The sequence below is a fragment of the Methanosarcina sp. genome, from assembly GCF_049706645.1.
Lineage (GTDB): Archaea > Halobacteriota > Methanosarcinia > Methanosarcinales > Methanosarcinaceae > Methanosarcina.
Genome location: NZ_JBNAKP010000037.1, coordinates 1 through 57671 on the forward strand (window position 1 = coordinate 1; position 57671 = coordinate 57671).

The following is a 57671-nucleotide window of genomic DNA, read 5'->3' on the forward strand; positions in this document are numbered from 1 at the left end:
TCATCTGTATCAACTTTCGTTATTTGCTAACGTTTTTCTACTTTTCAACCTATACTCTATTGTCAAGTTTTGTTCTGGAAGCTGCGAATGCTACAGAAGTCGCTTGACTTTGCTATTGAACTCTAAGTATAGGGTTTTGTAGAGAAGTTCTACAGGTAAAACTTGGAACGGTACAGGCGAGACACGGATAAATAGTTGCTCCAGGGCAGTATAGCATTGGTTGAAATACCATAGATGCCTACGAATTTATTCGTGGGAGCTGTCACAGATTATACATTCCGCCCGTTTTTACAGCTCGCTCTCTTTTATTATGACTATCAATATTCAGCTTTTTTGCTTATGCTCAGTACTGAAACATTAAATTGACAATTAAGATATTATTTATATGCTCGCATAAATTCTCTTATACAAGCTCAACAGCTTTCAGTAATACGAAGTCCGGATAAAAAGAGATGTAATGGGCTTAAAATTTTTTACGTCAAACTCTTTTTTGCTTAAAGACAATTTTTGATATAATTAATTTAAAATAATTTATGTCATTAGTATATTCCGGAGTTGGGGAACAGGAAATAAGGGGTATCATCTATCAATAAAAGAATTGCCTGGAGGTCTCTGATCCTTCTTCGGATCAATATGCTTGGGGGAGCATAATTCGAAGAGACTGTATTGGGGGATACAGTAAACGGATGCAGCGTCTCCGGGCTTCTCTATTACTTTTTATGATCAGTGGGGCTATTGCCTGGGCATAAAGAAAAATACTGTAATTCGCTAACTGGCTGATTTTCTCCTTTGATCAAGAAAATGTACTTCTTTCAATATCTTTTTTCAAAAAGTATATTTTAGTATTGCATTGCAAATATATAATCTTGGGAGATATTGGGTTTTAGGAATTAACGCGGGTTAAAGAAAATCAATGCAGGTTTAAGAGAATCAATGCAGGTTTAGGCCAGAATTCATTTCGATGCGCGATTAAGTAAATGTTTTTAAGCAAATGATCTCCGATATCTAAATGGTCAGGTCCTGGTGTTATGGCTGAGAAAGATAAAGATCGTGAACTCATGCAGTCCGAGAAAAACCCCTGGTATGAAGAGGAATTTCCCGGATCATGGATAAGTGAGGAAAGACAAACTGATCTGGAGGTTATTGAGATCATCGGGTCTTTGATGCAGGATGAGGAATTCTCATTAGAAGATGAGAGCAGCTTTACCATTAATAAAATATTGTCTTTTCTTAACAAAGAAATCGATGAAAATCGAAACTTTACCGAAGCGCTGCTTATCAAAGGCACAGTCCTCTATAAAACCGGCAAATATAACGGTGCAATAGAAGCTTTTGACCGTGCTCTGGAAACTATACCGGAAGAAACTGATGGAAATTTGTCCTTGTGGACAAAACATGATAGTATAAATTATAAATATGCGTTGAAGTTTAAGGCGCTTGCCCTGTTCAAGCTCGGAAGATATAAAGAGGGACTGGATTCACTTAACGAGATCCTGGCAGTCTATCCGGATGACCTGGAGATTCAGGAATATAAAAATATGATTTCTGTACTTGAAGATGAGAGGTTAATCAAAGAGTTGAATAATCTTCCACATATTTATCCAAATGTGTCAGACAATCGGGAGCGTAAAAGTAGACCGGTTTATGATCCTGATAGGTATGCGAGAGCGCTGGAAGAACTTGATAAAGGTCTTGAAATTAATCCGCAAGATGCGGAGATCTGGAGATACCGGGGCTCTGCCCTTTATATGCTTGGTAGGTATGAAGAAGCACTGGAAGCTTTTGATAAGTCCCTGGAAATTAACCCTAAAAATGAAAATGTCTGGAGCTTTAAAGGTTCTACTCTTTATATGCTCGATAGGCCTGAAAAAGCATTAAAAGCATTTGATAAGGTGTTGCAAAAGAATCCGAATAAATTTGAAGCCTGGTTCAACAAGGGGTCTATTCTCTTTGAACTCGGAAGATATAAGCAAGCACTCTCTGCAGTAGAAAATGCCTTAAGAATTAACGCTAAAGACACAGATGCTTCAAATCTCAGAGATTCTATTCTTCGTAAACTTGACAAAGGTGAAGAATCAATTACCTGACCAGGACGAGGAACCAGTTACCTGACCAGCACAAGGAATTAATATTTCTTAAATAAAGTCCAAATCGACTCTGACAATATTTGAGTTCTAAATTCAGGGATCCTATTCTTTTTCTAATTTTACGTGCTGTTTGTTGTACTGTTTGTTTATATACTGTTTAAGGGAAAATTCGAGGGAAAATTTACCCCTCAAAAATCAGGATATGAGCTGATCCAAGCCGAAATCGCAGTTTTTTTCTTTTTGTTTCTGATCTTTTTATTTTTGATCTTTTCGCTTCTTGTCTTTTTTCTTTTGATACTGTTTTACTCTAAAACGGAATTACCTGCTCTGGAGCCTGGCACTGCATTCGCTGATTACCTCAGCGGGACTGGAGTATTCTTTGTCCGGACAAGCCTCAAGAGCCCTTATTATTACGTCGCGGATGTGAAGATTCCTGGCTTCGTTGACAAGCTCTTGCTTCGATGCAGGATATTTCCTGGTATGGAAAGCCTCTACAGCGCTTTGAAAGCTTTCGAATTCCTCGACAACATCGTCAGAACTGGAGTATTCGCGGTTTGGAATGTTCTCAAGAGTTTGCATTGTGTCGCCACTAATATTCCGCCTTCTGGCTTCGTCGATGACTTGCTTCTTGGTTGCAGGATATTTCACATTTCCTAAAATACTCTGAACCTCAGTAACACTTGCTTGCATAACTTTTCTCCCCCATGTTTGATCTTGTTTTCTCATGAGTCCCTCGCTGGTATCAGGTGCTATTTTACTCCTTAGTTGGTAAGTTCATTTTCCGGACTTTGATGCTAAATTTAATACTCATCGCCTTAACCAATTTAATTGCCCACCCTTGATACGTTATTACTCTAATATAATAAAAAGAATTCAAAGCAAATCTTTGCTAAAAGAGGACTCTTCAGGCTAGAACTCTGAATTTTATCAATGTTTAAAAACTTCTTGGCTGAGGGTTGACGTACATATGTTGTGTCTTGAAGGAAGTTCAATATTTAAAAAAAGTTATCCTGAAATGGATGAATGCATTTTAGGATGTATATCTTTTACCTTTGCCAGTGGGTCTCTTCCATGTCAATAGCCGCGAAAATCTGTACGAGGGGGTGCCTTTTTATAGCTCTCATCAAATCTTCCGGGGTATACTCCATACCATATTCATAGCATGAAAAAAGCCCCATATGATACAGGATTATATCCCTCTCTATGCGTGTAAGTTTTATGTATTTCTTAATCCTTTCAATGGAAAGAATTGAATGCCTATTATTTTGCAGGATGTCCTTCTAACGTCCGGTAACCCCCATAGTCCCCAATATACAGCCCCTCCTTACAGACATCATGACATAAAGCAATTATTATTAGAGAATCTTCCGGAAGCTGTTCTTTCTCCTTCAGGCGAGAGTTAGATAATTTCAGGGGCTCTAATAAATTAAGGCAATGTTCCGCAAGTCCGCCAGGATAATCTCTGTGATATCGCGTGCTTGCTGGTGCATTAAAGAAATCAGAATTTTCAAGATACTTAATATAATCTCTAACTCCCTGTCTTTTTATTTCCTTAAAAAGATTTATGATATAAGTTTCGTTGGCAAAAATTTCACCCTCAGTCAACATTCTAATCCCTTCAATCGCCAAAATTTTTCGAGATTTACAGATAGTTTGATTTCATCCTATAATACCGGTCTTCCCCCATTACACACATAATATTTTAAATTCTTGAATCTAAATCTAACACGATAATCTCAGCGTCAACTCTTTAGATTTAATCGCTATGTTATTTTCTATACTTTTTTATTCTTAAATTAAATATAAATTTTGTCCGACCTTGAGTATATATTTAAACACCTGCACGTAAATAAATATAATAGAATAAATTTTCCTTAAATTTAATAATTATAGACGATTAAGGAAAGCATACAGGAGAACAAAAGCTTGTTTTAAAACCTCTGGATAAATTTCCGAATTTTTGTTAATTATTTTAACTCAATATTCCTGAACTTAAATCCCGACTCACTATTTTAACTATCTATGTGCTACTCTAACTATATTCATGGGTTGTCTTATGATATTTTTAGGTTTTCCGTTTTTGTTCTGCGCATATGTATATCAGTGTTTTTCACAGGGCAGGCTTCCATATATTTGTCTATTACTTCCCACCTGACTTTTGCTTTTCTGCAGTCAATTGAATCAGATGCTCAGGCAAGTCAAATCTTCAGACAGGTCAGATCTTGGGCAACTCGGACAATCACACATTACAGGGAGAAATTTGTAATGGGATAATCGATTAAAACGCCAGGCTTAAGAATATAGTTAGCAACTGCAGTAACAGAAAAGACATCCTGTATGACCATATAAACTTCCGGCTGGCATCCGAATGTTCGTAGTTTCTCTCAAATACGATTATTTAGAAAACTTTAAGCTTCGGAAATACATATTTTTAATTGCTGTTTGAGATACTGTCCCTGGAGAATCAGAATTGAAGGGTATTCTGGGCTGAATTCGGGAAGATATATCTGCATTTTTTACAAGTGTCCTAATTGCGATCGTGAAAAATCTAAAGCCCAGTGTGACGAGGTAAATTGCCCCATTTATCGTAAAAAGGAGTTAGAATCATGCGTGACGCGAAACTGATGAGAGTACTTGCAGAATATCTCGCAAAATGCACCGAAATCCATGCAAGGAACGAATCGATACCGCCAGAAAGCCTGGAAAAGTTTATGATTGATATCGTAAGCTGCCTGGAGGTCGGTGGCGTCGGCGATGTCGGAAAAGAGCTGGTTCCACTCAAGAAAGCACGCGCAACTATCAGGCTTGCAAGGCGCGAATTTGAGTGGCAGTGCGACAATATAGACCACCCTGAAGACTGGGAAACCTGCCTGCGGAATGCAGTCTCAGGAAACGTATAATTTTTTCGTCTAATTTTTTAAGCCTGCCTGCAAACCTGCAGAGTTGCGGTTAATATTAAGGCTTTACCCCCTGCAAAAAGAAGTTTGAAAGAGCCTCCGCACCTTTTCGGGAGCTGAACAGGTTAAACTTCGCAGGCATATCTCACAGGCACTTGTACTTTCGCTGTACCCGCACTAAAAACAGTTCTTACAAACAGGAATGAAAAAAGACTACTTGGATAAGCTAATTACGAGAAGCCGGGATAAGCTAATAACGAAAAGCCGGGATAGCCATTATCTCAAAATAGAGGAGGCTAACAAGTAAAATCTAAGGAAAAGTTGTATCTGATAGTTCTACTTCCAGAAACTCCTGTTTTATTTTTAATTCTTATCTACATCATCTCCGGCATCGGCTTCTGGCATGCACAGCACTTTCCCACCCTTACCGAAACCCTGAAAAGCTTTTCGGTTAATTTTTCTAAATAGGGTCATACCGGATTGTTCCAGCTGCACGGTAAGCCGCCGATACTACAGATCAGGCACCCTGCCAGGTAGATATGGCTACTCTGGTTCAGGATTTTATCTTAAAACTTCCGGCAATAAGAAAGGTCAGGAGAGATCGCTTTTTCCACCAAGCTCGTTTGCTCTCTTTTCTGCTTCTTCTTTTGTCCGGAAGATTTCACTGGTGCAGTTACATTTTCGCATTTTATGGTCGCAGTGATAAATAACATACAGAGTTTCTGTCAGATCGTCGGTGGGCACATAACTTAACTCGGTTATTTCCTTGCCTATACGGGTATAATCTTGCCCGTCAATCTCGATTTCTCCTGCATCCTTCATCGAGTCATATCCATAACATATAATGCTGTCCATTGCTACCTGCCATTCTTCTACAAAATATTCCGGCTGGCCCTCGATGTAATCTTTCTCACAATCCGTAATGCCAGAACTTTTTACGTACTCAAACATGCTTTCATATACATCTACCTGTTTTACCCTTCCGTAATACAAGATATTTATATTTCTCATTTTTGTTTCATCTCCTGTCGAATTTGTGTTACTTTTATTGTGTTACTTTTATTGTGTTACTCTTATTGTGTTATTTTATATACACGTTAAAGTATTAAAAAGGAAAAACTGATTTTTCTTTCAGTTAAATAGGGACGTATGTAAATAATTATACCGAAACTTTACTTACCTTCTCGATCTCAGTATTTTGTCTTTTTACTATTCTTTATGGTCTATTACTGCAAATATCCAGGTAGCAAAAAAGTGAAAATAGAGTATACTCCCAGCCATTTACTTTTTGGATTCCTTTCAAGCCGGTTGTGCAGTTCAAACCATAAAAATTCGACCTTGCACAGCGTAGAGTATGTTTTTATTTACCACTCTAAATGGAACAAACTTTAGGTAGTACCCATGCAAATAAGGACTTTCTTACTGCAAATTCTGTATACCTCTGTAAATATTTCAGTGACATGTTGAATTTTCTGAATTCGTTTTACTGAATCAATCTCTTCAGGTTTTTTGTGTGTTTTTCGTTTCTTGCCTGTATTCCCTGACAAATTCCACATATTCTGCAGCATTTTCTATTATGGCTTCAATTTCGGATTTCTCGATTTCCCTCTTAACCTTCCCTGGAATCCCTATAATCAGGCTGTTTTCTGGAAATTTCTTCCCCTCGGGAATCAGCGCATTTGCACCTACTATGGAATTTTTTCCTATTTCAGCCCCGTTCAATACTGTAGAATTCATTCCTATAAGCACATTGCTTTCGATTCTGCACCCGTGAAGTACGGCTCCGTGTCCCACACTTACCTCATTCCCTATCTGGACTCCATTCTCAGGGTCTGCATGAATTACCACATTATCCTGGATACTTGTCCGGTTCCCGATTTTTATTTTGTTCCTGTCTCCCCGAAGTACGGCATTAAACCATACACTTGAAAAATCCCCGATTTCAACATCCCCTATAACATCCGCAGAATCCGCAACAAAAGCCGTTTCTGAGATTTTCGGGCTTTTGCCTTTAAAATCCATTATCATTAATCCATCTCCACTTTTTCAAATGTTATTTTTTATTATCCAGGCATTGATTACGTCGTTTTCGGTTTTAACTCCTGCTATACATGAAACTTTCCTTTTTATAAGCTTCAAAAGCTTCATTCAAGTTTTTTCAGAATGAAAACTGCCCTTGATAATAATCATATGCTTGCCTTATATTTTTGAAAAAATATGAAAATAGAGCGATTGGATATAAAGCACCTCATTTCAGAACAAGAGTTTGATTTTTTTTCTCAGAAAAAAGTTTTTTAAGGCCTCTTGCTTTTGGAATTTTTTCAAGAGTGAATCTGTCTCAATTCTTACTTAGATCGCATAACGATAAATAAGGTATGTAATGACCAACATTGTCAAAATAACATGAAAATTTGTCCGGATTCCGGGTATATACTGTTTCTCCTTTCAGGCTTTTTTGGCTGAAGCAAATGGGTCTATTATTGAGGAGATTGAATTATCTGTCAACTGCTCCTTTTTTTTGTATCTGACCATGAGTGTAAAATGTATTGCCGTTAAAACAAAGGCCCAGACAAAAGTTTCAAAACCCCCTATTGAGATGTATCCTTCATAATCCAGAGTCCCAACGATCAAAAAAGAAATGAAGTATACTGCAACTGAACGCCATAGTTCTTCTTCTGTAATGGGATCCTGTTTCATGCCTGATCTCCTTACTCGAGAATCAGTATTTATTTCTGTACGATGTTCCTATTTCAGCTGCTTCTATAAATTAATTGTGTCTCTTATTAAAAATATAATAATCGCCAAAAAAGGAAAAAATGAAAGTAAAAATTAAAAAATAGTCCGCTTGAATGAGCTAAAAGCAACCTTACTTATCCGTAAATTAGTCCTATCGAGGCATCGAGAAGGACCAGCAGGCTACCGAATCGCAACTCGGTCAGCACACCCTGGGAATCGGGTCTCCGGCAGGCACATCCACATAACGCATGCCGCCGAAACGGTTTCTCAGGATTACTTCTCCTTTGTTGTCCGGAGTAACTTCTCCTATAACAGTTGCGTCCCTGCCGTAAGGATGCTGCCTTAAGATTGAAAGCACCTCTTCTTCAAAACCGGGTTTGACTCCGATGATTGCTTTTCCTTCGTTTGCAACCTCAAGGGGATCAAGGCCCAGCATCTCGCAGGCTGTGAAAACGGCTGGCTTGAAAGGAATCCAGTCTTCTACAACAAGAATGCCTGCTCCGGATTTTGCTGCCATTTCGTTCAGGGCGTTTGCAAGCCCTCCGCGTGTCGGGTCTTTCATTGCCGTGATGACGGGTTCTCCGTCGAGGGTTCTGAGTTTCAGGAGGGGTTCTATTAGTTTCCAGAGAGGGGCTGAATCCGAGACAAGGTCGGTATCAAAGTCAAAACCTTCCCTGTGGGCCATAAGAGAGATTCCGTGATCTCCAATAGTGCCTGTTACCAGGATTTTATCTCCCGGCTGAAGCCCTGAATCCCTGACAGGGCTATCTGTAATCCCCAGGCCTGCAGTGTTCAATATAATCGAGTCAAGAGCGGCTTTCTCAACGGTTTTCGTATCGCCTGTTATTATGGGCACGCCGACCTCTGCAGCCGTTTCATCCATTGTTTTGATTATTTCCTCAAACTCACTGAGTGAAAAACCCTCGGGAACTATGACTGCACAGGTAAGGGCAAGCGGTTTTGCACCCATAACCGTAAGGTCATTGATAGTGCCTGCAACCGCAAGCCTTCCTATATTGGTATTCGGGAAAAAGGCAGGTGTTATCACATGGCTGTCAGTGGTCAGTACGAGTTCGCATCCTGCATCAAAGCCTTCAAGCTTCACCGTGGATCCGTCATCAAGACATTCGAGCCCGATCGATCCTGCGCTTTTGTTGCGAAAATTTTTAAGAATTATTTCTCCTATAAGCGACTGCATGACTTCTCCGCCAGCACCGTGCTCAAGAGAAATGGTATTGGGTTTCATATAAGTCTCCTTTTTTCCGCCTTCCAAACCCTCTGGATCTTCTTAATCTGCTTTAACTCTTTTTTAACCTGAATTCTGTCTTAATCCTCTTTACCTTTCTTGTTTCTTCTGAGCCTCTTTAACCCCAAGTTCGATAAAGCTAATCCAGGTTTCCAGGCTTTCCCAGTCATGCTTCGAGGTCAGGATAACCGGCACATTCGGGTTTAAGGAAAGGATGTCGTCTCGCATTTTCTCGGCATCGACATCAACTGCATGTGCAATGTCAACTTTATTTATGACTGCAAGTTCTGAAGTCTTGAAAATCATAGGGTGCTTAAGGATAATGTCGTCTCCCTCGGTAACGCTCACGATTACAACTCTCAGGTGTTCCCCCAGTTTGAAGTCCACTGGACAGATCAGGTTGCCTACATTTTCAATTAGCAGGAGATCCGTGTTATTAAGATCGATTTCATCCAGGGCCTTTTCCACCAGCTTTGCATCCAGGTGGCACTCTTTTCCGGTATTTACCGGGATAGTAGGGACATCGAGTTTCCTGAAACGGGAAGAATCCATTTCTGCGATTACATCCCCTGCAATCACAGCTATTTTATACTTTTCTTTGAGGTGCCTGATTGCCTCTTCAATAAGAGTGGTCTTTCCTGAGCCAATTGCTCCCATGACATTTACTGAAAAAACCTGATGCTTGTCAAGCTTCTTTCTATTTTTTTCAGCGATCTTGTCGTTTGCTTTGTAAACGTCGTGTCCCATATGGATTACATGCATCAACATAAACATCACTTGAGGAATTATTTGTTATTACTATCTGCGGTTCGATCTTCTTCGGTTTCGATCTCGATGCTTTTGATTATCAGTTCTCTGCCGCCTGTAATGCTGGCCTGTTTTCCACAGATAGGGCAATCCACAGCTGCCACATAAGCAAGCAGTTCACTTCTAAGTGAGCTGCTATCTAGTATCTGTTCTTTTTCTATAGGTCCCTCATATCCGCACTCGCACTCAAGGGAAGGGGCTACCATTTCTACAATAAAATCCGCATTTTCGACTATACTTCCCTCTGCAATAGTCCTGAAACAAAAGCTCAGTTGTTCAGGATTTGTATGACTCAACCTTCCCATTTGAAGAGTTATTTTCTTAACTTCAATGGCTCCATTGGCTTTAGCAGTAGCTACTACCTGATCGAAAATCTCATAGGCTATCGAAAGTTCATGCAAGTTTACCGCCTCCGTCTCTGGAATATTTGAACCAGTTGTAGCACATGCCTTCCTGGCTGACCATACATGGGCCTGCAGGGCTTTTCGGAGTACAATCCTTCCCGAAGTTCGGACATTGAGAAGGCTTTGCTTTTCCTGTAAGGATAGCTGCACAGATACAGCGCTTTTTATCTTTTCTTTCTACTTTCTTTCGGACATCCTCAAGGGCAGAAGCATACAGGTCTTCGTGCTTTTTTGCTGCGTCTTTTTCCTCAAATTCTTTCCTGAGCGCAAGCCCCGAATTCTCAATTCTACCTATGCCTCGCCACTCAGAATCCGAAGTTTCGAACACTGTCTCCATTATTTTTAGCGCAATCGGGTTTCCTTCAGGTTTTACAGCTCTCGGGTAGCCGTTGTCTACTCTTGAGCTACCTTCCTCTACCTGCATCTGCAAGAGGTTTATCCCGAGGAGAATGTCCCCTGCCTCAAATCCGCTAACAACTACAGGAAAGCCTTTTTCTGCGAGTGGTTCGAAAGGTTTTGTGCCTATTATGGTTGCCACATGCCCTGGAGCTATGAAGGCATCAACGTTTGCATCCCTCGCAAGGAGTTCGATTGCAGGGGGAGTTTGCTTCTGGGAGGCAAGCAGACTGAAGTTTTCGGGTGTCTTTCTTAAAAGGGCAGCCGCATTTGCAGGAACCGTGGTCTCAAAGCCTATTCCGAAAAAGACTACTTCGAGCTCTGGTTTTTTCTCTGCAAGGGCAATAGCATCGTCAATGCTGTAGACCATCCTCACATTTGCCCCTTCGGACTTTGCGTCCAGCAAACTTTCGGCCGAACCGGGAACCCGCATCATATCTCCAAAGGTGACAACAGTCGCTCCACTTTTTGCAAGGGCGATTGCAATATTTATATCCTCTTCAGGAGTAACACAGACAGGGCATCCGGGACCGCTTATTACCTCAATACTTTTTGGAAGGACACTCCTTAACCCATATTTTGCTATAGTTCGCTCATGCGTTCCGCAAACATGCATTATGCGAAGTGATATCTTCGAGCCTCTAATCCTTTCTAGGAGCTTTTTTTCAAACTCAGGAATCGATGGCTTTGAAGGAGAATTCCCGTTTTCCATTTTTTCATCATCCGCTTTCAGGGGGATTCGCTTTCGAAGGTGTCGATATCTTCAAGCCCTGCGATCTGTTTGAGGAGGTGCATTGTTTCTTCACTTTCTTCTTCGGATATTTCCGATATTGCATATCCCACATGGACAAGGACATGTTTTCCGAGCATAGACTCACTGGCACCTCCCAGGAGAGCCATGTTCACGTCTCTGCAAATTCCGCCCATATCGACAGTCGCAGTGTTTTCATTTACGACAGATACTATTTTTCCAGGAATAGCTATACACATGTTACCTCGAACTGTTTTCTTTCACAACTATTAATTTATGAGAATTATCTGCTACATGAAATAAATTTCTGTATAAGGCATTTACATGAATTATTTTACAAGAGATATATATTTCTAAGGTATATATATTTGCAGGTCTCAACCGGGCAAAAAATCTCTCCAGTTTTACTTCCTTAACTGGTTAAACAACCTTCATCCCCTTACCTGTCTTAATTTCTCTACTGCTGCTTTTAATTGCTCGTTTTTCCTTTCTCCACTTGCCGCAAATAGAAAAATGGAGGTATCCATAAACAGGAACCGAATTCTACGTTTTGAACAAATATATTGTCGAAAATTGTTTTTTAAAACTCTATGGTTCTATTTTATATTCTTTTTGTTTTCTCATTTCGCTTTCATAATTTAAAAGTGTTTTTTGCCCGAATTTGGTCTTGCTTTAAAGGTATTTAAAAAATGGTTCTAAGATTGCTTTATCTGAGTCTGAATTCTCTTAATTCTAAAATGTATGAATAATTGGGGTTTAAGTAGTATTTCTTCTACAGCTTCACGCAAAAAATGAGCTCTTTTAGCACTTCTTTTTTGTTTTAAGTTTTCCTTAAATGTCCTCCAAGAGCACTGCTGATCACAGTTTATAGGGAATATGCGGGATTAAAAACTCACAACCTTTTAGCAGGGACAGAATAACCCGGACTCTTCGGGATTTCAAACAGAATCAATAGGAACACCATGGCTTCCTATGACGAAATATCATTCCCTGTTGGGAAGGTTCATTCTATAAAATCTCCCTACAAACAAGTGATTTTTCTTTTTCTTTCAAAATCTTTCTGAATTTTATCTTATTTTTATGCGTTTTGTCATAATACAAGCAGATTTCTAAATATGAATTACTACTTCACCAGCAACCTTTAACTCTTAAAATTAAATTGATTTTTCTAATTCTCTTTTCTACTTCTAAATGCACAGATTCCACTTATATGTACTACGCAGCTCAATATTATACATCGAGTTATATTGTTTATTTAGAAAGCTCATTATATTTCTCGTTGAATTATAAACTTTCGACGCAGCCAATTAATATATTTATCGCATCGTGTAAAAAACCTTAAATACTATTCCCTCATTGAAAACATTAGTGGTAAATTTATGTATATATTTATATAATTACGGTGGATAATTATTCAAGATTTTCTTTCGGATGTATAATTTGGGTAAAATCAAGATGTGGTAGAGATGAGTACTGGAATAAAAAATCTTGTCCGTACACTGGACAGTGTGGACTTTTTAAAAATGGATCGACGCACTTTCATGAAAGCTGTAAGTGCAATGGGTGCAGCTGCATTCATGGGAACCTATAAGGCAGACATTGTACAGGCGCTTGAATTTGCAGAAACCAAGCTTGTCTGGCTGCATGGTTCAGAATGCACCGGCTGTTCCGAATCGGTCTTAAATGCAGGCAATCCTGACATTGTACAGGCACTACAAAAGCTCAATGTCAATCTTGCTTTCCATGAGACTCTTTGTGCACAGCAGGGAATCTGGAACGATGGTGAGCTTGTAAACACCGCCGAGCTTAACTCTGAGATTCTCCTTGAAGAACTTTACAAGGAAGGTAAGTATATCCTGGTCGTTGAAGGCTCAATTCCGAACGGTCCGGACGGCTCAGGACGCTACCTGGTTATTGGAAACAAAACTTTCAAGGAAACCCTTGGAGAGGCCGCAAAGAACGCAGTAGCTATCGTTGCAGTCGGTGCCTGTGCTGCATACGGAGGAATTACCTCTGCTGACAGCGAGGTCGCTAAGGACACGGACTACAGAGGAGTAGCTTTTGCAAAGGAAGATGCTAACGGAGGCATGCTTCAGATACTTGGCATCGATAAGCCTGTAATCAACATTCCTGGCTGCCCTGCTCACCCTGATTGGGTCCTTCTGACCGTCGGTGCGGTAATTCTTGGAAAGATCAAAGTACCTGACGATCTTCCGGCCGTTCTGGACAAGTACGGCAGACCCATGGTTTTCTTCCCCCCAGACCACACAGTGCACGAAAACTGCCCACGCCGCGGGTATTATGACCGTGGAGAATTTGACGAACAGGTTGGTGGAGAAAAATGCCTGTGGAAATTAGGATGTAAGGCTCCTTATGCACATGCAGACTGTGGAATTCGTAAATGGAACAGTGGAATAAGCATGTGTACCCAGGCCGGCGGCCCCTGTATTGCCTGTGTCGAGCCAGGCTTCCCAGACACCTCAAGGCCCCTGTATGTTGAACGTGAAGATCTAGGGCTTGCCGGAGCAAACATTGACACAGTGGCCAAGGTCGCTGTCGGTGCTGCTGCAGTTGCTGCAGGCGTGCATGCTGTAAGGAGAATGAAAGGAGAGTGAGTGAAAAATGGTAAACGTTACAGTTGATCCCTTAACCAGAATTGAAGGCCACCAACGCATATCCACTGAAGTAGATGCTAACGGTATAATCACCGATGCCCAGTCATCTTCCCTTATATTCAGAGGTTTTGAACGCATTCTGCAAAAACAGGACCCTCGAGACGCAGCTTTTCTTACCCAGAGAATTTGTGGCGTCTGTCCTCTTGCTCATGGGTTGGCAGCTACAAATGCTCTTGATGATCTTTATGGAGTGGCTGATCAAGTTCCAAAAGATGCCCTTGTAATGAGGAACATTTTCCAGGGCTTGAACATGATTGCAAGCCATGCAACTCATATATATATCCTCTTTGGCCCTGACCTTGCAAACCCGGCGTACAAAAAGGTCCTTACAACACTGGGAGACACTGGAAACGCAGTCTGGAATGAGATGGTTGGAAGGTTTGCCCCAATCAGTTACAAGATGGATGGCGCGCCTGTACCTGTGGGAAGTTCCTATCTTGCAGCAATTCCTGAAAAGAAACGCCTTCAGGAGGCTATTGCACTTATTGCCGGGAGAATGCCTGGGCCTTCATCCCTTTATCCAGGTGGATATACCTACCCGGCTAATGTCGCAGATATAACCAAAATTTCCACTTACTATCTGCAGGTCATGGACTTCGTATCCAAACACACTCTGAAAGTTGATTTTGATACCTGGATCGAAAATACCTACAAGGCAAGCTCCCCTCAAAAAGCAGTAAGCTTTGTTGCCGAACATCTCAAGGGACTTATTGACAAGTCAGTGGCTTCAAATGACTTCTCCAAAGACGCAGGTTGGGGAGATGTTGAATTCTATGCAGCTTTTGGTTCAGAACTGGTAGGAGAAAACCTTCTTGGCCTTCCAGCAAGCCTTAAACATGATACAATCGGTGGGTACAAGGATCCTTCAAAGATCTGCTTCGTTTCATATGGTGGATACTACAAGCCCAAAGACGGATACGACCCGAGGAGTCCAGCAGGAGACCGTATTTTCACCTCAGGTGTGGTATCAGGAAAACTCGAATATCTGAAATTTGATCCGGACAAAGTTACGGAGAGTACTGCTCACTCCTTCTACCAGAACAGTGACAACGACCTTGCGCCAGTGAAAGGTGAAACCGTTCCGTTTACGGATCCAGATAAAATCGTCTTCGCGGGAGGTTCGGATAGCCAGTACAGCTGGGACAAGGCTCCGAGATACGATGGAATTCCAGGTGAAGTCGGGCCTCTTGCACGCATGCTAAATATAAAAGAGCCGCTCGTAACCGGTTTGGCTCTGGCCTTTGCTGAAAACGGCTACTCTGCAGCTAATGTTTACACCCGAATGCTGGCTCGTATGCAGGAAACAGCAATTCTCGCATATGAACTTCTCAACTGGGTAACAGTTGACTACGATCCCAGCGGCAAGATTTCCGTGCCTATAGACCTTAATGCGGCTAAAAATAATCATGGAATGGGCCTATGGGAAGCACCTCGTGGAGCTCTTGGTCACTGGATTTCTGCTGGCAGCGATGGAAAGGTTACCAACTATCAGTGTATAGTTCCGGGTACCTGGTTAATGTCCCCAAGAGACAGCAATGGCATCCCTGGTCCGCTCGAACAGTCCCTCATTGGTTCAAAAATCAACACAATCGGAGATGTCGATTATACCAATCCAGTTAGCATCTACCATATGGGTAGGTCCTATGATCCTTGCATCTCATGTGCAGTCCACACCATTGACCTGACTGGGAAACGCGCTCCAAATACTCTAAGAATACTCTAAGATAGTACAAGGAGATGACCCACAATGAAATCTCACGACAACCGGTCAATGGTTGTTGAGCGCTATACCGTAACTGATAGGATAGCTCATACCGTCCATGCTGTTGCGATGATAGTGCTCATCATCACCGGGTTAAAGATCTATGCTGGGTGGGACTTTATGAGTTTCCATACAGCCCGCGCTCTTCACATGATCGCGGTTCCGTTCCTGCTTGCAGTGAACTGGATCCTTATCCCGTACAATATTTTTTCCGAAGGCCACGGGTTTATGGGAAAAATCTCTCACTTCACGGACCATTACATTTTTGGTCCTAAAGATGCAGTGCGTATGAAAGATATAATTGGTAACTTCTTCAGGAAAGGCAGATACCCGGCATTCAGCATCTATGATGAGACTACCGGCCACTACAAGACTAAACTCCATCCCCTGATGAAGATCCTGATCGTGCTTGAAGGGACAGCTATCTTCTTAATTGCGATTTCAGGCATTGTTCTATACAAGCTTGACTGGTCACTTTTCGGCCTGCCAATAGGGTCATGGATTCTTTCGATTGGAGACCTGATTGCGCCTATATTCGATTTGACTTCCATTCAGTTCTTCAGGCTTCTTCACTTGCTGATGACTTACTGGTTTGTCTTTGAACTGGTAGTGCACGTTGGTATTCTGGAGTTTGACCCTCATGTCTGGAAGTACTACAAAGCTATCTTCTGGTCTGGAAAAGAGGATCTCTCAGATACTCATTATTCAGAACTCATCACAGCTAAAACAAAGTATATTCCCACAAAGCACAGGCGCTGAAAAATCTTAAAGAAAAATATTAAATTAAAGGTAGTACAGGCATCTTTAAAAGCCTGTATACCTTTTTAACTCCTTTTTCGTTTGAGTGAAAAATATGTCTATACTAAATGCTCCTGTACGCATCCTTGGCTGCGGAAGCCCATTAATGGGAGACGACGGCGTTGGACTCAAGGTAATAGAGGCTCTTCACAAAACCGAATTTAAAAACCTCAAAGACCTTGATATCGAAGATGCAGGAGTCTGCGGGCTTGACCTTCTCAATCTTCTCGACGGCGCAAAAAAGGTCATTATAGTGGATGCGATTCTGGCAGACAGCCCTCCAGGTACCGTACACCGGATAGAAGGAAAGGACTTGCTGGGCGGTACTGAGTTTCACCCCCTGGTTTCGGCACATGATCTGACAATAACAGATGTATTGAAAATCGGGGAGCAGGTTCAAACGCTTCCGGAAATCGTGGTCATAGGAATTGAAATAGGATCTATTGTTACAGAAGCTACGCAGGAAATAAGTCCGGAAGTCCTTAAGGGTGTTAATGAGGCTATAAGGCTTATAAGGGAAGAAGTTTCTTCTTCCCTTTAATCTTATTCTTCCCTTTAATCTTATTTTTGTTAACTTACTTTAATTTTAGTTCCGTTCTTTTTAATCGTTTTTTCTCTGCTTTTTCCCTATTTTTTGTCTCCATCCTATTCCTGTTTTTGCAAATTTAATTAATTTCGATCTTTCCCTGGTAATCTATATCTTGAAAAAGGTCCATTTCAGTAAAATATATTCAAAATAATTTATAAATCAGGGGTGGGAAAATTTCAAAATTTTTTAAACAAATAATACTTAGAACACTTTCCTTTGTAGCCTTTTTTTATGCAGTGTCACTTGTTGCTGCAAATACCTCAATTACTCAGAAGAATCTCCAAACCGAAGTTGTTATCAACGCGTCGGCAGCCAGGGTATGGCATGTGCTGACTGATTTTGGAGCATACCCACAGTGGAATCCGTTTATCCGTGAGGTGTCCGGGGTTGCCATTCCGGGTGAGCGATTAAAGGTTCAAATGCATTCAGGAAACCGTACCATGAAATTTCGGCCGACTATTCTTGCCAGCCGGCCCGAAAGAGAATTGCGCTGGCTTGGCCACCTGTTAATTCCCGGAATATTCGATGGTGAGCACAGTTTTGTAATAGAGCCGGCTGGCGAGAACAGGGTGCGTCTGATTCAACGAGAGACTTTCGACGGGCTTCTTGTACCGTTTTCGGGTTCTCTGCTTCACAATACCAAACAGAGTTTCGATAAGATGAATCTGGCACTCAAAGAGCGTGCTGAGCAGGCAAATTAAGTAACTCTGAAATGATTAACTCGAAAATCCTGCCGGGCAAATAAGTTAAATTTTGGACCTTGCCGGACAAATAAACTAAATTTAAAAGCCTGTTAAGTAAGAGACTTATTTTAAGAGCCTGCCTGACGAGACTCCGGAAAACAAGGACTAAATGAGATTCCTAAAATAGAAGACCTGATAAAGATTCCGGAAAGAGAAGAAGTTTTTTCTGTCTCTCAAGGCAGAGCTCCAGATGGTCCTGAAGCTCAGGAAAATTTTTGCAATCGGGGGTCAGGGACCCAAAAAACCGATTACTTAAATGACTTATCTGAATTCAAATATTTACTCGGATTTCTCAGGCACCCAGTTGCTATAGAGTTTCCACTCGATTAAAGAGTCCTCACTGTCGGTCTCAATGTAAAACCTCCATATTAAGGGCTCTGGACCTGCCGACGAGAATTCGAAATCCACAAGAGTGTTAGATTGAAGTACGGATTCTTTTACTTCCCCGGTGTTTGTTTTTATCCGGATACTTGACTCATTGACATTCAGGTTATTTACTTCAAGACGTATTGATTTGCCAGCTTCAGCTTCAAAAGAAGAATTACTCCCACTCCACGTTCCTGCTGTATAGAATTTGCGTCCCTGACTATCAACCGTATGGGGTAGTCGGGTTACAGGTGGAGTTATGGGCCTCGTCACACGAGCCGGGGTTTGTTCGAGCGGAACGGCCTGTGTGGTCAGGATCGGAGGTTCCGCGGCCGGTGCTTCAGGAGGTCGAGGTATCTTAACTGCAGGTGCCGCTACCTTTGGAGCCCGAGGTACCTCTAATGGCGGGACCTCAGGAGCCCTTACCGGCTCAACGGGAGATGCCCTTGGTGATCGAACCGGAGATTCTGGCACTAACGGAGTCGGAACTTCCGATACCTGTGGTTCAGTTGTTGGTAAAGCCGAAGACTTCGGTACGCCCGTTAAAAATTCTGCATCCAGACTGCCTATAGTATCTGGCCCTATTATACCGTCAACCTTCAGTCCTCGTGCTTCCTGGTAGCTTCTGACCGCCAGTTCGGTTTCTCCACCAAAAATGCCGTTGGCTCCCACCTCAGGCACAGGAATGTCCAGAATTATCAGAGCCTCCTGAACTTTCCTTACAGCAGAGCCGCTATCCCCTCTCTGGAGAACTCTTTCGTTATCATAACAAGCCTCCAGAACCTCATCGCCTGCAAATCTAGGCGATCTTAAGTCGTGACCATCCCCAATAGTCATATTCTATCCCCCATATTTTACTGCACGTTTTCTTCCCTTAAATATGCAGCATTATTACTAAATGTTACTAACCTTAAAATTTCAATAAATAAAGTAGTGATATTAAAATATATAAGTTTTTAGAAGAACTATATTTATTTTAAGTGTACTCAGGTTATTTTAATAAATTAAATGTATTAAAAACCATCTCCAGAGCACATCTGCAACTTTTCCAGACATATCTGAACTTCTCAGATTTTCTCTTTAAAGAGATGGATCTGAACAGTATCCTGCTGCTGCGATACAAAAAGATTACCTGCGAAACGGGTTCTTGAAGATGTGATAGTCTTTAATATATTGGACTCCTTTTTTATATGTCTATATATAAAATTATTTGCGACATGGGGGAAGTGGAACGAATAATGAAGACTTACTTGAAAAGTTTAAAAATCTCGATTTCATGAAAATGGACCGACGGACTTTCATAAAGTCTGTGGGGGTACTGGGAGCTTCGCTATTTTTGCAAACGTATAAAAGCGATATAGTAAAAGCCGTTAACGGGCTACCCGAAACCAAAGTACTCTGGCTTCATGGGGTAATGGATTCGGGATGCAGCATCTCAATGCTGGACGGAGAAAACCCTGATATACTGGAATTTCTCCAGCTTTTTAACCTCAACCTGCTTTATCATGAAGTGCTGATGATGCAGCAGGGAATCTTCGTAGATGGACAACCTGCAAATACGAGCGATCTGAATTCTGAGATCCTGCTGGAAGAAATTCTGGAAAACGAAAGAGGCTATGTTCTTATTGCCGAAGGCGCAATCGCAAACGGGCCTCATGGTTCCGGAAAATATATGGTCCTCGGAGGAAAAATCTATAAAGATGTTTTTGAGAGGGCTGCGAGAAACGCCTCAGTAATTGTTGCAATCGGGCAGTGTGCAGCCCATAGCGGAGTAAATGCCGCTGAAAGTGAGATCGATGAACTTATGGATCACCGTGGGGTTGCCTTTACCCTGGAAGATTCGTCAAAGGGAATTGTAGACCTGCTCGGGATAGATACGCCCGTTATCAATATTAACGGCTGCCCTGCCCATCCGGACTGGGTATTTTTAACCGTAGGAGCGGTCGCCCTGGGAAAAATCAGGGTGCCTGACGATTTACCTGAAGTGCTGGATAGGTGGCACCGTCCGAAGGTTTTCTTCCCTCCTGACCATACAGTGCACGAAAACTGCCCACGCCGCGGGTATTACGACCGCGGAGAGTTTGAAACGACAGTAGGAGGACCCAAATGTCTCTGGAAATTGGGATGCAAGGGGCCTTATTCCCATGCCGACTGTGCCACACGCCGCTGGAACGGTCATGTCAATTTCTGTCCGCAGGCAGGCTCTCCTTGTATAGGCTGCGTACAACCAGGTTTTCCGGACAGCACCAGGCCTTTCTATGTGGAGATTGAAGATGCCGGGCTTGCAGATACCAATCTTGACACCGTAGCAGGAGTAGCAATAGCAGGAGGGCTCATTGCTGCAGGTGCCCACGCTTTAAGAAGGACGGTTTTGAAAAAGCCAGAGGAAAAGGAAGGCACCACTGAAGAAAGCACCTCGGAGAGGACCGGAGGTGAAAAATAATGGTAGAGGTAACCGTAGATCCGATTTCAAGAATTGAAGGGCATTACAGAGTCAATACTGAGGTCAGTGCGGACGGCGTAATCACTGATGCCCAGAGCAGCGGTCTGGTCTTTAGAGGCTTTGAAAGGCTTCTTCAAAAGCATGATCCCAGGGATGCAGCCCTTATGACTATGAGAATCTGTGGAGTTTGCCCGGTATGCCACAGTATAGCTGCAGCAAATGCTCTGGATGACCTTTTTGGGGTTGCAGACCAGGTTCCCAAAGATGCCCTTGTTATGCGAAATATCCATCAGGCAATGAATTTCATAGCAAGCCATGCAGCGCATATCTATATACTCTGGGGTCCGGACCTGGCAAACCCTGCTTACCGTGATGTCCTCACCCAGTATGGAGATGTGGGAGATGCAGTGTGGGGAGAGTTGTCCGGACGCTTTATGCCTCTTGTAAACCAGGAGAGGGGTACTCGTTATCCTGCTGGCTCTTCTTATGTTGCTGCTCTGAGGGAGTTCCGTCGACTTCATGAAGGCATTGCTCTTATTGCAGGCAAAATGCCTCATTCCGTGCTGCAGCATGTCGGAGGAGTAGTTTACTCTCCAACAGTTGCAGATATTCAGAAGCTTATAGCGTATGTCTCAGAAACTTCGAAATTCGTCGAGACCTTTACGCTTGGGGTCCCTCCGGAAATCTGGATTGAAAATACTTACAGGGCATCTTCTCCGGAAAGAGCTGTAGATTTCGTTATTGGACGCCTGCAGGAGCTTCTGGACAGTTCTCTTACCAGCAATGATTTTTCACACGCTTCAGGCTGGGGAGACGTTCCGCTTTTTACGGCTTTCGGCTCGGAGCTGGTTGGAGAGACGCTGCTCGACTTGCCAGTTAGTCTGAAACTGGACCGTTCAGGAGGCTATAAGGACCCCAACACAATTGGTTTTCTTTCTTATGGGGTTTTTTTCAAGCCTGAGAACGGGGAAGGGTATGATCCTACAAGCCCTGCGGACAGCAAGGTCATTCCCTCGGGCTATATGAACGGGCGTTTGCAGCTTGAAAGATTTGATCACACGAAGATTTCGGAGAATATTACTCATGCATTTTATATTGATGAAGAGGCAGACCGTCCTCCCTGGAATGGGGTTACGAATCCTGAAGACAATCCTGATGAAATCGATTATACCAGAGGTTCGGAAAGCCGTTACTCCTGGGTGAAAGCTCCTCATTATGGCGGCATTCCATGCGAGGTTGGTCCCCTTGCGCGCCTTCTGGTTATGGGAGAACCTCTTGTTACAGGACTTGCAAGAGCTTTCGAAGAGAACGGTTATTCTCCTGCAAACAACTATACCCGTATGCTTGCAAGGATGCAGGAGATTCTGGTAGTGATTCCCGAGCTGTTGAAATGGCTCACGCAGGACCTTCAGGCAGGCGGAAAGGTTGCAGTACACACCGAACTTTCCATGGCAAGAGATTCCGAAGGAATGGGCCTTTGGGAAGCTCCGCGAGGAGCTCTAGGGCACTGGGTAGCTACAGATTCGGATTCCATGACAACGCTATACCAGGCTGTAGTTCCAAGCACCTGGAATCTTGCTCCCAGGAATGCGCAGGGAATTCCAAGCCCTGTTGAGCAGGCTCTTATAGGCACAAAGATTTCGGCTGTCGAAAATGCCCTTGGAGTGGACTATGCAAATCCGCTCGGAATCATGCATACGGCACGCTCCTATGATCCCTGCCTTGCATGTGCGATTCATACAATTGATAAAACCGGAAAACATCCGGATCGTATTTTCAGGGTGGTTTAAAGGAGGCTGGAATATGGTACGATCGGCTGAAAGCCCTGCTTCCGGAAGAAAGGTCGTTGAACGCTACACCTGGCTTGAGAGGGGAACTCATCTGGTGCATCTTATTGCCATGTTTGTCCTGCTTATTACAGGATTTAAAATCTATGCTGGCTGGGATTTCATGTCCTTTGAAGCAGCAAGGGCCCTGCATATGATTGCCGTGCCCTTTTTCCTGGTTGCAAACTGGCTTCTGGTTCCCTATAACATATTTTCATGCAAAGGAGAAAAATGCAGCCTCAGACATCGTATAGGGCATTTCAAAGAGTCCTACATGTTCGGGAAAGCCGATGCTGAACGCCTTCTAGGTACAATCAAAAACTTCTTTGGAAAAGGCAGGTATCCGGCCTATACGATCTATGACGAGCGTGAGGAGCACTATGTCACGAAACTCCATCCCGGGATGAAGATCCTGCTTATTTTTGAAAGCATGGCAATTTTTCTGGTAGCAGTCACCGGGATAGTGCTCTACAGTCTTACCTGGGCTCCTTTTGGAATTCCGATCTCGGAATGGATACTCTCTATAGCCTGGTATTTTGCATCTCTGATCAATGAGAACGGTCTGGGGCTGATCCGCTTTTTACATTTGCTTGCAGCCTACTGGTTTGTTCTTGAGCTTATAATTCATGTAGGAATCCTTGAGTTTGATCCGGATGCATGGAAATATCATAAGGCCATCTTCTGGTCCGGAAAAGAAGATCTTTCAGACAGGCATTTTGTCAAAGTAATTGAAGAGGGTGAGCAAAAAAGAGTGACAGGAGAGAACTGACAATAAACACCAGCAGCACAGATATTTAATGTATACAGATCTACAAATAATTATATATCGCGCATTCATATTTATATATGGGAATCGGGATGTATGAACTGGCAGCAGTTAGAGCAAAAGTCAGCCAGATCATCCTCAACCTCTTGATTCTTTCTTTAGTAGCAGTGCTCTGGTTAACTGTGGTTGAGGTTGTTCTCAAATGTTTGGTAATTCAGAGCCCTTTTTGAGAGTTCTCGGCTTTTCTTTTATTCTCATTTTTTTATTTCATTTTTTATTTCATACTTTTATTTCATACTTTTATTTATTCTTTTATCTGGAGGTATGCAAGACAATTTTCTTCTCCGCAAAAGAGAATCTGCAGACGGGCATGTTATCAAGATGATTGAAAAAGTGATCAAAAAGGAACGGCTGAAGAGCGTCGAATATAAGCCGGTAAGATAATCAATTCATCGAAAAACAAATAATTGAAATGGTAAATTATACTTCCGGATATCGGATTTAATTTTAAATGCAAATATTTTACAGGACTTACGCAATGTAACTGAGAATCAGGAGCGTGAAATGTGCGCTATATACACAAAACCTGTTATAAATCCGCACGTGCCTTATATTGCTTCTCAGGTGCGTAAATCCCATTATGAAACCTATAGTGCCACTATACGAATAGGTAACAGGCGGTTTCACATTTTTATATGTTTATTTTTCTTTATTTCTTCATTAATGGACAGTTTTTATCTTCGCCCGGAACATCTCCAGTCCCAGTCTTTACAGACCCGTCTCCAGGACCAGTGGTCGCATTTCCATTTCCAGGACCATTTGTCACATACCCAGTACCGGCGCCCCTGAGAGGACGACCAGTGACCACGGTCACACTGCCGCTGCCGGCTCCAATCGTCACAGTATCGCTGCCGATCCCATTTATTACAGACCCATTTACAGTTGCCATCTCTACCCTGACCGCCTCCTCCAGGCGAATATCCTCTCTCGGAGCCGGGTGCTGCTCCACCTCCGGTCGGCTGTGCGCTCACTACTGCGACCGTCATTGACATTACAAGCAAGACCAGAATAGAAATACCCAGTATCTTTGTTCTGTCAAACAATTGTTTTCCCATTTACCCCCACTCCTGACTTTTATTGAGTTTGATACAATTTGAAGGCCATTGATTTTTTGATCCACTTCCAGTCGGCAGATTCATGAAATAAATGTTTTTCCCAGTTAACCATCCAGAATGATCTGTGAAAGAATGGTTATTGGAAAATTCTTCGATCTTCAATTTATATTATGCTGATAATTATACGCCGGTGAAAGTGATTTCAAATTGTATTACCAGAATTTTGTGATCTAATAAATATAATAACTAGAGAAATATAAATAAGAATCCAATATTAATTAAAATCCAGGAATATTTATTCGGGATTTCATACATATCTATCCAGTAATATTATTTTTCTATAGATTTTTCTCTCATTCCGTAGAAATCCATAAGAATGCACCGATTCATTCAATATACTGATAGGGTAAAGTCCTTCTAGTCCTGCCTTTATGCTCTGAACCTTCGATTCCAGCTTAAAGAACATGACATCAATATGAAGAAAGCAATGCCAGTAATTAATCCGGTTAAAGAAAAACTGGTCGCTCAATCCTGGTAATGCGGTAATATGCAGATAGAATCGCTACTATCTCGCTGAATGGGGTGACGTGTGTTTGAAATAATAAATATTCCCGGATTTTATAGCCTTACTCACTATTTTCTCCTACAACCGAAATCCTTATTGTAAAGCCCGCGCTATGGCAGGAATATGGAAATGCAAAGAGAAATCCAGGTAATCTGCGGGAATGTAAGTATCCCGAAGCTTTCTGACTTTCTAAAAACAATAACTTCGATAGCTTCCGAAAACGAAGTCGTTATCCAGGGTTTAAACGCAGACCTTATCGCAGGCGAAAGGCATCTTCATTTTGCAGTGGGAAAAGCTCTCCGGGCAGTCGCTGCGGGCAGAAATATAGCAAAAGACCCCGGAATCGAGATTATGCGGTATGCATCCGGAGAAAGGCAGATTGAGAGGAGTTTTTCAATAGGGCTGCGTGAAGGGGAAAACAATGCCGTATTCGTGTTACTTGGTAAAATGGACAATCTGGTTCTGGCTCTCTCTGCAATCCGAAAACTGATTCTCGAAAAACCCTGTTTCGAGCTGCTTGCATATTCGGATTCCAAAAGGCAGGGAATCCTTTCCCTGTTCGGCATTACAGACGCCGAAATTGAAGCCTCAGGGGAAGAACATATCCCCGAACTCGTGATTGAGAGAGTGGCGCTGGCAGATTTTGTAAAGTAAAAGCTCCCACGTCAATTCCTTTTCATACCCCATTTTTCTCATTTACATCTTTCTTCAAACCAGTCCATGAGAGAAAAAGCCAGGTTTCTGGAGCTTCTAAAAGAGTTTTCCTGTCCGTAGATTTCTTTTTCGGACTGGATATATTTTCCTGAAACAAACTCGTGCCCCGAATCCCTTATAAGGTTTCTTATCCATTGCCTGTCGGCTTCTGGATGGAATTGCAGCCCGAGAATGTTTCCATTGTAAATAAATCCCTGATTCGGGCAGGCCTCGCTTTCAAAAAGTTTTACTGCGCTGGCTGGAATTTCAAAAGTATCCCCATGCCACATAAAACCCGTAAATTCCGGAAACATGCAGGAAGGAAGTTTTGAACTTCTTCGATCTCCCGGACTCTTCCCTTCCATGGACCGTACTCTATGCCAGCCGATTTCCTTATACGGATTCTCCGTGACTTTTCCGCCCAGCACTTCGGAAATCATCTGAGCCCCAAAACAGCTTCCAAGCATGGGCTTTCCGATTCCGATCACTTTTCTTACAAACTCCTTTTCAGGCTTTAGCCAGGGGTATTCCTCTTCCTGGTAAACGCTCATGGTGCCGCCCATTATCAGGAGCAAATCGAATTCTCCGGGGTCGGGAAAAAGTGAGTCTTCGTACAGCAGGGTTTTCGTAAGTTTGTATCCTTTTCTGGCTATCCAGGCCCCTATGTTTCCCAGGGTCTCGTTTTTCAGGTGTTGAAGACAATGAATTCTCACGGGTGTTTCCCCTTAAAGTAATAGAGCAGAAGCTGCTGTTTTTAATCACGCTCTAAGCTGTGTTTCAGGTCGGGCTGCTATAAGTCATGCTTCAGGTCAGGCTTTATTCAAGGTTTCTTAATAGCTTTAACCCAGGCTTTTAGCAGCTTAACCCAGGCTTTTTAGCATTTTCGAGCCGGGTTTTTTAGCCATTTTTTTATACTTCTTATCTGTATGCTTTATTTTGAGGCCTGCGTGAAGGCCCTCTATATACAGGACTTTCTTTGATGAATGCTTATAACATAAATACCTGATTACGGTTCGGCCAATAGATTCTTTAATATAGTATTGTGTTAAGAGATCACATAAACATCCAGAGTATATTGACGAAAAAGAATTTCGTTATCAGGAAGCAGGTTATCCGCAAGCAGAAAATGGGAGTTGATTATTATACCTCATCCGAAGACCGTAGAAGAAATGATTGAGTGTGCAGGGCCTATTGAGTGTGAGTTATTGCCCAGACTTATTCAGGTGACCGAAGCTGCTGCCATTGCCGCAGCGTACCAGATGGGACGTGGAAACAAGAGTTTTGCCGATCAGGTAGCAGTCGCCTCCATGCGAAGAATGCTGAACAAGCTTGATATGAAAGGCATAATCAAGATAGGGGAAGGAGAAAGGGACGAAGCTCCTATGCTTTATATCGGGGAGCAGGTAGGCACAGGAAAGGGGAATCTCGAAGTCGATATTGCGGTCGACCCGCTTGAGGGGACAAACCTTACCGCAGATGGCAGCCCTGGTTCCGTCGCAGTTATGGCAATGGCGGAAAGGGGAGGAATTTTCCACGGGCCTGATATTTATATGGACAAGATTGTTGTCGGGCCGGATGTAGTACGTTATGAAGAGGACCACCCTGGTGAAAAAATTGACCTCGATGCCCCTGTCAGGCACAATCTTGAGATAGTCGCAAAGGCTCTCGGAAGAAGTATTGAAGAGCTTGTTGTTGTAATTCTTGACCGGCCCAGGCACGCCCAGAAAATAACCGAGATTCGGGAAGCAGGCGCCCGTGTAAGGCTGATCAGCGACGGAGACCTCATGCCAGGGGTTGCAACTGCGGTCCGCGGGTCAGGCATTCATATGGTAGTGGGCGCAGGCGGCTCGGGTGAAGCCGTGCTTACAGCGGCTGCAATCAAGACCCTTGGCGGAAAGATTCTCGCAAGGCTTGTGCTTCCCACGGTTGCAAACGGGAAGAGCCAGGACAAGATCGATGAAGAAATCGAGGAAAAAATGCCAAGGCTCGAAAAAATGGGAATTAACTTCAAAAACCTCAACGATATCCTTGATACCGATAAGCTTGTACCCGGGAATGATGTGATCTTTTCAGCAACAGCTGTAACTCCAGGCCATTTTCTGCGGGAAGTTAACCTGTTCGGCGACGGAGACGCAAGGGTGCACACTATTTCGATGGGCGCATCCGGAGCTGTCAGGTTTACAGACAGTATCTATATAAAGGATAAGCGGGACACTCCCCTCTACCTGTAAACCCTTATCCTCTTCTTTTTCGTTCTTTTTTAAAACACGGATTTTAAAGAAATACCAATTTAAAAACCCGGAATTAGAAATATAGAATTTAAAATATAAAATTAAAATACAGGCTTAAAATGTCCAGAATTAAAAAATATAAATTAAAAAACATAGAGTTTAGAGTCAGAATATGAAGGTCTATCTTGAAAGTTTTGGCTGTTCGGCAAGCCAGGCATCGGCCGAGATCATGAAGGCAAGCATCGAAAGGCTTGGGCACAAACTATTGGATCCCGAGACTGCCGACCAGGCAGAGATCTATATCTGTAACTCCTGCACAGTCAAGTACACTACAGAACAAAAAATCCTCTACAAAATCCGCAGGATGGGTGAGCGAGGAGTGCAGGTAATCGTTTCCGGGTGCATGCCCGAGGTACAGCTTGAAGATATTCTTCACGCAAATCCCGAAGCCCATATCCTGGGAGTAAATGCGGTTTCCCGGCTTGGTGAGCTTCTCTCCTCAATTGAACCGAAAAAAAAGAAAGGCCTTCCAGGAACACGTCTTGAGTTACGGACTTCCGAACCCCTGGGCTTTCTTAATGTTCCGCGCGAACGCTCCAATCCGAATATTCATATCTGCCAGATCTCCCAGGGCTGCAATTTCGCCTGCTCTTACTGCATTGTGAGGCATGCAAGAGGCAAACTGCGCTCTTTTCCGCCGGATGAGATAGTCGAAGATATCCGCGCAGCTGTTGCAGAGGGGTGCAGGGAAATCTGGCTTACTTCCCAGGACGACAGCCAGTACGGAATGGATACAGGGGTCAAACTTCCGGAACTCCTGCGTATGATCTCGGAAATCCCGGGGGACTTCAAAGTGAGGGTAGGAATGATGAACCCTTTCTCTGTCCTTCCTATCCTCGATGACCTGGTAGACGCTTTTGATTCAGATAAAATCTTCAAACTCCTCCATCTTCCGATCCAGTCCGCTTCCCATCCGGTCCTGAAAAAAATGAACCGCCTGCATAAAATGGATTCAGTGGACATAATCATTAAAAAGTTCCGTGCCCGTTTCGAAGACTTCTCTCTCTTCACCGACATAATTGTTGGCTTTTGCGATGAAACCGACGAAGATTTCAAAGAAACTGTCGAATGGATACAGAAATACCGCCCCGAAAAGGTCAATATTTCAAGATATTCTCCCCGCCCGCATACGAAAGCTTTTTCCTTCCGGAACCTTGACTCCCGGATTTCCGTTCAGCGTTCCCATAGCCTGCACAGGGTCTGCGAGCAGATCAAGCTTGAATCCAAGCAGGCGATGATCGGCTGGAAAGGCCGGGCCTTTGTCTCGAAATATACGGAAATAGGGGATGTTCTCACCCGCACGGACTCCTACCGCCCGGTTGTCATAAGCGGCTCGAATTTAAAACCCGGTCAGTATACTAACGTGGAAATTGTTGCTGCAAAACCTGGTTATTTCCTTGGGAAGCTGGCTGAGGATCGACCGATTTCTGAAATATAAAGAATTCAATAGTGGATCTTGGATACAGGTTTACAGATATAGTTTTCATCCAGGTTGTTTTCACTCCTTCAAAAGACTCTTTTTGAGATTCTATTGGAAAAATACATTTTTGAATCAAAATTCGAAACCTGCGAGCTCGAAAGTTTCGATTTCTCCACCGATAACGGATATAAATTCAAGTCCCAATAAAGGAACTCCTGATGGTTTAATCCTGATGGTTTAAGTTACTGATATCCGTCTTTTTTTCAAAAAGAATCTAATATTTCGGACTTACTCCGCATCCTGGCAGCTAATTATGCAGCACAGGATAAATGTAATAACTTCTACTCTAATAGAAACGTATAAATACTTTCACTCATATGTGGGAAAATGGGATTCCAGAATTGTAGGATAAAATGGTCACAAAGGAAACAGACGGAGCAAAAAGAATGAAAATTTGCGTAACAGCTAATGGTGAAGGGCTCGACTCCGAAGTGGACCCAAGGTTTGGGAGATGCAGCTATTTTATATTTTATGACCCTGAAACCAGATCTGTAGAATCCATATCAAACGCAAATGCAGCAGCTTCTGGCGGTGCTGGTATCAAGGCAGCCGAAGTTATTGCAAACGCGGGGATCAGTGTACTCTTAACAGGCGGTGTAGGGCCCAACGCCTTTTCTATTTTCGCAGAGCTTGGTATCGATGTTCAGGTCGGGGCAAAGGGTACAGTTTTGGAGGCTATCAGGCAGTATGAAGCTGGAGAACTTCAATCAATCAGCAGTCCCAATAGCGCTCCAGGTTTCGGCATGAAAAAAGGAAAGGGAATGAATGGAGGTGGTATGGGAAGGGGGATGGGCAGAGGCATGTAAGCACTAATCTGGATGAGTTAAATAAAACAGAATCTATAAACAGACACATTCCTCCATGTATAAAAAACGGCATAGATTCTTCGCATCTTAATAATTTAAACAGTTGTGTAATACTGAGAATACAGATCAATAATCAATAAACGCCACTGATTGATAAAAAGTAATAAAAAATGCAGGTGATTATATGAAAGTAAGTATTCCTACAAGAGATGAAAATGGTCTGGAAGGAATTGTTGAACCGCATTTCGGAAAAGCTCCCACCTATACCATAATAGATACCGAAACCGGTCAAGTCACGGTAATTCCTAACACCAGTGAGCATATGGGAGGTGTCGGACTACCCCCTGAATACCTTAATCAGAATGGAGTGGATATCATGCTCTGTGGCGGGCTCGGGTTCAAGGCGGTAAATATGTTCGAGTCCTATGGAATTAAGGTTTTTGTGGGGGCTGGCGGCACAGTAAGGGATACATTTGAAGCCTGGAAAGCAGGAAAGCTCCAGAATGCAACTGCTGAGAATTCCTGTACTGAACACGGGCATGAGGAACATCACCACCACTGAAATCGCAAGTATTATTTCCAGAGAGACTTCCAGATAGGGCAAAAACACTTAATCTTCTATAGCTTCAATATTCTAAATATGGGATGAAGCGATGACTCGTCTTTAAACGGATCTTCAAATGATTGCACAGGAAAACTTGAAACTCGGGGTTAAAGCATCCAGAAACGCAACTCTGGCGCTTGCATTCCTCGCTTTTCTTAAAGGGGCTGTGGGCATTTACTCCGGAAGCACAGTTTTGCTTGCGGATGCTGTCCACACGAGTCTGGATATTTTTGCCTCTCTGGCAGTCTGGGTTGGGCTCAAGATAAGCCTTAAACGCGGTGGGAAGCGTTTTCCTTATGGTTATTACAAAGCAGAAAATATCGTAGCCCTCTTTGTTTCTCTATTAATCCTGTTTACTGGTGTTGAACTGCTAAAGGAGGGCTTTGCAGACGTAAATACCACTTCCCAGATTGGACTTGAGGGGCTTGCCCTTACGACAGCTGTTTTTTCGGTGCTTGTGATCTATGGACTTTCCGTATATAAACGAAATATAGGCACCAGGATCAATTCCCAGGCCCTGATAACTGATGCAAGACATTCTTATACGGATGTCTTTTCTTCGATGATTGTGGTTGTGGCAATCCTCGGCTCCATGCTGGGAATTTCGGAACTTGACAGCCTGGGTGTTATTGTGATTTCTCTTTTGATCTTCAAAATGGGGATCGAAAGTGCCAGGGATGCAGTGCTCACCCTGATGGATGCCTGGCTTGATGAAGAGGAAAATGAGAGGATTAGAAAAAATATACTCAATGTCCCTGGTTTGATAGAACTTGAGGACCTGAAACTCCGGAAATCCGGACTTGTGGTCTTTGGGGAAGCCACGGTTAAAGTGGAGGGCGAAACCGACCTGAAAAGGGTAGAACTGCTTTCAGAGGATATCAAAAAGGCTGTTAAAAAAGAAGTTGAAAACCTGGAGCATATTGTTGTCAATGTAAGGCCTGCACAAAGGAAGAATTTAAGGGTAGCTCTACCCGTTCTCGATAGAAACGGGCTTCAAGCAAAGATTTCGGAGCATATCGGAAAAGCTCCTTATTTTCTCTTTGTAGAGCTTGAAGAGGGCAGGGTCGGAGATTGGCAAATTCTCGAAAACCTATTTTCCAATTCTGAAAAGAAAAGAGGAGTGAAAGCAGTGGACTTAATTGTTAGTGAAAAGGCAAACGTCCTTGCGGTAAGAATTGTCTCGAGGGGCCCCTACTACATGCTCCGGGAGAATTTTATAAAAATCCTGCGAATCCCCGACGGGGCAGACACTGTCATAAACGTCCTCGACAGGTTCCAGGACCTCGAAGAAATCACAGCTCCTATGGAATAACATGGAGACCAAATATGAAAATTGCAATTGCAAGCGGAAAAGGAGGAACCGGAAAGACCACGTTTTCTTTAAATCTTGCCCTTGCTCTCTCAGATGTACAACTTTTTGACTGCGATGTAGAAGAGCCTAACTGTAATCTCTTCCTTGGGTTTGATCTTGAGAAAGTGGAAGATGTCGTTTGCTCGGTACCTGTAATTAATCAGAAAAAATGCAATGTCTGCAGGCAGTGTTCGGATTTTTGCCGTTATAACGCCCTGGCTGCACTTCCTGGCAGGGTTCTGTTTTTTCCTTCTCTCTGCCATGGGTGCGGGGGATGTACTATTCTCTGTCCGGAAAAGGCAATCCGAGAATCTCAGAGACCCCTTGGAGTAATCGAGAAAGCAAAAGAAGGGAGTTCTCTGGAGTTTTACAGGGGGCTTCTAAATATCGGGGAAACAATGACATCGGCTGTTATCAAAACGCTCAAGAAATACATCGATGACCGGAAAACTGCAATTCTCGATGCCCCCCCCGGAACTGCCTGCCCTGTCATCGCCTCTATTGAAGGCATGAGTTACTGTGTGCTTGTGACTGAATCAACCCCTTTTGGTTTCCACGACCTCAAGCTTGCAGTAGACGTTGTAAGGGCAATGAAAATTCCCTTCGGGGTGGTCATTAACCGGTACGGGTTAGGGGACTCAAGGGTTGAAGAATACTGCAAAGCCGAAGGAATCCCGGTTCTCCTCAAGATCCCAAACGATCGCAAAATTGCAGAACTCTATTCCCAGGGCATTCCCTTTGTTCGAGAAATGCCGGAATGGAATGAAAAGTTTCTCGGCGTGTTTGAGGCAATAAAACTCCAGCTTGCAGGTAAGGAGGAAGTGAGAACATGATGCAGCTTACTGTAATCAGTGGAAAGGGCGGGACTGGGAAGACGACCCTTACGGCAGCTTTTGCCTCGCTTGCGGAAAATGCCGTTATTGCAGATTGCGATGTGGATGCAGCTGATATGCACCTTATCTTAGAACCCGGGATTCTGGAAAAAGAAGACTACTGCGGCCTTGAGGTTTCCAGGATTGACCCGGAACTCTGTATTAAATGCGGAAAATGCAGAGAATTTTGCAGGTATGGGGCGGTAAACGAAAATTTTGAAGTTGACCCTTACAGATGCGAGGGTTGTGCTGTCTGCACCGTTGTTTGTCCCGAAGGGGCGGTTTCCATGGAAAAAAGGGTCTCAGGTCAGGTTTTTTACTCCGAAACTCGCTTTGGGCCAATGGCTCATGCACAGCTCGGTATTGGGGAAGAAGCAAGTGGAAAACTTGTAAGCGCCGTTCGAAGCAACGCAAAAAAACTTGCAGAGGAATGCCATAAGGACCTGATTATCATTGATGGCCCTCCTGGAACAGGCTGTTCAGCTATTGCAGCTACCACCGGGACAGACCTGGTTCTGGTGGTAGTCGAACCAACGGTTTCCGGAATCCACGATCTAAAAAGAGTCCTTAAACTTGCTACACACTTCATGATCCAGGCTGTTGTTTGCATCAACAAATACGATATAAATGAAGAGACTACCTGCTTGATTGAAGAATTCTGTGCCGATACTGGAATTCCGGTACTTGACAGGCTTCCGTATAATGACATTGCAACAAAGGCAATGCTTCGTAAACAAACCGTGATAGAGTATGCTAACAACAGTAAATACGCAGATGAAACTGAATTTGCGAATCAGGTCAGGAAAATCTGGACCAGGCTAGAAGAAATGCTTATGGATGCCCAGGATAAACAGGAAGGGATTAAAACCCTTGAAATGAAGAACTTATAATTCTGGTAATATAATACTGGTAAAAGTTTGAAGCTGCCAGAAGGGCTGATTGCGATATCCCCTAAAATCGAAGCTCCCTTAAAGTCGAAGCTCAAATCAAGCCCTTCCGGAGAGCGGCAAAAATCCAGGTCCGGCCAGTATGCTGATGTGGAAACCGTTGCTGCAAGCCTGGCGATTTCTCTGGAAAGCTTATAAATCAGAAGCTTATAAATCAGCCCTCCGGTTTTTAACTTGCTTTATCAAGCGCACGCTTTTTCAGTTACACCTTTTGATCTTTTTAAATACGGATTACAGTTTCAGTATCTCAGATTCTTTTTTCACGGGTCATGAATTTATATAATATCTTTTGTATATAAACTTTGGATATAATAATCTGCAATTTGAGTAAAATAACATGTAAATTTGAATAAAATAACATATAAATTTGAATAACATATAAATTTGAATAAAATTACATGTGAATTTGGAATAATAACCTGTACTGTAGTTTTGATAAAGAGTTTCTTGCCTGTATATCTTTGATATAAGGCGATTTGCGGCATACGAGGGGGGTTTTGTGCTGAAAGATATTGCTGTCGGAACATGTGTACACCTGTTATCCCGGATGGATAACGAGGCTCTTGATGGATTCTGGGGAGAGGTCTCTACAGGGAAATATCCAATAACCGATTTCGAGGGTAATCTGGGTTATTCGCTTTTGAGCCCGGACGGCCTGTTATTTGTAAGAAATGATTTCACGGCTCCGAGTTATGAGCATTTTGAGCTGGTCTTCGGGGACCTTTTCCTGCCAGATACGGTAGAGGAACTCCTTTTTAAAGACAAGGCACTACTTCTTATGGTGTACAGTAAAGGAACGCAGAACCTTCTGTTATCCGAGCTTCGCACGGACATTAAGTTCATGCTTGATCTTCCCCACGGGGAATATTTCTTTTTTGCATTTATTCTGGATGCGGGAGCAGAATCCTTTTTGGATTCCAGAGTCCATGCTATAGGCTTCCCATCCAGGAGATATTCGAATGATCCGGAACTTGAGACTTTCTATCTCGACCATCCTGTCGATATCTGGGAATTCGTTGACCCCACTCCTGTAGACATCAAACGCGGCGGGCCTTATTACATTAATTTGATTATGATGAATATTGAGCAAATCCCGAACTGCCCCATGCTGTTTTACGAACTTCTGCAGGAAGATGAATCCACGCCTTCTCTTTGAAAAACCTTAGGGCGGAAAAATAGTTATAATTACATTTTATCGTATCAGGAATTCTACAGAATTTAAAACACAGAAAATAAGCTGCTGAGAATTTTCTGATGCTGTACGCCGGCGTATACGCATGAGGGTATGGAGTTGATAGAATGACCGGAATTCCATTCTTACGCTCTTACTCGTTTCTAGAGCAGGGTTTTTGAATTAACTTTCAATTTTCGGGTCTTTTAAGTTTTTCTTCCCCGTGTTCTCACCGGCCGCAAGCGGCCGGCTTTTTCTTAATTAACTGATAGCAAGATGTTTTACTTTAGATTTCCGCTCTTATAATTAACACTTTTTCCAATTTAAGGTCAAAGTCTTTTAGTAATTAAAGACTGTATTAATAGCCTTGTATGAGAATTATAACCTGGAATTGTAATATGGCTTTTCGGAAGAAGTACAAACAAATTCTTACTTATGAGCCTGATTTATTAATAGTTCCAGAATGTGAATCTCCAGACAAATTCAATACTAAATTTTATGATGATGTTTTATGGATAGGCGATAATAAAAATAAGGGTCTGGCTATTTTTGGTTTTAATGACCTTGAAATTACAATTCACGAATCCTATTGCAAAGATTACAAATATATTTTTCCGGTCACAGTGAACGACAACGAGACCATGAATCTTATTGCTATCTGGTCACAGAATAATAAAGAGGACCCACGAAGAAGATACATTGGAGAAATTTGGCAATCATTGAACTATTATAAAGATATACTCAGATCTCCAACAATTATTGCAGGCGATTTCAACTAGAACGTTATCTGGGATGAGGAACATGCTAAATATCCTCTTCATGGAACACTCACTGATGTAATTAATCTGTTAAAGCAATTTGAAATATTCAGCGTGTATCATACCTTTAAAAACATAAAATTCGGAAGTGAAAGGGAACCGACACTATATTTCAGGAAAAATCAGAAGACACCCTATCATATCGATTATATATTTGCACCAACTGATGTTGTTAATAGAGCAAAATCATTTTCTGTTGGTAAATATGAAGACTGGATATCTTTGAGTGATCATATGCCTTTAATAGCGGATTTAGAGTAAGTTACTTACATCTGGGAATTTTTATAGGAAAATCTTGTAATACCTTCTCTTTATCTGTCCTTCTCTTTTTACTCGGGAAAGGCCGCTCGCAAGCGAGCGTGACAGGAACGGTCAGGACAGATAATAATGCGATAGAGAAACCGGTGATAGAGAACGCGATGACAGAGAACGCGATGACAGAGAAAGCGATGACAGAGAAAGCGATAACCGATAAAGAGAGCTTTGCAGTTGAGGAATACAAAAGCCTGAGAGGAGAGATCCTGGATAAAATGGAAAAGGACTTTAGAACTCTCAGTCTTGGGGTTGGCGGGATTACTGTTATTTTGGGTTTTGTTTTTCAGTATGAGATTTATGAATTATTCTATATCTTACCACTTCTGATAGCTGCAAATGCGTATCGCTATAAAGCGGAAACCGCCTCGATCCTGAATGCCGGTGAGTATATTTGCAAGCTCGAAAATTCAATTTACAGGCAAAACAGCCGCCTCAGCAAGTCCGATAATGATGAAATTTTCGGGGATCTGGGCTGGGAGAATTATTTGCGCAGGGAAAGGAAGAGGAAAGTCTATAAGCCGCATGCGAATACAGCCGATGTCATTTTTGGCAGCCTTTACCTTCTATGCTTAATTGAATCATGGGACCGCAATTTTCATCCGCACCGATACATTACTATCTTTTCTACGATGCTGTTTTTAATCATAGGGGTATTCTGGGCACATCTGATATATGTCGAATGGAAAAGCAGGAAAAGTGAATAAAATCGTCCTTAAGGGTTCGATAGGTTTTCTATTCTGGTTTTCTATTCTGGCTTTCTATTCTGGTTTTTCTATTCTGGTTTTTCTATTCTGGCTTTTCTATTCTGGCTTTCTATTTTTGTATCCGTTCCCGTAAATTTGATGCTTTTTCGGTTTCTAAGATTCATGCCCTTAAAGCTGATGGCTTTTCTATCTCTAATCTGTCCCCGCAAAAAGCGGTGCCTTCGGGGCATTCCCATAGCCGGGTTTTCAAGACTTCCTTAATTTCAATGCCTTCAAGGATCTCAAAAGCGAGATTTGCTACTAATTCATTTTCCGAGTCAAGTAAAGCCTGCAGCCGTATTTTGTCCTCTTTAGTACAGATCCTTTTGAGGGTTCCTGCCGCTTCGGCTTTTACGAAGCGGTTCCTGTCATAAAGGGTATTTATAAGGGGTTCTATAGCTCTTTTCGGTTTTATCCGGCCAAGGGCTTTTGCAGCAGCCAGCCGCGTGAAATCATCAGTATCCGCAAGAGCAGCAATAAGAGGATCCACTGCATTTCCGGCCTTAATCCGGCCAAGAGCTTCGGCTGCTCCCGATCTTCCTTCATTATTTTTATCCATCAGCGCGTCAATAAGGAGTTCTACGGCCTTTCTGGATTTTATTTTTCCAAGAGCTCTTGCAGCTTCCTCTCTAACAGAGCCATTGTTATCAAAAACCAGAACTTCTATCAGGGGCTGCAGGGCTTCTTTTGATCTTATCCGGCCAAGGGTTCCGGCTGCAAACCGGCGCACAGTTGCGTCTTCGGATTTGAGGGCATCGATCAATGGGGAAACCGCTTTTTCAGAATCAAAGAGCCCCAGGGACTCGGCTGCAAGCCTCCTGACCTCGTCATCTTCATTATCGAGGGCACTGATCAGGGATTCAAACGCTCTTTCGAGCCTGTTTTCCGATAGGTTTCGCAGGGTTTTTGCTGCTTCCCTCCGCACAAGCTTATCTTCGTCTTTGATGGCGTTATCAATGAAATCAAAGATTCGATCCGATATCCAGCCAGGGATCCCATCGGGATTTATCTGGCCCAGGGCTCTTACAGCCCCCTGCCTTGTAAAACTGTCCCCAAACTTAAAAATACGAATAAGCGGCTCAAGGACTTTCTGTGACTCGAGCTGCCCGAGTGCATTTGCTGCTTCCTTCCTGACAAACCTGTTTTCATCCCCCAGTGCAAAAAGAAGTGGAACAATAGCTTTGCGGACTTTCATTGCTCCGAGGGCTTTTGCAGCTTCCAACCGGACTAAATGGCTTTTGTCGTGGAGTTTATTTATCAGGGTTTTAGCAGCTATCTCAGACCCTATTTCTCCGAGGGATTCGGCGGCTGTCTTCCTTACAAACTCATCCTCGTCCGAGAGCGCGGAAACAAGGGGATCGAGTGTTCTCTCGGACCCTACCATACCGAGCCCTTTCGCGGCTTCCCTTCGGACAAAGCGGCTTTTATCCCCAAGCATATTGACGAATGTGCCCGACGTTTTTTCCGACCTTATTTCTCCAAGCGCTTTTGTAGCAATCCATCGTACGAATTCATCATCTTCTTCCAGGGCATTTATAAACAATTCAACAGCTCTTTCCGATTTCATTTGACCCAGAGCCTCGGCAGCTCCCAGCCGGACAAGCCGGTCTTCTTCCTTAAACGCTTTTATAAGGGCTTCCACCGCTTTCCTGGAATTTGTCCTGCCAAGAGCCCCTATAGCTCCAATACGGACGAAATCATCACTGGCTCCAAGTGCGGAAACAAGGATTTCCAGCGCCTTTTCCGATCCGATCTGCATCAACGCTTCCGCAGCCTCCAGACGGACAGCCCGGTTCTTATCCGCAAACATGTTCCTGAGCAATTTGATAGCTCTCTCGGACCCGATTACACCTAGAGACTTTACAGCTTCTATCCGCACAGAGTAATCCTCATCCCCAACTGCAGCCTCAAGAGGAGCAAGTGCCATTTCGGACCTTGTTTCCCCAAGCACCTTTGCAGTTTCTCTTTTTACCCCGATGTCTTTATCCTCAAGTGCTCCTAAATTGGCCCTGATCCCGCAGGTGCCCATCCTCCCCAGGCTTTGAACTGCCCTTACTTTTTCTACGGTATATTTACTATCAAGTTTTCTGGCAAGTAAGGCACATAGTTTTCCTTTTGTATCAGCGCTGGCTCTCAAGGCACATTTTGAAGCTAAATATAAATTTCCGCTTGAAACTATTGAGTTTACAAGTTCTTCTCCCGATTCGACTAACTCCGAGGTAAGCACTATCACATTTTCCCATCTCGGATGCCTGAATGCCTTTGAGACGTCCATTCCGTTCTCAAGGTACGTTTTCAGCTTTAAAGCCGCAAAATATTCCTGAAAAGATCGATTTATTCCGAATCTTACTTCGGACCTCTTTCTTACCAGGAGTCCGAGTCCCAGGCATGTCTTAAGGAGTTTTCTGGCTTCTAATCTTCCAGACCTGCTGCACTCCGTATACTCTTCTGCCACTTCAAGGGCGTAGCTGTACTTACATGAAATCTTATTCCTGCATTGAAGTTTGAAAGATAGATTCATCAGGAGATTTTCGATATCTCTTCTTCCGGTACTCAGTTCCTGAGAATCGATTCTACCACACGATATCCTTTCAGAATTTGTTATCTCATAGCTTATCTTTAGGGGTAGTTGATTTCGAGATCGGAAAAACTCCTCTTTTATTCTGCAATCTTTAAGGAGTTCTGAAAAGAAAGTCTGATAGATTTCTGTCCGGCTGGAGGGAATAGAATCGAAGAAAGTAAAGTGTTGAATACCTACCTTTTTCCCTCTTGCCCCCATATGAGCTGTTGAAAGTTTGATCCAGAGGTCAAGCAGCAGGGGATTTCGCAGAATTGGCTTCGAATGAATCTCACTCAAACTCCTGGCTTTTAAAAGCTTTGCCTGCCTCTTGTTAGGGATGTTCTTTTCTATAAATAGCCTGATTTTTTCATCGGTCAGTTTTTCGAGTTCAGAAAGTGCAAATGTACTTTTTAAGCTATCGAAAGGCTCGGATCTTGAGGTAAAAACATATCTGCAGTCTTCATACTCGGAAATAAAATCGGAAATTTCATCAAAAGGGGAAAAACTATCGGAAGGTGTGAGCAGATCAAGCCCATCCAGTAGCAGCAGAGCTTTTCCTTCGAGCAGTTTCTTAAAATCCGTCTCCGAAATGCCTTTTTTCGTTACCCTTGCTTTTAAATAGTTATAAAAAGAACCTTTAACATAGGATTCAAGTGCCACATAAACCGGAACAAATCCCTCTTTTTTCATGAGGTATTCCCTGGCATAGACAGCACTCAGCCACTTAAGGGTGCTTGTCTTTCCTGAACCTGCTTCCCCATAAATTATCAGGTGCCTTTCTTTTTCTACAATTTGTGAGATTTTGAAGTCATAGGCCAGGGAAACCCTTTCTTCGAAAAGCCTGCGTGTGATTGGTAAAACTTCTCTGGCAGATAATTCCACATAGTTATATATTTTATCCCCATCTTCCAGTATTACGTTTTTCAGGTACTTTTCCAGATCCCCGTTTGAGCTGCTTTCGGTTACAGATACAGACATAAGGCCCCCACAATTAATAAATGGTATTTCCTATTCCGGTTCTATTCTTTTTATCAGGGGACTTTTTTAGATTTACTGCTTTCAGTACTTATCGGGCGTTTTTGACATAGCCGGTAATTGGTTTATAGGCCGCTTCAAAGCCTGAGATAGTATACGCATGCTAAACCTATAAAGACTCAGTATCTGGCATGGGTGCATCGAGAAATCTCTTAACCAGGGCGGCAAGTTCGGGAAAGGAGAGAGCAGTATAGTGCGTCACCCCCGGCAGAATGGCTAGCCACGCCGTCGGCCTGAGGGAACCATCAAGACCTGCATCCTGCTGGCCGCCTCCGAGCAGCGCGAAGAACTCCATTATGTGTGCGGTACGGATGGCATCCGCATCTGCGAAAGCGAGCATCACAGGCGCCCTGATCGCAGCTACGTCCTTCGACCAGTCATAGTCCTGCCTGAGGAGATCCCCGAGCTTTGTAAAGAGCACCTCCCACTCGGCATCGGGATAGAGCTTGTACAGCGGAGTCTGCTTCATAGCTTTCGCGGCTTCAGGTCCCATCTGTTCCATGCTTTTAAGTACCTCGGGGTAAAATCCATCCCGTTTGAAGGGTACCGAAACGACCACGAGCTTACGAACCAGGTCAGGGTGCCGGATGGAGGTCTGTAGGGCAACACCTGCGCCAAGCGAATAACCTAAAATATCGGTTCTTTCGATGCCTAGATGCTTCATCAGCTCTGCGATATCGTCGGCCATGAACTCTAAGCTAAGCGGCCGGTCGATATCGGCTGTCTTCCCATGGGCCTGCAAATGGACTGCGATAACCTGGCTGTGTTCAGCAAGCTTCAGCAAGACTGGACCGAACATTTCACTCGCACCGACGCCGCCGTGAAGCAAAACCAGCGGTCTGCCTGTACCGTGGATCTCATAATAGATATTAAGGCCGTTAACCGACGCATAGCTGCCCTCAACCTCCCTGCCAGGATAAGCAGGCATGTTTTCCCTGTTCCGGGCGGGGGAGGCCGTGTGAAGCGGATGTTCAACGAAATCTTCAACCCTTGTTAATTTTACCTCCATCAAGGGTAACCAGTTTAAGCCGTCACCTGAGTACTCCCAGCTGGCCGTTATGGCATTTCCGCCGTCGCTAAACACAACTGTGGAGCGTTCCGATTCTCCCATGAACGTCCAGATGCCTTCGCGTACACTGGCCTGATAGGTGCCGGAATTTCCCTGGTTGTCGAAGTAATGCATAGGGTAGGTCTGGCTCAAGGCATCATAGCCGATTATCTCAATAGTTTTGATCTCCTCGTCGCCTATGCACACATCCACACGGTGAAGAAGGAAAAACCCGCCGGGCAGCCACTCATAGGTATCCGTTCCATTTATCCTGACAGCCGGGCCTGACGGCGTAGCCCGGGTCTGTCCTTCCGTATTCCACCTGCCAACAAATATATCCAGGCGCTTGAGTGCGGGATCCGGTATCCTTGATTGCTTCATATTGTTCTCTGTCATGATGGCTTCGCCTCTGATTCTGGTTATCAGTTTCTCTGGGCCGGAGCAAAACTCTCGATCGGCGCCACTTCAGGTGGAGAAAAACTCTATCAGTACGGGAGCAAGGGCATCGGGGGCTGCGTCGTGCGTCTGGCCTTTCAGGGTGTGGTGCCGTAGTATGTAGCAGGAACTAATTGCCCTCCGCATCTGCAAAGGGATCGGTCATAACGATCCGCTCTGACCAAGAATTTCACGATAAATACCCATGATCCAGAAATCCTGGCCTTCAGGACTGCGCATTGAATTGAGATATCTGTCTCCCACAAGAAGATCTATCTTGCATACAGGCGACGTGAAACCTCTTGGCCCCAACCACTTTTTCATGAGCTCCGGGTCAGTCCACGCCTTCCACACAAGTTCTCTCGGTGCGTCGAAAATCCGCGTAATGACAAGTTCCCGTTCTTCAGTATTTGTTGTGATACTACTTTTTGCTTTGTTTTCCGTCCATTAACCCCCCTCTTGTTTCTGATTAATTTTGGTTAGTTCTCCAAAATATGCCGGAGAACCCGCACATCCACCCCAGATATTGAGGGTATTGTCACAATTTGCTATATATTTTCGAAGGCATTGACCACGTTGCTGAAGAAGTGCGAGGGGGAATCCTGGCTTATCTTTTACCCCAATAGCGTCCGTATTTGATAATCTCTACCTTTGACCTTCTGCCCTGTATGGTCATATCTACGCGTTGACTCCCATTATTATAATGCAGCATCGTGCAAAAAAGCTACTGCTGGAGAAAGAGGTTGTAAGCATCTATCATAAGAGGTCTAAGAGGCCTAACATTTATCATAAGAGGCCTGGCATTTATCATAAGGGGTCTAAGATAAGAGGTCTAAGTATCTATCATCCTATATGGGGGAGGGGAATTTAGTGGCAACTAAGCCGAACTTCAGTAGAAAAAAGTTTATTCTCTTCCTCTCCCGGAAAAAAAATAAATTTCAGGTTTTTGAGTTGAAACCTGGACAAAAACAAATATCAGAACCTTATGTCTAGTTCAGGACTTTCACACGAGCTCAGGACTTAATACCGAACCCTGCCTGAAAACTTCTATAATTCAGATAATTTATCCACATCTATAGAGTATGTTATTTTCTGGATTGATTTGAGGCCTTCCTAACTTCTGATTTATATCTTTCGATTTTCGTTAATAACTTCTTAGTTTTATTCTTTTTAAATTCTTCATTTTTTCTCAATAAGTTCCAGGACATCACATAGCTTTTTTGCAGTCTCAAGCACGGTCTGCATTCCAGTCGTATCCTCTTCTGCAGGATTCCAGGTGATTCCGCCGAAGTGGGCGTTATCGCCAATTACTATCATCCCGTGAATGTGCATCCAATCGTGGATTGACTGAATTGTCTTTTCCTGCCCTCCGTTTCTTGAACCTCCGACTGAAAGAGCTGCTCCTACTTTATTCTTGAGTGCTAAATCTTTACGGCGGAGGAGGACACTACGGTCAAAAAGGGCTTTGAGCTGGGCAGGGTAATTTCCCATATACACCGGGGATGCCACGATTATGCCGTCTGAGCTTCTAATCTTCTCATAAATTTCTTCCATATCGTCTTCAATTATACAGAAATCCTTCTCCCTGCAGGCTCCACAGGCTTTGCAGGGGCCGACTTCTGAAGTGGATATAAAAACAGTGTCGGTCTCAAAACCTCTTTCCTTTGCAACTTCAAGGACTGCCCCGATCATTTTCTCGCAATTCTGGCCCTTTCGCGGGCTACCTGAAATACCCAGTATCTTCATTGAAATCATTCCGGAATTCTTTTATATTAATTTATCATTTATATTCAGTAATATTGTCTTAAGTATTACGTATCTGCTATAAAAATAATACAGATTGTTATATATCTCAAGGAAAAAATTTCTATATAAAAATGTGCTGGCTGTTTGAAATATATATTTTTCATTTTTATATATATCGATATGCATTTTACGTAAATTTATATATCAAGACCCAGCTAACTTAAACTACTCTAATTATATAGGAGGTTGGTTGATTGGTAACATTTTTAGAAAAGATTAGTGAAAGAGCAAAGAAACTCAACAAGACAATTGCTTTACCTGAAACTACCGATATAAGAACTCTCCAGGCAGCTGCCAAGACCCTTGAAAGAGGGATTGCAGATATCGTCCTTGTCGGAAAGGAGGAAGATATCAAGGCACTTGCAGGAGATCTTGACCTCTCAAAAGCAAAGATTGTAAATCCTGAAACTTATGAGAGAAAAGATGAATATATTAAGGCTTTCTACGAGCTGAGAAAGCATAAGGGTGTCACACTCGAAAGCGCAGCCGAAATCATGAAAGATTACGTTTACTTCGCTGTTATGATGGCCAAAATCGGTGAAGTCGACGGCGTAGTATCAGGCGCTATTCACTCTTCCTCCGACACTCTGAGACCCGCGGTCCAGATCGTTAAAACTGCTCCCGGCTCAGCCCTCGCATCTGCCTTTTTCATCATTGCCGTGCCCGACTGTGAGTATGGGTCTGATGGAACATTCCTCTTCGCTGACTCGGGTATGGTTGAAATGCCCAGCCCCGAAGAAGTTGCACACATTGCTGTGAGTTCTGCAAAGACCTTTGAACTTCTGGTTCAGGACGTGCCGAAAGTTGCAATGCTTTCTTACTCCACCAAAGGAAGTGCCAACAGCCCTCTGACCCAGGCGACAATTGCTGCCACAAAGCGTGCACAGGAACTAGCCCCTGACGTAGCAATAGACGGTGAACTCCAGGTAGACGCAGCAATTGTTCCTAAAGTTGCAGCTTCAAAGGCGCCAGGAAGCCCTGTTGCAGGCAAGGCCAATGTCTTTATTTTCCCTGACCTTAACGCTGGAAACATTGCATACAAGATTGCCCAGAGACTTGCCAAGGCTGAAGCTTATGGCCCTATAACCCAGGGACTTGCCAAGCCGATTAATGACCTGTCCAGAGGCTGCAGCGACGAAGATATTGTCGGTGCCGTTGCAATTACCTGCGTCCAGGCCGCAGCACAGGATAATAAATAATCACAAACGTTTCAATATTTGCGAACGTTTTAGGAAGCTTTTTATTATCTTTTATACATAAAATATTTTATCATAAATATAAATGTAAATTAAAAGCAATGTATGAACTGGGGTTTACACATGAAGGTTTTGGTAATAAACGCAGGAAGTTCGTCTCTAAAATATCAGTTAATTGATATGAGCAACGAATCCCCCCTTGCAATTGGTCTCTGTGAGAGGATAGGTATCGATAACTCGATCATTACCCAGAAGAGATTCGATGGCAAAAAACTGGAAAAACAGACTGACCTGCCCACCCACAAGACAGCTCTCGAGGAAGTCGTCAAGGCCCTTACTGACTCGGAATTTGGTGTCATTAAAGATATGACGGAAATTAATGCAGTCGGGCACAGGGTTGTTCACGGCGGAGAAAAATTCACAGCTTCGGCTTTAATTGATGAGGGCGTAGAGAAGGCCATTAAAGACTGTTTTGAACTGGCTCCTCTCCACAACCCTCCAAACATGATGGGAATCGAGGCCTGTGCCGAGATCATGCCTGGCACACCGATGGTTGCTGTCTTTGACACGGCATTCCACCAGACAATACCCAAATACGCCTACATATATGCTCTGCCATATAGCCTGTATGAGAAACATGGGGTCAGGAAGTACGGTTTCCACGGCACTTCCCATATGTATGTTACCAAAAGGGCTGCTGCCATGCTCGGCAAACCAATCGAAGAAACCAAGATTATTACCTGCCACCTTGGAAACGGTTCAAGCATTACGGCTGTTAAAGGCGGAAAATCCGTTGAGACTACTATGGGCTTTACCCCGCTTGAAGGGGTTGCAATGGGTACCAGATGCGGTTCTATTGATCCTGCAGTTGTTCCCTTCGTTATGGAAAAAGAAGGCCTGTCAAGCAGAGAGATTGACACCCTTATGAACAAGAAGTCCGGTGTGCTTGGAGTCTCCGGAATCAGCAACGACTTCAGAGACCTTGATGAAGCAGCTTCCCACGGCAATGAGAGAGCCGAACTTGCCCTTGAAGTATTCGCATACAAGATTAAGAAGGTTATAGGCGAGTATATGGCCGTTCTCGATGGTGTAGATGCAATAGTCTTTACCGCGGGTATCGGAGAAAACAGCGCAAGCATCAGAAAAAGAATCCTTTCCGGCCTTGAGGGCATCGGTATAAAGATCGATGAGGAAAAGAACAAAATCAGAGGCCAGGAAATCGATATCAGCACTCCGGATGCGAAAGTAAGGGTTCTTGTTATCCCGACAAATGAAGAACTTACCATTGCAAGGGATACAAAGGAAATTGTTGATACCGAAGCTAAACTACACAGTTCCGTACCTGTCTGATCGTAAAGGAGATATCTCCTTTACTTTTCTGTTTTTTAGGTCTGAACAGTATAATTTGCTGAAAAATATAACTAGTGTTTTTTATTGAAGCTGTTTTGCTCCTTAGAGTTTATTTTCTACGATTTTTCTTCGGCTTTTCCTATTTTCGTGAATTGCCTTTTCAGCCTTTCAGAGCTGGAACTTGTGTTATCACAAAATTAATAACCCCAAAGAATAACTGTCCCTGGGATATCATATGATTATGAAACAGGTAGATATCATCCCCCGCGCATCCGGGCCAGATAGGGTATGGGCAGCGAGGATTATTGAGGCTGCCAGAGCAGAAAATCGGCACATACTGGGCCTTGAAGCCTTTGAAATTTTGAAAGCTTACGGCATTCCCGTAGTAAGGACTGTATTTGCAAAAACCGCAGAGGAAGCTGTAAATGCCGCAGAAGAGATAGGCTATCCTCTTGTAATGAAGGTTGTTTCTCCCCAGATTTCCCATAAGTCCGACCTTGGAGGAATCAGCCTCTCCCTGCAAAATGCCGCCGAAGTGAAGGTCGCCTATCAGGACATGATGGAAAATATCTCAAAGAAAATTCCGGATGCATCCCTTGAAGGCGTCCATCTGCAGCCAATGCTCTCAGGCGGCAGGGAGGTAATTCTTGGAATGGTCCGCAACCCTACTTTCGGGCCCATGCTGATGTTCGGGCTCGGCGGGGTATATGTAGAAATCCTCAAAGACGTCCGGTTTGCAATAGCTCCAGTTGACGAAAAAGAAGCCAGAGAGCTGATTACAGGAATTAAAACCTACCCGCTTCTTGCTGGAGTCAGGGGGGCAAAATCCTCGGATATTAATGCGCTTGTAGATATAATTCTCAGGGTTTCAAAGTTTGTTTGCGACTTTCCGGAGATTGAGGAATTCGAGATCAATCCCATAATGGTTTTTGAAGAAGGGAAAGGCGCTCTTGCTGTGGATATGAGGCTGGTTTTGAATAGTCGATGATCGGAGCCTGCTGCTTGAAATTCTGCTTTTCTTAAAAACTTAATCTTTTCCTGAAAACTTAATTTATCAGATTCATTTTTCCCAGAGCCTTCAAAGAAATAAAAGACTAATATTCTGCCAGCCAACTCGCATCTTAATTTTTATTTTCAACTTAATCCTCAACAAGTTCGATGGCCTGTTCCGGGCAGGCTTCCACGCAGTATTCGCACTCTATGCAGTTTTCCGGGCGGGCTACAACTGCCCTTTTTACTCTATCAATTTCTTCAACATCAAAAACTTCAGCAGGGCAAACTTCATAGCAGGCAAGAGCTCCGGTACATTTTTTGTAGTCGATTACTGGATGCATTCTCCCTCCGTTGTTATCCGTCTTCCATTTTATGTATTTTTATTTCATTTTATGTGTTTTCTTCCCATTCTATCCGTTTTCATTCCCTTTTATCCGTCTTCTTTCCATCCTGTCCGTTTTTCCAAGTTAGAAAACTCAATTCGCAGTACTAATAATAGTACCGATCACAATTTTGTTACACTGGCTTTTTACTGGATTTCAATGTTTACAGTTTCTGAGGATTCCCTGTAAGGCACTATCACGAAGAGTTTTCCATCGCAGTATCTTGCGACCGCTTTTTGAGGGACAACCCCGCAGCAGAATGCATAAGTTGCTGCGTATTCGACTCCTGTCTCTTCTCTTTTCGCTCTTATGAAAAAGCCTTCCTCAACCATCTTTAATTCGATATTCTCTTTCTTTACTCCCGGCAGATTGATTTGAATTTCCAGGTTTCCCTTGTCGTCAGAACATGAAAGTATATCAGGTGTCATTTTTACCATTGCCATACTACCCCTCCCTAAGATTTTTCCTCGGTAAATCATATCGAACAATTAAGATTATTTGTGTATTGGGGAATCTGGTATCAGGCATAAGGCATCTGTATTCCAGGCATTCATTACTATACTGGATGCTGATACTGGATGCTGATACTGGATGCTTTGATTATTAAATCTCAATACCGGATTCCACAGTACCGGATGTTTCGATCTTAGATGCGCTGGTCGTTTTATTTAAATACTTATCCCTGACCGCCGTACAAATCCCCATAATAGAGTAAAGATCTCGATATTTATAATTTATGAATCGATATATTAATTCCCAGGATGCAAGAACTAAAATGAGAAGATGCCGCCAGGGTAACGAAACCTAATTTCGAGACTATGGAAGGAAGGATTTCCAAACTTGCTATCCTCGGGCTGGTAAGTTTTTATTATTCTTTTTGCGAGGGCATGGCTGTTATCCGGAACGCTCAGCTCCATAGCTTCCGGTTTTTGTCAATGAAAGCACGCTGGATCTCTTTTTTTGAAGCTGTGTAAATCAGGGCTGCAGGATGATAGAGTTTCAGAATCGTTCTTCCTTCGTGTTCTACAGGCATTCCCCATTCAAGTTTTCTTCCGGGGCAAAAGGACTTCTCGGCTGTATTGCCTAGAAGAATTATAATTCTCGGGTTGAGCAGGATTATCTGGGAAAGAAGGAAGGGCTTGCAGCACTCGATCTCGTTTATCCTGGGCTTTCGGTTTTCCGGAGGGTGGCATTTGACCGTGTTTGTTACCATCCAATCTTCTTCAGAAAGCCCCATATATTCTATCATCCTGTCGAACTTTTTTCCTGCCCTCCCGTAAAAAGGAATTCCGGTTTCGTTTTCGCTTTCTCCTGGAGCCTCTCCTATGAAGAATACTTTCGGGTGGCACGATCCCTTTCCGATTACCCTTTTTATAGCACTTTTATGAAGTGGGCAGCGCGTACATTTAATTATCTCCCTTGCAACAGTCTCATATCCTGCTTCCACCATCATTCTTATTCTTTCTTCGAAGTCTCGGCGGTTATCTTTTTCATATGTCGTCGCATTCTACCTCCTTTAATATCTAACCCTGTAGTTCGATATATTCTTGAGTTATATGGCTTCTTTTGTTACTGGCTTTTATATAAAATTTATAATCCATCTCATGGGACCCGGATACAAACAAACTTATTTATGGAAAAAATCCCATGACAAAGATAACCACTATTTAATGAAAAGAAATTCTCTAAAATTTACCTTTAAATTTTATTCTTCAATATATATAAAATCTTATTCACAAAGGTGCGCTGAGGGTATGATTTCTAGAAACTTTCTTACAATCGATGATTTTGACACACGCGGAAAGACAATTCTTGTAAGAGTTGACCTGAACTCTCCTATGGATCCGCAGGGTAATATTCTGGATGATATGCGGATCCGAAGCCATATTGCCACCTTGAAGGATCTTGAGGACGCAAAGGTTGTTTTGCTTGCGCACCAGAGCAGGCCCGGAAAAAAAGACTTCACTACCATGAAGCCTCACGCCCAGCTGATGTCCAAGTACCTGGGCAAGCAGGTTCTCTATGTGGATGATATCTTCGGAACTTACGCAAAGACCAGGATTGCTTCTATGGAAAATGGAGATGTCATTCTGCTTGAAAATGTAAGGTTCTATTCCGAAGAAAGCCTTGAAAGAACTCCAGCAGAACAGGCCAATACGTTTCCGGTTAAAAAGCTGGCACCCTTTGTGGATATCTTCCTCAATGATGCCTTTGCCGTGTCTCACAGGTCTCATCTTTCAGTGGTCGGATTTACTGAGGTTCTTCCGACCGGAGCTGGAAGAGTTATGGAAAGGGAACTCGTATCTCTGGACAGAGGGATCAAAGGAGGAGAAAGGCCAACAATTTTCGTGCTTGGAGGAGCAAAAGTGGATGATTCGCTCCGAGTGGCGGAAAATGTGCTTGCAAGCGGAGGGGCTGATCGGGTACTCCTGACCGGGGTAGTAGCAAATGTGGCACTTGCTGCATTCGGTGTAAATATCGGGAAAGCAAACCTGGACTTTATCAAGTCCCAGGGCTATGAGGGCCAGATCGAAAAAGCAAAAGATCTGCTTGCGAAATTCAAAGATAAAATTGGCCTCCCCAGGGATGTGGCTTTGAATGATAATAAGAAACGGGTTGAAGTGCCTATTTCGGAACTTAATTCCGATTCTCTCCCTATAAACGATATCGGGCTTGAAACCATTGTGGACTTTACCAGTGAAATCGAAAATGCAAAAACTGTTATCTTAAACGGCCCGGCAGGGGTTTCCGAAGTCGATGATTTTGCCCTTGGAACGCACGAGATTATAAGAGCTGCCACTAAATCTGAGTTTTCAATCATTGGTGGTGGGCATATTTCGGCAGAAGTCGATCATCTCGGGCTTGCACATCGTTTCTCTCACACCAGCACAGGTGGTGGGGCATTAATTGATTATCTCTCAGGAGTAAAGCTTCCAGGGGTCGAGGCTCTGAAGGCTGCGGCCAAAAGGTATCAGGAAGCTAAAAAGCTTTAATTATTCTGTTTCCTGGAAATTACCGCGTTTGTAACATTAGCTTCCTATTCGGCAGTCTTTTTCTGCCGAATTTTCCGGCTTTTCTTTTCCAAACAATCCTTCTCGTCTTCCGGCTCTTCAAAAGTGAGGCTCCGGAAATCTACTTTAACGAGCTCCGATAAACATAATGTTATACTAGCTTCCACGTACATATTATCGTACTAACAGGTAGCTGATACATAGCCGGCATTTGCAGCTAATACCGGTCATGTCGGTAATGCTTACAGGTTAATGCCGGTTAAGGTTTACAGGCCAAAATATCAAAATAAAAGTGAGGTGTTGGTTCAAATATGCTTACAGATATCGAAGGCAGGGCTGCAGTCAAACTTGCAAGGAAAACAATCAAATCGTTCCTATCTGAAGAAAGGCTCCCTGAGCCTCAGGAACTGGGTTTTGAGCTTTCACCGGTTTTCGGGGAGAAGAGAGGGGTTTTTGTCACGCTTACGGAAAACGGGCTCTTGCGGGGCTGTATAGGGCATCCGTTTCCGGACTCCACGCTTCAGGACGCAATAATGGATTCTGCAATTTCTGCGGCAACCCGTGATCCTCGCTTTCCGCCGGTGGGAGATAATGAACTGGATGACATAGTTGTTGAGGTAACAATTCTTACCCCGCCTGAGAAGATTAATGCTCCTGCAGAAGAGCTTCCTGAGCGTATAGAGATCGGAAAGCATGGGCTTATAGTAAGGCAGGGCTACTGTCAGGGACTTTTGCTTCCTCAGGTTGCTCCTGAGCACAATATGGATTCTATCGAGTTTCTGGGCCATACCTGCCTGAAAGCCGGGCTTTCGCCTGACGCCTGGCTCAAAGGAGCCGAGGTTTCCTGTTTCGAAGGGCAGATTTTCAAGGAAAAAGAACCGCAGGGAGAGGTTATTGAGGAAACATTGCATTGAGGCCGAAAGTTTTGATTGCTATTATTTGCCACGGCCCTAACTTCTATGGAAGTGACAGATTAAAAAGAAAGAGTGAAGAAGAGTACTGCTTATTAGAATGGGAAGGCAACAACACTTCTGTTGATGATTTATAATTCAGAGGAAAATATTGCTCAAGGACAAAGGTCATGATAAAATTCACACCTTGAACTTAGAAGAAATCCTCTACACAGGATTTAAAAATATTATAGGAAAGGGTGAGGCATTAATAATAAGCTGAATTTTCCGGAGCATTCATTTACTGCGTTCGATCTCTCATTTTTCCTGAATTATAAATATTTTTCTGTACGCATATAAGCTTAGCAAATACGTGAAATGAACAGGGGATCTTTAAATTGGATTCACGTAGTTGCCTGCAAAAAAGGCAACTTTCTAATTTTTCCATGGTCGCTAGGATAAGGCATATTTTCGGCTTTTACATCTTTTAAATTCAAAACCAATTTTCGCCCCATATGAATAAAAATTCTATGCCAGAGCTCTTTAAATAAACCTGCTATGAAAATCAAAATGAGAAACAAAAAGGCTGAGAGATAGCAGAGTGTTTTCTGGAGATAATGCCAACCAGATAATAGAGGATGGTTTAAAATATTCTATTTGATTTTGGACCTTATGTGCAAAAGTCCTATTTCTGTATATTGTACATAAAGCTACTAAGGCTGTGGTTTAAGTCTATATCAGCTGTCGAAACAAAAAAATTGTTTATTTTGCTAATATTATCGGTACTTTATTTTTGGATGGTTATCGGCTTTACAATTCTTGTTGTGCCTAAACGTCTTGTTCTTCTATGTAGATTTGCTTCGATCAAATCCTCGTCCTTGAAAATATTCTCTCAAATTAAAGATTTTTTGTAACGCCAAGGTTCAGAAGGAAAGACTTAAAAATAATTAGTGAGTGTTCTATATTAATATTTTTTAAATGAAAATTAAGGCTTTGTTCTAACACCTAGTAATTTTAAAATTACATTTCTCATTAGATTCTGGAACGTATTCGGTTAAGGAATTTGTTAACGTTAATATGACTACTGTAATCATCTCCTCATCTCGATTTATATGTATAGGTTTACAGAAAAGGCAACGAAAATAACACATTTCTTACGGATCGTATCTTAACCGAATATAAATGGATTCTGGAGTAGAGTCGACGTAGAAAGTATATGAACAGACAGGGGAACAACTATGAAGGTAAGATTTCTCAACATAAAATTACTTTTTTGGTTATGTTTAGTCGTTTTATTCACAGTACAGCTATCGGTGGCTACCGTAGAGCAGACACCGGGAATTGAGTGGCAAAAGTGCCTTGGAGGCCAATCTTTTGATTACGGAAGCAGCATTGAGCAGACTTCTGACGGTGGCTATATCGTTGCCGGAGGCTCCTATTCAATCGACGGAAATGTAACTGGAAATCATGGGTCTCAGGATTCCTGGGTTGTGAAACTGGATAAAAGCGGAGATGTAGTGTGGGAAAAGTGCCTTGGAGGTTCATCTTCTGATTACGGAAGCAGTATTGAGCAGACTTCTGACGGTGGCTATATCGTTGCCGGATTCTCCAATTCAATCGACGGAAATGTAACTGGAAATCATGGGTCTCAGGATTCCTGGGTTGTGAAACTGGATGAAAGCGGAGATTTAGTGTGGCAAAAATGCCTTGGAGGTTCATCTCCTGATTATGGAAACAGCATTGAGCAGACTTCTGACGATGGCTATATCTTTGTCGGATTCTCCAATTCAACAGACGGAAATGTAACTGGAAATCATGGGGGTAAGGATTCATGGGTTGTGAAACTGGGTGAAAGCGGGGATGTAGTTTGGGAAAAGTGCCTTGGAGGCTCATCTTCTGATTTTGGAAGCAGCATTGAGCAGACTTCTGACGGTGGCTATGTCGTTGCCGGAGGCTCCGGTTCAAACGATGGAGATGTAACTGGAAATCATGGATCTCAGGATGCTTGGATTGTGAAACTGGATGAAAGCGGAGATGTAGTGTGGCAAAAGTGCCTTGGAGGTTCGTCTTCTGAGTCAGCATCTAGCATTGAGCAGACTTCTGACGGTGGTTATATCGTTGCCGGATACTCCAATTCAAACGACGGAAATGTAACTGGAAATCATGGGTCTCAGGATTCCTGGGTTGTGAAACTGGATGAAAGCGGAGATGTGGTGTGGCAAAAGTGCCTTGGAGGTTCATCTATTGATTACGGAAGAAGCATTGAGCAGATTTCTGACGGTGGCTATATCTTTGTCGGATACTCCGGTTCAAACGATGGAGATGTAACTGGAAATCATGGGTCTCATGATTCCTGGGTTGTGAAACTGGATGAAAGCGGGGATGTAGTGTGGCAAAAGTGCCTTGGAGGTTCATCTATTGATTACGGAAGAAGCATTGAGCAGATTTCTGACGGTGGCTACATCGTTGCCGGATACTCCGGTTCAAACGACGGAGATGTAACTGGAAATCACGGAAATGATGACTACTGGGTTGTGAAACTTGCTTTCCAAGCCCCTGTTGCTGACTTTTCTGCAATTCCAACGTCTGGAAGCGCACCACTTAACGTCAGCTTTATTGACAATAGTACAGATAACCCTACTTCCTGGTTATGGAACTTCGATGATGGGGCTAATTCAGTAGAACAGAATCCAGTGCATACTTATTCTACAGCAGGAAATTACACAGTTAACCTGACAGTAAGCAATGAAAACGGTACGGATTCAAAATCTACTATAATAATTGTTTCTGAGAAACCTGCATCAGAACTTCCTGTAGCAAACTTCAGTACCAATACAACAGAGGGTTATGCTCCACTTTCTGTTCAGTTTAATGACAGTTCAGAAAATGCAACTTCTGTAAACTGGGATTTTAACGGTGATGGAATTAGTGATTCTGAAGATAGAAATCCAGTTTACGAGTTTACAACCCAGGGAAACTATTCCGTTAATCTGACAGCAACAAATGAAAACGGTGAGGATTCAAAATCTACTATAATAACTGTTTTCGAGAATATTACAGCATTAAATAATAGTGATATTGGGTCATTAACGCTAGTAAACACGGACTTTTCCCAGTTATCGAGTATTCCAAGAGGTATGTATATTGAGACAACCTCAAATTCTGCGCCTTCAAATATTACATTAGCATACAATAGCGCATTAAAATGCGCCGATATTACATATATAAAACCTGCTTCAGGAAATCTGTTTTTTAGTAATTTGTATCCAGCAACCGATAGTAATATCACCTATACTTTAGGAACTGAAGGTGTATCCAGCAGTTCATATTTGAATATTATAGCGAGTAATTCTATCGTGGCAGTATCTAAAAGATCCAGTGGGGATTACAGGATCACATCGTACTGGATTGCGGATGATAAAAGCCCACGATCTAGTTACATTACTGTTCCAGCAGCGAGTATAACAGATAATAAAGTCACATTTAGCGTGGTATGCTACGAATCTAACAGAACTAATGTGCTAAAATATAACGATACGATATATACAAAAACACCATTCAGAACGATGAATACTCGAAACCAGAATTATGTATTCGTTAACCAACCAGTGGTGTATTTCTCACCCTACCTTGCAAGTGGCGATACTGGCCCATATGTTGTACATTTATACTCTATAAAACAGGAAATACCCAGAAAGATCATAACCCCACATGGTACCAGATCGATATCGGCATTTACTCTTTCATATCCCAGTCCGGAAGATAACGAAAATGGTACTAACTTAATGAAATCCAACGGGCAAAAAAGTACTGTTTATGCAATCGCCGATCATCTGGACAATGCCACGGTTGCATATCAAAAAGCATTACTGGATGATGGATGGGAACTGGGCGTTTACTACACTATAAATTTCAATTCCGTGTCTAATGAAACTGTAATTGCTACAATGGATTCTGAGTATAATACCATAGTTAATAAATTTGGAAGACAGCCCGAAACCTGGACAGCACTGGGTGGTTCGGGTAACATTTCCCAGGCAATATATGCATATCAGCGTTACGGCATGATATGGCGTTCATGTGAATCTGGTGCTAGCTGGTTATCAGTTGGAAACCTGTGTAATCCTTATTGGCAATGGTGGAATACAAGTATTTCACAGGGTATTGTATTCCCGGCGTTCACAATAGCTACAGATAAAGAGCCAGTTACAGGTAGTAGTATTAACGCAAGTTATTTTACAATGTTTTCCAACGGATTTGCTGCAAATAACATTCGATTGTGCGGGTTAAACGAATACTACTTCACACAATCAGCCCAGAATACAACTCAGGTAAATATCACAGATTCTAATAATAGTTATATGCGCTTTACTGTAAACACCAGCGGATACCCATGTACACTCAACGTAATGACAAATATCTCAAATGTTGAAGTTAGTCACGATGGAGTAACTGTACCATATACATCTGTAGATGACGGAATAGTATTTACAGCAACGGACGACACTACTTATGTATTGCGTCCAGTGTCAGCTTCACCTGTGGCTAATTTTACTTCCAATTTAACCTCAGGAAATGTACCACTTACAGTACAATTCAATGACACAAGTACCGGAAGTCCCACTTCATGGGATTGGAACTTTGGAGACGGAACTTATTCCAATATGCAGAATACTACTCATTCCTTTACAACAGCCAGAATTTATAATGTAACTTTAACAGTCTCGGGACGTGGACGTAGTAGCGCAATAACTAGGTCCATTACCGTTTCCGAAATACCCTTATATCCTGTAGCGAATTTCAGTACCAATATTATAGAAGGTTTTGCCCCTCTAACTGTCCAGTTTACAGATTTGTCTGAAAATGCAACTTCTGTAAACTGGGACTTTAACGGTGACGGAAATTCAGACTCTGATGACAGAAATCCAGTTTACGAGTTTACCATTCCAGGAAACTATACAGTTAACCTGACAGCAACCAATGAAAACGGTACAGATTCGACGTCATCTACCATCAACGTTTTAGAAAAATCTGCACCAGTACTTCCTGTTGCAAATTTCAGTGCAAATAAAACAGAGGGTTTTGCTCCCCTGTCAGTTCAGTTTAACGACAGTTCGGAAAACGAAACTTCTGTGAACTGGGACTTTGGCGATGGTACTAATTCAACCGAGCAGAGTCCAATTCATACCTATTCTGCAACAGGGAATTACAGCGTTAACCTTACAGCAAGCAATAAAAACGGAACAGCTTCAAAGTCAGGTACAATAATTGTTTTAGAGAAACCTGTACCAGTATTTCCTGTAGCAAACTTCAGTGCCAATGTAACCCTTGGTTTTGCTCCCCTCTCTGTTAAGTTTGCCTATTTGTCGGAAAACGCCGATACAGTAAGCTGGGATTTCAATAATGACGGTATTGCTGATTCTACAGAGAGAAATCCAGTTCATAAGTACGCAGTTCCGGGAACCTATAAAGTTAATCTGACAGTAGGCAATACAGAAGGTAGAGATTCGAAACTGGTTACAATAACCGTTTTAAAAGAGTCAGAACCATCAGTACCTCCTGTAGCGGACTTCAGTGCCAACACTACTAAAGGTTACGCTCCTCTCTCAGTCAAGTTTACTGACTGTTCGGAACATGCAGTTTCATGGAGCTGGGACTTTGATAACGATGGACGAACTGACTCTTCATCTAGAAACCCGGTTTATTTGTATCCAGTTCCAGGAATTTATACAGTTAAACTCACGGTTACCAATGTCGACGGTAGAAATTCAAAGATCACCACAATAAAAGTCCTGGAACAACCGGAAAAACCAGTTCTTCCTGAAGCGAACTTCAGTAGCAACATCAGTAAGGGTTATGCTCCTCTCTCAGTTCGGTTTATTGACTGTTCGGAACATGCGG

At 42.9% G+C, this 57671-nt stretch carries 50 protein-coding genes (1 of these 50 running past the window's edge); 28 read left to right on the forward strand and 22 right to left on the reverse strand.

Going from position 1 to position 57671, the window contains the following annotated elements:
* The first annotated feature begins 1028 nt into the window (after nt 1-1028).
* Nucleotides 1029-2087 carry a tetratricopeptide repeat protein gene (locus ACPK8D_RS12785; RefSeq protein WP_424718245.1) on the forward strand — a complete coding sequence of 353 codons (1059 nt, stop codon included), beginning with the start codon at nt 1029-1031 and terminating at the stop codon, nt 2085-2087.
* A 318-nt stretch (nt 2088-2405) separates the two neighbouring features.
* On the opposite strand, the gene ACPK8D_RS12790 is transcribed toward ACPK8D_RS12785, so the two are convergent.
* The 3 genes from ACPK8D_RS12790 to ACPK8D_RS12800 all read right to left on the reverse strand — a co-directional run bounded on the left by ACPK8D_RS12790 (nt 2406) and on the right by ACPK8D_RS12800 (nt 3692).
* On the reverse strand, nt 2406-2777 hold the full coding sequence (locus ACPK8D_RS12790; RefSeq protein WP_424718246.1) for a DUF2795 domain-containing protein: 372 nt from the start codon (nt 2775-2777) through the stop codon (nt 2406-2408).
* Between the two features lie 356 nt (nt 2778-3133).
* On the reverse strand, nt 3134-3265 hold the full coding sequence (locus ACPK8D_RS12795) for a hypothetical protein (RefSeq protein WP_424718247.1): 132 nt from the start codon (nt 3263-3265) through the stop codon (nt 3134-3136).
* Between the two features lie 82 nt (nt 3266-3347).
* Nucleotides 3348-3692, reverse strand: a complete 345-nt coding sequence (locus tag ACPK8D_RS12800; RefSeq protein WP_424718248.1) for a hypothetical protein — start codon at nt 3690-3692, stop codon at nt 3348-3350.
* 1001 nt (nt 3693-4693) lie between these two features.
* Between ACPK8D_RS12800 and ACPK8D_RS12805 the strand changes: the two genes are divergently transcribed.
* The gene (locus tag ACPK8D_RS12805; protein WP_424718249.1) at nt 4694-4987 is read left to right on the forward strand and encodes a hypothetical protein; all 294 of its coding nucleotides are present in this window, start codon (nt 4694-4696) and stop codon (nt 4985-4987) included.
* Nucleotides 4988-5347: 360 nt separating this feature from the next.
* On the opposite strand, the gene ACPK8D_RS12810 is transcribed toward ACPK8D_RS12805, so the two are convergent.
* From ACPK8D_RS12810 to ACPK8D_RS12850, 9 genes are all read right to left on the reverse strand, one after another.
* Nucleotides 5348-5479 (reverse strand): hypothetical protein, encoded by a 132-nt coding sequence (locus tag ACPK8D_RS12810; protein WP_424718250.1) that lies wholly within the window; start codon nt 5477-5479, stop codon nt 5348-5350.
* Nucleotides 5480-5575: 96 nt separating this feature from the next.
* Nucleotides 5576-5995: a hypothetical protein gene (locus ACPK8D_RS12815; RefSeq protein ID WP_424718251.1), complete on the reverse strand. Its 420-nt coding sequence runs from the start codon at nt 5993-5995 to the stop codon at nt 5576-5578.
* 489 nt (nt 5996-6484) lie between these two features.
* Nucleotides 6485-7012, reverse strand: a complete 528-nt coding sequence (locus ACPK8D_RS12820; protein ID WP_424718252.1) for a gamma carbonic anhydrase family protein — start codon at nt 7010-7012, stop codon at nt 6485-6487.
* Between the two features lie 417 nt (nt 7013-7429).
* Complete coding sequence (locus tag ACPK8D_RS12825; RefSeq protein WP_424718253.1) at nt 7430-7681, reverse strand: hypothetical protein; 252 nt, start codon at nt 7679-7681, stop codon at nt 7430-7432.
* A gap of 238 nt (nt 7682-7919) precedes the next feature.
* Nucleotides 7920-8966, reverse strand: coding sequence for a hydrogenase expression/formation protein HypE (hypE, locus tag ACPK8D_RS12830; RefSeq protein WP_424718254.1), 1047 nt, complete (start codon nt 8964-8966; stop codon nt 7920-7922).
* A gap of 90 nt (nt 8967-9056) precedes the next feature.
* A complete protein-coding gene (hypB, locus tag ACPK8D_RS12835; protein ID WP_424718315.1) occupies nt 9057-9734 on the reverse strand; it encodes a hydrogenase nickel incorporation protein HypB in 678 nt (225 codons plus the stop codon).
* A gap of 17 nt (nt 9735-9751) precedes the next feature.
* The gene (gene hypA / locus ACPK8D_RS12840; RefSeq protein ID WP_424718255.1) at nt 9752-10174 is read right to left on the reverse strand and encodes a hydrogenase maturation nickel metallochaperone HypA; all 423 of its coding nucleotides are present in this window, start codon (nt 10172-10174) and stop codon (nt 9752-9754) included.
* Nucleotides 10167-11285: a hydrogenase formation protein HypD gene (gene hypD / locus ACPK8D_RS12845; RefSeq protein WP_424718256.1), complete on the reverse strand. Its 1119-nt coding sequence runs from the start codon at nt 11283-11285 to the stop codon at nt 10167-10169. The genes hypA and hypD overlap by 8 nt, the downstream gene beginning before the upstream one ends.
* A 17-nt stretch (nt 11286-11302) precedes the next feature.
* Complete coding sequence (locus ACPK8D_RS12850; protein ID WP_424718257.1) at nt 11303-11563, reverse strand: HypC/HybG/HupF family hydrogenase formation chaperone; 261 nt, start codon at nt 11561-11563, stop codon at nt 11303-11305.
* Between the two features lie 1227 nt (nt 11564-12790).
* Here ACPK8D_RS12850 and ACPK8D_RS12855 point away from each other — a divergent pair.
* The 5 genes from ACPK8D_RS12855 to ACPK8D_RS12875 all read left to right on the forward strand — a co-directional run bounded on the left by ACPK8D_RS12855 (nt 12791) and on the right by ACPK8D_RS12875 (nt 17849).
* Complete coding sequence (locus ACPK8D_RS12855) at nt 12791-13939, forward strand: hydrogenase small subunit (RefSeq protein ID WP_424718258.1); 1149 nt, start codon at nt 12791-12793, stop codon at nt 13937-13939.
* Between the two features lie 7 nt (nt 13940-13946).
* Nucleotides 13947-15722 (forward strand): nickel-dependent hydrogenase large subunit, encoded by a 1776-nt coding sequence (locus tag ACPK8D_RS12860; RefSeq protein ID WP_424718259.1) that lies wholly within the window; start codon nt 13947-13949, stop codon nt 15720-15722.
* Between the two features lie 24 nt (nt 15723-15746).
* A complete protein-coding gene (locus tag ACPK8D_RS12865) occupies nt 15747-16520 on the forward strand; it encodes a cytochrome B (RefSeq protein ID WP_424718260.1) in 774 nt (257 codons plus the stop codon).
* A gap of 94 nt (nt 16521-16614) precedes the next feature.
* Complete coding sequence (locus tag ACPK8D_RS12870; RefSeq protein ID WP_424718261.1) at nt 16615-17100, forward strand: hydrogenase maturation protease; 486 nt, start codon at nt 16615-16617, stop codon at nt 17098-17100.
* Nucleotides 17101-17384: 284 nt separating this feature from the next.
* Nucleotides 17385-17849: an SRPBCC family protein gene (locus ACPK8D_RS12875; protein ID WP_424718262.1), complete on the forward strand. Its 465-nt coding sequence runs from the start codon at nt 17385-17387 to the stop codon at nt 17847-17849.
* 321 nt (nt 17850-18170) lie between these two features.
* On the opposite strand, the gene ACPK8D_RS12880 is transcribed toward ACPK8D_RS12875, so the two are convergent.
* Nucleotides 18171-19094, reverse strand: a complete 924-nt coding sequence (locus tag ACPK8D_RS12880) for a peptidoglycan-binding domain-containing protein (RefSeq protein ID WP_424718263.1) — start codon at nt 19092-19094, stop codon at nt 18171-18173.
* Between the two features lie 439 nt (nt 19095-19533).
* Here ACPK8D_RS12880 and ACPK8D_RS12885 point away from each other — a divergent pair, with 439 nt between their 5' ends.
* From ACPK8D_RS12885 to ACPK8D_RS12895, 3 genes are read left to right on the forward strand one after another with little or no spacing between them, the layout of a single operon-like run.
* Nucleotides 19534-20700: a hydrogenase small subunit gene (locus ACPK8D_RS12885; RefSeq protein WP_424718264.1), complete on the forward strand. Its 1167-nt coding sequence runs from the start codon at nt 19534-19536 to the stop codon at nt 20698-20700.
* Nucleotides 20700-22490, forward strand: a complete 1791-nt coding sequence (locus ACPK8D_RS12890; RefSeq protein WP_424718265.1) for a nickel-dependent hydrogenase large subunit — start codon at nt 20700-20702, stop codon at nt 22488-22490. The genes ACPK8D_RS12885 and ACPK8D_RS12890 overlap by 1 nt, the downstream gene beginning before the upstream one ends.
* 13 nt (nt 22491-22503) lie before the next feature.
* The gene (locus tag ACPK8D_RS12895) at nt 22504-23295 is read left to right on the forward strand and encodes a cytochrome B (RefSeq protein WP_424718266.1); all 792 of its coding nucleotides are present in this window, start codon (nt 22504-22506) and stop codon (nt 23293-23295) included.
* Nucleotides 23296-24026: 731 nt separating this feature from the next.
* On the opposite strand, the gene ACPK8D_RS12900 is transcribed toward ACPK8D_RS12895, so the two are convergent.
* Nucleotides 24027-24407 (reverse strand): hypothetical protein, encoded by a 381-nt coding sequence (locus ACPK8D_RS12900; protein ID WP_424718267.1) that lies wholly within the window; start codon nt 24405-24407, stop codon nt 24027-24029.
* 694 nt (nt 24408-25101) lie between these two features.
* Between ACPK8D_RS12900 and cgi121 the strand changes: the two genes are divergently transcribed.
* Complete coding sequence (gene cgi121 / locus ACPK8D_RS12905) at nt 25102-25626, forward strand: KEOPS complex subunit Cgi121 (protein WP_424718316.1); 525 nt, start codon at nt 25102-25104, stop codon at nt 25624-25626.
* 38 nt (nt 25627-25664) lie between these two features.
* On the opposite strand, the gene ACPK8D_RS12910 is transcribed toward cgi121, so the two are convergent.
* Entirely contained in the window at nt 25665-26378 is a 714-nt protein-coding gene (locus ACPK8D_RS12910) for a type 1 glutamine amidotransferase (RefSeq protein ID WP_424718268.1), read from the reverse strand.
* A 429-nt stretch (nt 26379-26807) separates the two neighbouring features.
* On the opposite strand from ACPK8D_RS12910, the gene glpX reads away from it, so the two are divergent.
* The 11 genes from glpX (at nt 26808) to ACPK8D_RS12965 (ending at nt 37024) form a co-directional block, all read left to right on the forward strand.
* Nucleotides 26808-27896 carry a class II fructose-bisphosphatase gene (gene glpX, locus ACPK8D_RS12915; RefSeq protein WP_424718317.1) on the forward strand — a complete coding sequence of 363 codons (1089 nt, stop codon included), beginning with the start codon at nt 26808-26810 and terminating at the stop codon, nt 27894-27896.
* Nucleotides 27897-28068: 172 nt separating this feature from the next.
* Entirely contained in the window at nt 28069-29394 is a 1326-nt protein-coding gene (locus ACPK8D_RS12920; protein WP_424718269.1) for a tRNA (N(6)-L-threonylcarbamoyladenosine(37)-C(2))-methylthiotransferase, read from the forward strand.
* A gap of 395 nt (nt 29395-29789) precedes the next feature.
* Nucleotides 29790-30242, forward strand: coding sequence for a NifB/NifX family molybdenum-iron cluster-binding protein (locus ACPK8D_RS12925; protein WP_424718270.1), 453 nt, complete (start codon nt 29790-29792; stop codon nt 30240-30242).
* Between the two features lie 184 nt (nt 30243-30426).
* Nucleotides 30427-30804, forward strand: a complete 378-nt coding sequence (locus tag ACPK8D_RS12930; RefSeq protein WP_424718271.1) for a NifB/NifX family molybdenum-iron cluster-binding protein — start codon at nt 30427-30429, stop codon at nt 30802-30804.
* Between the two features lie 118 nt (nt 30805-30922).
* Nucleotides 30923-32158 carry a cation diffusion facilitator family transporter gene (locus ACPK8D_RS12935; protein WP_424718272.1) on the forward strand — a complete coding sequence of 412 codons (1236 nt, stop codon included), beginning with the start codon at nt 30923-30925 and terminating at the stop codon, nt 32156-32158.
* A gap of 14 nt (nt 32159-32172) precedes the next feature.
* Nucleotides 32173-33030 carry an ATP-binding protein gene (locus ACPK8D_RS12940; protein ID WP_424718273.1) on the forward strand — a complete coding sequence of 286 codons (858 nt, stop codon included), beginning with the start codon at nt 32173-32175 and terminating at the stop codon, nt 33028-33030.
* The gene (locus ACPK8D_RS12945; RefSeq protein ID WP_424718274.1) at nt 33027-33959 is read left to right on the forward strand and encodes a 4Fe-4S binding protein; all 933 of its coding nucleotides are present in this window, start codon (nt 33027-33029) and stop codon (nt 33957-33959) included. The genes ACPK8D_RS12940 and ACPK8D_RS12945 overlap by 4 nt, the downstream gene beginning before the upstream one ends.
* A 27-nt stretch (nt 33960-33986) precedes the next feature.
* Nucleotides 33987-34154 carry a hypothetical protein gene (locus ACPK8D_RS12950; RefSeq protein WP_424718275.1) on the forward strand — a complete coding sequence of 56 codons (168 nt, stop codon included), beginning with the start codon at nt 33987-33989 and terminating at the stop codon, nt 34152-34154.
* A 361-nt stretch (nt 34155-34515) separates the two neighbouring features.
* Complete coding sequence (locus tag ACPK8D_RS12955; protein WP_424718276.1) at nt 34516-35172, forward strand: hypothetical protein; 657 nt, start codon at nt 34516-34518, stop codon at nt 35170-35172.
* Between the two features lie 386 nt (nt 35173-35558).
* Entirely contained in the window at nt 35559-35966 is a 408-nt protein-coding gene (locus ACPK8D_RS12960; RefSeq protein WP_424718277.1) for an endonuclease/exonuclease/phosphatase family protein, read from the forward strand.
* A gap of 473 nt (nt 35967-36439) precedes the next feature.
* Nucleotides 36440-37024, forward strand: a complete 585-nt coding sequence (locus ACPK8D_RS12965; RefSeq protein WP_424718278.1) for a hypothetical protein — start codon at nt 36440-36442, stop codon at nt 37022-37024.
* Nucleotides 37025-37184: 160 nt separating this feature from the next.
* Here ACPK8D_RS12965 and ACPK8D_RS12970 read toward each other — a convergent pair whose 3' ends face one another.
* From ACPK8D_RS12970 to ACPK8D_RS12985, 4 genes are all read right to left on the reverse strand, one after another.
* Nucleotides 37185-40601 carry a HEAT repeat domain-containing protein gene (locus ACPK8D_RS12970; protein WP_424718279.1) on the reverse strand — a complete coding sequence of 1139 codons (3417 nt, stop codon included), beginning with the start codon at nt 40599-40601 and terminating at the stop codon, nt 37185-37187.
* 166 nt (nt 40602-40767) lie between these two features.
* Entirely contained in the window at nt 40768-42102 is a 1335-nt protein-coding gene (locus tag ACPK8D_RS12975) for an alpha/beta fold hydrolase (protein WP_424718280.1), read from the reverse strand.
* 201 nt (nt 42103-42303) lie between these two features.
* The gene (locus tag ACPK8D_RS12980) at nt 42304-42465 is read right to left on the reverse strand and encodes an SRPBCC family protein (RefSeq protein ID WP_424718281.1); all 162 of its coding nucleotides are present in this window, start codon (nt 42463-42465) and stop codon (nt 42304-42306) included.
* Nucleotides 42466-43320: 855 nt separating this feature from the next.
* Nucleotides 43321-43887, reverse strand: coding sequence for a flavodoxin family protein (locus tag ACPK8D_RS12985; protein WP_424718282.1), 567 nt, complete (start codon nt 43885-43887; stop codon nt 43321-43323).
* A 254-nt stretch (nt 43888-44141) separates the two neighbouring features.
* Here ACPK8D_RS12985 and pta point away from each other — a divergent pair, with 254 nt between their 5' ends.
* The 3 genes from pta (at nt 44142) to ACPK8D_RS13000 (ending at nt 47481) form a co-directional block, all read left to right on the forward strand.
* Nucleotides 44142-45146, forward strand: coding sequence for a phosphate acetyltransferase (gene pta / locus ACPK8D_RS12990; protein ID WP_424718283.1), 1005 nt, complete (start codon nt 44142-44144; stop codon nt 45144-45146).
* A 120-nt stretch (nt 45147-45266) separates the two neighbouring features.
* Nucleotides 45267-46493, forward strand: a complete 1227-nt coding sequence (locus tag ACPK8D_RS12995; RefSeq protein ID WP_424718284.1) for an acetate kinase — start codon at nt 45267-45269, stop codon at nt 46491-46493.
* A 235-nt stretch (nt 46494-46728) separates the two neighbouring features.
* The gene (locus ACPK8D_RS13000; protein ID WP_424718285.1) at nt 46729-47481 is read left to right on the forward strand and encodes an acetate--CoA ligase family protein; all 753 of its coding nucleotides are present in this window, start codon (nt 46729-46731) and stop codon (nt 47479-47481) included.
* Between the two features lie 151 nt (nt 47482-47632).
* Here the strand turns inward: ACPK8D_RS13000 and ACPK8D_RS13005 are convergent, their stop codons facing one another.
* The 3 genes from ACPK8D_RS13005 to ACPK8D_RS13015 form a co-directional block, all read right to left on the reverse strand.
* Nucleotides 47633-47827, reverse strand: a complete 195-nt coding sequence (locus ACPK8D_RS13005) for a 4Fe-4S dicluster domain-containing protein (RefSeq protein WP_424718286.1) — start codon at nt 47825-47827, stop codon at nt 47633-47635.
* Between the two features lie 188 nt (nt 47828-48015).
* Nucleotides 48016-48312: an Hsp20/alpha crystallin family protein gene (locus tag ACPK8D_RS13010; protein WP_424718287.1), complete on the reverse strand. Its 297-nt coding sequence runs from the start codon at nt 48310-48312 to the stop codon at nt 48016-48018.
* Between the two features lie 464 nt (nt 48313-48776).
* Nucleotides 48777-49322, reverse strand: coding sequence for a uracil-DNA glycosylase (locus ACPK8D_RS13015; RefSeq protein WP_424718288.1), 546 nt, complete (start codon nt 49320-49322; stop codon nt 48777-48779).
* Between the two features lie 301 nt (nt 49323-49623).
* On the opposite strand from ACPK8D_RS13015, the gene ACPK8D_RS13020 reads away from it, so the two are divergent.
* The 3 genes from ACPK8D_RS13020 to ACPK8D_RS13030 all read left to right on the forward strand — a co-directional run.
* Nucleotides 49624-50862, forward strand: a complete 1239-nt coding sequence (locus ACPK8D_RS13020) for a phosphoglycerate kinase (protein ID WP_424718289.1) — start codon at nt 49624-49626, stop codon at nt 50860-50862.
* A 329-nt stretch (nt 50863-51191) separates the two neighbouring features.
* On the forward strand, nt 51192-51794 hold the full coding sequence (locus tag ACPK8D_RS13025; protein ID WP_424718290.1) for a TIGR00296 family protein: 603 nt from the start codon (nt 51192-51194) through the stop codon (nt 51792-51794).
* A 1289-nt stretch (nt 51795-53083) separates the two neighbouring features.
* Nucleotides 53084-57671 carry the 5' portion of a PKD domain-containing protein gene (locus tag ACPK8D_RS13030; protein WP_424718291.1) on the forward strand. Its footprint extends 1211 nt past the window's final position, so 4588 of the gene's 5799 nt are visible here — the first part of the coding sequence; the start codon lies at nt 53084-53086; its stop codon lies off the right edge, out of view.

Bases quoted from the DNA above. Each gene is read 5' to 3' on its own strand.
- ACPK8D_RS13010 (WP_424718287.1), bottom strand. From the start codon at position 48,312: ATGGCAATGGTAAAAATGACACCTGATATACTTTCATGTTCTGACGAC.
- ACPK8D_RS12890 (WP_424718265.1), top strand. From the start codon at position 20,700: ATGGTAGAGGTAACCGTAGATCCGATTTCAAGAATTGAAGGGCATTAC.
- ACPK8D_RS12930 (WP_424718271.1), top strand. From the start codon at position 30,427: ATGAAAGTAAGTATTCCTACAAGAGATGAAAATGGTCTGGAAGGAATT.
- ACPK8D_RS12900 (WP_424718267.1), bottom strand. From the start codon at position 24,407: ATGGGAAAACAATTGTTTGACAGAACAAAGATACTGGGTATTTCTATT.
- ACPK8D_RS12805 (WP_424718249.1), top strand. From the start codon at position 4,694: ATGCGTGACGCGAAACTGATGAGAGTACTTGCAGAATATCTCGCAAAA.
- ACPK8D_RS12935 (WP_424718272.1), top strand. From the start codon at position 30,923: ATGATTGCACAGGAAAACTTGAAACTCGGGGTTAAAGCATCCAGAAAC.
- ACPK8D_RS13025 (WP_424718290.1), top strand. From the start codon at position 51,192: ATGCTTACAGATATCGAAGGCAGGGCTGCAGTCAAACTTGCAAGGAAA.
- ACPK8D_RS13005 (WP_424718286.1), bottom strand. From the start codon at position 47,827: ATGCATCCAGTAATCGACTACAAAAAATGTACCGGAGCTCTTGCCTGC.
- ACPK8D_RS12855 (WP_424718258.1), top strand. From the start codon at position 12,791: ATGAGTACTGGAATAAAAAATCTTGTCCGTACACTGGACAGTGTGGAC.
- ACPK8D_RS13020 (WP_424718289.1), top strand. From the start codon at position 49,624: ATGATTTCTAGAAACTTTCTTACAATCGATGATTTTGACACACGCGGA.
- ACPK8D_RS12815 (WP_424718251.1), bottom strand. From the start codon at position 5,995: ATGAGAAATATAAATATCTTGTATTACGGAAGGGTAAAACAGGTAGAT.
- ACPK8D_RS12825 (WP_424718253.1), bottom strand. From the start codon at position 7,681: ATGAAACAGGATCCCATTACAGAAGAAGAACTATGGCGTTCAGTTGCA.
- ACPK8D_RS12860 (WP_424718259.1), top strand. From the start codon at position 13,947: ATGGTAAACGTTACAGTTGATCCCTTAACCAGAATTGAAGGCCACCAA.
- ACPK8D_RS12790 (WP_424718246.1), bottom strand. From the start codon at position 2,777: ATGCAAGCAAGTGTTACTGAGGTTCAGAGTATTTTAGGAAATGTGAAA.
- ACPK8D_RS13000 (WP_424718285.1), top strand. From the start codon at position 46,729: ATGATTATGAAACAGGTAGATATCATCCCCCGCGCATCCGGGCCAGAT.
- cgi121 (WP_424718316.1), top strand. From the start codon at position 25,102: ATGCAAAGAGAAATCCAGGTAATCTGCGGGAATGTAAGTATCCCGAAG.
- ACPK8D_RS12785 (WP_424718245.1), top strand. From the start codon at position 1,029: ATGGCTGAGAAAGATAAAGATCGTGAACTCATGCAGTCCGAGAAAAAC.
- hypD (WP_424718256.1), bottom strand. From the start codon at position 11,285: ATGGAAAACGGGAATTCTCCTTCAAAGCCATCGATTCCTGAGTTTGAA.
- ACPK8D_RS12920 (WP_424718269.1), top strand. From the start codon at position 28,069: ATGAAGGTCTATCTTGAAAGTTTTGGCTGTTCGGCAAGCCAGGCATCG.
- ACPK8D_RS12925 (WP_424718270.1), top strand. From the start codon at position 29,790: ATGGTCACAAAGGAAACAGACGGAGCAAAAAGAATGAAAATTTGCGTA.
- ACPK8D_RS12850 (WP_424718257.1), bottom strand. From the start codon at position 11,563: ATGTGTATAGCTATTCCTGGAAAAATAGTATCTGTCGTAAATGAAAAC.
- ACPK8D_RS12965 (WP_424718278.1), top strand. From the start codon at position 36,440: ATGACAGAGAAAGCGATGACAGAGAAAGCGATAACCGATAAAGAGAGC.
- ACPK8D_RS12820 (WP_424718252.1), bottom strand. From the start codon at position 7,012: ATGATAATGGATTTTAAAGGCAAAAGCCCGAAAATCTCAGAAACGGCT.
- ACPK8D_RS12895 (WP_424718266.1), top strand. From the start codon at position 22,504: ATGGTACGATCGGCTGAAAGCCCTGCTTCCGGAAGAAAGGTCGTTGAA.
- hypE (WP_424718254.1), bottom strand. From the start codon at position 8,966: ATGAAACCCAATACCATTTCTCTTGAGCACGGTGCTGGCGGAGAAGTC.
- hypB (WP_424718315.1), bottom strand. From the start codon at position 9,734: ATGTTGATGCATGTAATCCATATGGGACACGACGTTTACAAAGCAAAC.
- ACPK8D_RS12870 (WP_424718261.1), top strand. From the start codon at position 16,615: ATGTCTATACTAAATGCTCCTGTACGCATCCTTGGCTGCGGAAGCCCA.
- ACPK8D_RS12970 (WP_424718279.1), bottom strand. From the start codon at position 40,601: ATGTCTGTATCTGTAACCGAAAGCAGCTCAAACGGGGATCTGGAAAAG.
- ACPK8D_RS12885 (WP_424718264.1), top strand. From the start codon at position 19,534: ATGAAAATGGACCGACGGACTTTCATAAAGTCTGTGGGGGTACTGGGA.
- ACPK8D_RS12995 (WP_424718284.1), top strand. From the start codon at position 45,267: ATGAAGGTTTTGGTAATAAACGCAGGAAGTTCGTCTCTAAAATATCAG.
- ACPK8D_RS12945 (WP_424718274.1), top strand. From the start codon at position 33,027: ATGATGCAGCTTACTGTAATCAGTGGAAAGGGCGGGACTGGGAAGACG.
- ACPK8D_RS12865 (WP_424718260.1), top strand. From the start codon at position 15,747: ATGAAATCTCACGACAACCGGTCAATGGTTGTTGAGCGCTATACCGTA.
- ACPK8D_RS12980 (WP_424718281.1), bottom strand. From the start codon at position 42,465: ATGAAAAAGTGGTTGGGGCCAAGAGGTTTCACGTCGCCTGTATGCAAG.
- ACPK8D_RS12880 (WP_424718263.1), bottom strand. From the start codon at position 19,094: ATGACTATTGGGGATGGTCACGACTTAAGATCGCCTAGATTTGCAGGC.
- ACPK8D_RS13015 (WP_424718288.1), bottom strand. From the start codon at position 49,322: ATGATGGTGGAAGCAGGATATGAGACTGTTGCAAGGGAGATAATTAAA.
- ACPK8D_RS12960 (WP_424718277.1), top strand. From the start codon at position 35,559: ATGAGAATTATAACCTGGAATTGTAATATGGCTTTTCGGAAGAAGTAC.
- ACPK8D_RS12985 (WP_424718282.1), bottom strand. From the start codon at position 43,887: ATGAAGATACTGGGTATTTCAGGTAGCCCGCGAAAGGGCCAGAATTGC.
- ACPK8D_RS12940 (WP_424718273.1), top strand. From the start codon at position 32,173: ATGAAAATTGCAATTGCAAGCGGAAAAGGAGGAACCGGAAAGACCACG.
- ACPK8D_RS12795 (WP_424718247.1), bottom strand. From the start codon at position 3,265: ATGGGGCTTTTTTCATGCTATGAATATGGTATGGAGTATACCCCGGAA.
- ACPK8D_RS12975 (WP_424718280.1), bottom strand. From the start codon at position 42,102: ATGACAGAGAACAATATGAAGCAATCAAGGATACCGGATCCCGCACTC.